Here is a 56,652-nt window from a genome sequence, read left to right on the forward strand (position 1 = left end):
GCTGATCCGGCTGATCCGGCTGATCCGGCTGATCCGGCTGATCCGGCTGATCCGGCTGATCCGGCTGATCCGGCTGATCCGGCTGACCCGGCTGACCCGGCTGACCCGGCGGCTCCGGCGTGTTCGGTGGGTGTGGCGGGGGCTGCGGGCCGGGTGGCCGGGGTGGCGGTGGTGAGGATCTGCACCGCGGGGCGGCGGCCGCCGAGCATGTCGTTGGGGTTGATGGTTGTGCCGGCTTTGAGGAGGTCGATGAAGCCGTCGCAGGTGATCTGGGTGGTGGTGCGGGGGTCGTCGGTGACTCGTTTGGCCCAGGCGGCGCGGTCGGTGTCGACGAAGCGCACACCGCCGCGGCGGGGGCTGGTGAGGCTGTCGAAGGTGGACTTGATGAACTCGCCCTGCTCGGCGGGGAAGAGTCCGTCGACGCGGACCTGGCCGGTGCCCAGGGTCCAGATGCGCAGGTAGCGGTCGTCCCAGGCCTTCTGTTCGCGCACCCGGATGCCGGCCGCGTCGAGGGTGTCGCGGGCCTGCCGGGCCCGTTTGAGTAGCTGGTCCACGTTCATCGACGCGGCATCGGTGAGCAGCTCGGCGAGGGCGTGGGCGAGGACCGGGCCGGTGACGACGGTGTCGACGTCGCCGAGGCCGGTGCGCAGGGCGTGCGCGGCGTCGATGGAGAGGGTGCCGGCGGTCACGGCGTGCGAGATCGGTGCGTGCCAGGGCAGCGGTGCCGGCACGAGCAGCGGAGCGACCGGGTCCGGGGCGTCGGAGGAGTCCGGATCCAGCGCCGGGTTCATCGCCTCGTCGAGCAACCGGCGCGCCGCCTCGGCCTCCGCGGCGGCGGCCTGGGCCTCGGCGTCTTCGGTCTCGGCGAGCATCCGGCCCACACCGACGAGTTTGCGGGACTCGACCTTGCTGGTGCCGGTCAGCTCCTGGATCAGGGCCTCGGGGTTGAGGAAGCCCTGTTGCGCCGCGAGGCCGGCATGGCCCAGCTCCCACCGGGACCGCTGGGCCAGGGTCTTCGCCATCCACGCCTTGCGGGTGTCGAGCTCGCGTTGGGCCCGGGCGAGAGTCTTCTGCCCGGCCAGCACCGCCGCATCCGACAAAGCGTCGTAGTCGGTGCTGCACGAGCCCAACCGGGCCACATCGCCGGCCGCAGCCATCAGCACATCGCCGCGCGAAGCGGCGAACGTGTCTGCGATGGTGGATTGGTTGGTCATGCCACGAATGTAGCCCGATTTCGAAGCTTTGTGTGAGTGAATGTCAACTTGTGGATAACTCTTTCTGCCCACGACAAACGGTCCACATTCGCCACGAGGCACCACACCCAGCAACCCCACCGGGCATGCCGGGGATCACCGCGGCTTGGGGCCGGGCGAGAGCCTAGCCGGGGTAGGGGGCGTTCGGGCGGGCGTAGAAGACCCAGGCCAGCACGGTGCAGAAGACGCAGAACACTGCGCAGCCGATGAAGAAGGCGGTGGGGCTGATCGCGGTGAGCGCGATGCCCACGATGAACGGGCCGAAGGCCGCAATGGCGGAGGTCCAGGCGATGGCCCCGCCGGCCTGGCGCTTGGGGAAGATCATCGGCATCTGCTTGAAGGTGCCACCGTTGGCCAGGCCCGCGAAGAAGAAGATGATCAGCATTCCTGTGAGGAAGCCCCAGAACTCGCCGACACTCGACGGGGTGAGGAAGAACGCTGTGAGCACCGTGCCCACCACCATGCCGGCGCCGCCGACGAATGTGAAGATCGCGCCGCCGAACTTGTCGCAGAACGGGCCGCTCGCGGCGCGCACGGCGGCACCGACCACGGGGCCGATGAACGCGAACGCCAGCGGGTTGGGCGCATCCGGGAAGTCGCCGTAGACATTGAGGATGATCAGGCCCATCTGCGCGGCCAGGCCGCTGTAGGCGCCGAAGCTCATCAGGTAGATCGCCGTCATGATCCAGGTGTGCTTCACCTTGAAGATGTCCACCTGCTGGGCGAAGTTGGCCGTGATCGGTACCCGGCGCAGGTACAAAATCGAGAGCACCATGGCGAGCAGCGCCCAGGGGATGAGCACCAGTCCGCCGTTGTGCAGCCAGACCAGTTCACCGTTGGCACTCGACTGCGGGGTGAGGGCCGCCGTGCCGAGCAGACCGAAGCCGACCACCCAGGGCAGCAGCAGCTGGATCAGACCGATACCGAAGTTACCCAGGCCCGCCTGCAGGCCGAGGGCGGTGCCGGCGAGTCGCTTGGGGAAGAAGTAGCTGGTGGAGGCCATCAGCCCGGAGAACGCGCCGCCGCCGATGCCGGCCGAGAACGACAGGCAGAGCAGCACCCAGAACGGGGTCGACGTGTCGCGCACGGCGAGGGTCCAGCCCAGCATCGGCAGAATCAGCAGCCCCGACGACATGGCCACCAGGTTGCGGGTGCCCATGATCGGCGGGAGGAACATGAAGACCAGGCGCAGGATGCCGGCGGCGAGCCCCGGCAGGGCCACCAGCCAGTACAGCTGGCCCGGTGCCAGCGAGTAGCCGATGTCGTTCAGCCGCGGCGCGATCGCGCTCACCAGGTACCAGGAGGCAAAGGCCAGGGTCAGGCTGAAGGTGGTGATCCAGAGGGTGCGCCAGGCGAGCTTGGAATCCCAGGTCTCTTCGTTCTCCGGATCCCAGTTGGACAGGTCCGGTGCGAGTTTGCTGCTGACGGCGGTGGTAGCGGCGGCTGACATGGGAGCTCCTGGTTTCCGGTCGCGATCGGCAGGCCAGGCCGGCCCGCTTATGGTCAGCCTGACCGTCGGCGCAGATCGCGACAACGCGCGAACACCGTGAAAAATGATTTGCCCACGGTGCCGGCCCCGCGCTCACCGATCGTGAGGCAAACCCGCACCGTTCGGGGTTAGGGTCGGTGTATGTCAGGCGCACCGATCCCCGTGCACTCCGCCGCGCCCCCGGCCGGCGATGTGCCGGTTCAGCCTGCCCCGCCCCTGGCTGCGCCGCTCGTCGACACCCTCAACCGCCCGCTGCATGACCTGCGCCTGTCGGTCACCGACCGGTGCAACTTCCGGTGTGTCTACTGCATGCCCAAGGAGATCTTCGGCAAGGACTTCGCGTTCATGCCCCGCGACGAGATGCTCTCTTTCGAGGAGATGACCCGGCTGGCCCGCATCTCGGTGGCGCACGGCGTGGAGAAGATCCGGCTCACCGGCGGCGAGCCGCTGCTGCGCAAGGGCCTCGAAGAGCTCATCGCTATGCTCGCCGAGCTGCGCACCCCGGCCGGCCGGCCTGTGGACATCGCCCTCACCACCAACGGCTCCGCCCTGGCCGTGAAGGCCCAGGCGCTCAAGGACGCCGGTCTCCAGCGCGTCACGGTGTCGCTGGACTCCCTCGACGACACCACCTTCCGCGCCATGAACGACGTCAACTTCCCGGTCGCCCGCATCCTCGCCGGCCTCGACGCCGCGCACGCCGTTGGCCTCGGCCCGATCAAGATCAACATGGTGGTCAAGCGCGGCCAGAACGACCACGACATCGTCAACATGGCCCGGCATTTCAAGGGCACCCCCTACATCCTGCGTTTCATCGAGTTCATGGACGTAGGCACGAGCAACGGCTGGGACATGGCCGCCGTGCTGCCCTCCAGCGAGGTGCGCGACCGCATCCATGCCGAACTGCCGCTGGAGGAAGTGGCCCCCAACTACACCGGCGAGACCAGCCGTCGCTGGCGTTACGTGGACGGCGAGGGTGAGATCGGCCTGATCTCCAGCGTCACCCAGTCCTTCTGCCACACCTGCTCCCGTGCCCGCGTCTCCACCGACGGCAAGCTGTTCACCTGCCTGTTCGCCAGCGAGGGCCACGACCTGCGCGCGCTGCTGCGCGACGGCAGCACCGACGAGCAGCTCTCCGCCGCGATGGGCTCCATCTGGCGGCAGCGCACCGACCGCGCCTCCCAGCTGCGCAGCGCCCAGACCGGCGCGGTGCGCTCGTCGGGCAAGAAGATCGAGATGTCCTACATCGGCGGATGACCGCCGGCCCGCCTCGGTTTAACCGCACGCTGCTACTCTCAAATCATGACCCAGAGCCCGCAGAGCGACGCGTGGCACGCCGCCCTGGCCAGCGCGCCCAGGCGCCGGGTGCTGGCAGCGCTCACCGCGGCGGCGGGGCCGCTCGACGCGATCGCGATGGCGGATCTTCTGGGGGTGCACGTGACCACCGCCAGGTTCCACCTCGAACAGCTCGAGGCCGGCGGTCTCGTGCAGCGCCAGGTCGCCAAGGCAGGACAGCGAGGCCGCCCGCACATCCTGTTCAGCCCGGTCGACTCGTCGCAGGCAGCAGACCCTCAGCAGCAACTCACCCAGGCTCTCGCGGCGGTGATCGGCGAAGACGACGACAAGGGCCGGGCCCGCTCTGTTCGTGCAGGCGAACGCTGGTCTGCGGAGTACGCCGGCACGCCGGACTCCGGTCCGGCCGCGGCGGGCGACGGCGCCGCAGAAGGGCTCGTTCCGCCGTTGCTGCGTGTGCTCGACGAGATCGGCTTCGAACCCGAGCTGCGCCCTGACGGCACGATCGCCCTGCCGACCTGTCCGTTCCGCCAGGAGGCGCGCCTGAACCCCGACGTGGTCTGCTCCGTACACCTGGGCCTGCTGCGCGGGGTGGCCCGCTCGCACGGATACGACGCAGAGCAGATCACATTGCGCCCGTTCGTGCAGCCGCACCTGTGCCTGGTGCAGCTGCCGTCCCGCGAGCCGTGACGACGGACGCTGCAATCCTTTCGCGTCGGCGTCCGGCGGATGTCACGACACGGTCGATGCCAAGCCCGAGGCAGAGGGCCAGTGCCACCCCGATCATCGCGCCGAGAACTGGCTGGTCGGTGAAGGCGGTGCCGGCCACGATGCCGATGAGTACCGAGTAAACCGACCAGCACGCGCCGGCCAGAACAGCCAGGGGCCAGAAGCGCCGGAACGGCAGGCGCGTCGCGCCGGCCGTCATGTTCACGGCCACTCGGCCGACCGGGATGTAGCGGGCCACGAGGAGCAGGCTGGCGGGGCGACGAGCGAGGCCGCGGCCGGCTCTCTCGATGGCGTCTCCGGCCCGACGCCCGCCCATCCACCTGAATCTCGTCACGCCGATCCGCCGGCCGAGCCCATAGGCGATCGTGTCACCCAGCGTTGCCCCCACCGCTGCGAGGACCAGGATGGCCACCGGGTCGGGCGTGCCCGTGCTCACCCCGAGGGCCGCCGCCACGACAACAATGCTCTCACTCGGAACCGGAGGGAAGAAGCCGTCGATCACCACCACCGCGAAAACGACGAGGTAGACCCAGGGGGAGTTGACGGCAGCGAGCAGGAAGTCGGTGAGCAGGTCCAGCGGGTTCATGGCACGTCGATTCTGGAGTGGGACTGGAGAGCGGAGCGGTTGGGGTCGTGCGGGGCGACGCTCGCGAGAGCTGACGCCGGGCGTCGTCCGAAGCGGTCAGTGCCGCTCAGTGCGAGACCGAGCAGCAGGAGGGAGATCGCGGCGGGCACCGCTGTGAATCCGGCAATCAGTGCCACAGTCACCCCACCGGCCCCGAGGAGGGTGTCGAGCGTGACTCGGCGGGCGCTCACCGGCACCCGGTCGACTCGGCGGCCGCCGGCTTCGAACCGGGCGAACAGGCGAACTACCGCAACCACGGCCGCCGCCACGCAGATCAGCCAGAGCGGCCGGCTCGCCCACCAGGGAGCGCTCAGAGGTGCCGGGAGCAGGCCGCCGTATGCCGCGTCGCCCACAATGAGCAGCGCGGAGAGTCCGATGAGCACCGGCAGGTGCCAGAGGTACACCGTCATGCTGCGCCGGCCCAGCGCGTCAATGAGCACTCCGGTCAGCTGACCGTCGGCCAGGGCCGCGAACCGGGCTCGCAGCAGCGAGAAGGCCATCAGCTGCGCGACGCCCAGCACCACCAGGCACACGGTGGGCGGGTTCAGGTTCACGAACATGTCGGCCGGGTACGGCCCGTTCGTGAGTGCGACCAGGAGCGCGAGCGCCGCGAGGAGGACCCCGGCCCTGGTGCGCCGGCTGAGGGCGTCGACGGATCCGTCGGCCAGCCAGAAGCCCAGCTGTTGCACCAGCAACCAGACGAAGAGCAGGTTGAGGAAGCCGACGGCGGCCACGCCGCTGCCCAGCCGGGCGAGGTCCACCAGGGTCACGGCCGCGAGCAGCACCAGCGGGGTGCGGATGCGCGCAATGTCGTGGGCGCGGCTCAGCATCGGCACCAGTGCACAGCAGAGGATGTAGACGCCGAGGAACCAGAGCGGCTGACCGATCCGGAAGCTCGCCGTGGCCACGATCTCGCCGGGCACCCCGAGCAGGGACATCGTGGCGAGGCTTGCCCCGGTCACGGCGACCAGCGCGATGGCCGGTCGCACGAGCCGCACGATCCGGGATCGAACGTACTGAGCGGGCGACACCCCCGCGGCGCGAAGGGAGCGCCACTGGGTGATGCTCGCGAAACCGCCGACGATGAAGAACAGCGGCATAACCTGCACCAGCCAGCTGACCGGGGCGAACCATGGCTGGTTCTCGAGGGCGTTCGCCATCTCGACGCCGCCGGCGCCGACGCTCACACCCACCATCAGCGAGTGCAACGCAACGACGACCATCAGGAGGGTCGCGCGGACGGCATCAATGCTGCCGTCCCTGACCGCCCGTGTGCCGGTGGGCTCGGCGGGCTGCGTGAAGTGGGGCCGACCGCCGGTCGGTCCCAGTGTCGACGTGCGCAGCCTCGACGCTGCCCGTGGTTCTCTCGTGATGGTCACGTCCCGCTCCCTTTCGAGCGGCACATCCGCTCGAGAGGCAGGTTAGGGAGGCGGTACCGGGAGGAACATCACCCCGTGGAGCCGTTCTGCGCCCCTACCGGGGTAGGGGAACGGGGCAGGTGCGGCTCGGCCGGCCGGAGAATCAGCCGCCGGGCTGTACCAGGGCCACGTCATAGGCGAACACCACGGCCTGCACCCGGTCGCGAAGTCCCAGCTTGCTGAACAGCTTGCTCACGTGCGTCTTCACGGTCTGCTCCGCGATGAAGAGCCCGGCGGCAATCTCCGTGTTGGACCACCCGCGGCCCACCAGCGCCAATACCTCGGTCTCGCGGGCGGTGAGAGAGGCGAGCAGCTCGCTCTCGACCCTCCGCGGCGGTGCCGTGCGGGCGAAGTCCTCGATCAGCCGGCGGGTGACGCTGGGCGCGAGCAGCGCCTCACCGCCGGCGACGATGCGCACCGCCGCGACCAGATCCTCCGGCAGGGCGTCTTTCAGCAGGAAGCCGCTGGCGCCCGCGCGCAGTGCCTCGTAGACGTAGTCGTCAACGTCGAAGGTGGTGAGCACCAGTACCCGGGGAACGTAGTCGCTGCTGCGCGGCGGTGTCTGCAGGGCCCTGGTCGCCTCGAGTCCGTTCATGACGGGCATCCGCACGTCCATCACGACAACGTCGGGGCGCAGCTCGTGAGCCAGCGCCACAGCCTCCTGCCCATTGGCCGCCTGGCCGAGCACGCTGATCCCGGGCTGCGCGTCCAGGACGGCGGCGAACCCGGCGCGCACCATGGCCTGGTCGTCAACGATGAGAACTGTGATCGTCATGACGGGGTCGAATCCTTGCCGGTGCGGGCCGCCGCGGCGGCGGGTGGGGCGGATGCCGGAAGTGGCAGTGTTGCGAGAACGCGGTATCCGCCCTCGGCGGTCGGGCCGGCGTACAGGGAGCCGCCGAAAATCTCACAGCGCTCCCGCATGCCGATCAGCCCGTGCCCGCCCTGGTGGGAGACCGGGGCGGTGGCGGGCGGCTCGTTCTCGATCGCGAGCGCCACCGCGCCGTCGATCAGTTCGCCGCGCACCCGGGTGGAAGCTCCGGGTGCATGACGCACGACATTGCTCAGGGACTCCTGCACGATGCGGTAGGCGGCGAGGCTCAGCAGCCCGCTGGCCGGCAGAGCGGGGGAGAGGTCGACAGCGACGTGCACGCCGGCGCGCGCGAGAGACGGCACCAGGTCGGGGATCTGGCCGATGCCCGGCTGCGGGATGCCGTCGGCGCCGGTGCCCTCGCTGCGCAGCACGCCGAGCAGTTGGCGCATCTCGCGCATGGCCGTGCGAGCGGATGCTGCGATGTCGGCGAACTCCTCTCGAGTCGCCTCGTCGAGATGGGGCAGCCGGTATGGGGCGCTGGCGGCCTGCACCTGGATCACCGACATGCTGTGCGCGACGACGTCGTGCAGTTCTCGGGCGATGCGGTTGCGCTCCTCCACCAGGACCCGGCGTTGATGCTCGCTGGCGAGTTCCCCGCGCATCCGCACCCGTTGGGCGACCAGCACTGCGAGCACCAGAACCGCGGCGGTGATCGCCGTTGTCGTCACCAGATTGGCCACCACGCCGTCGACCGTGGCGACCTGCACGGCACCCGCGCCGACGACGACCAACACTAGGAGCGAGGCGCAAACGCTGAGGGCCCAGGCGGTGACGCCTTCGCGTACGGGGCGCCGCAAGCCCAGCGATGCGAGTAGCGCGCACAGGCTCAACAGCCCACCGACGTCGACCGGCCACGGGGCTCCGGGGACGGGCGTGCTGAAGGCGAAGAAGCCTACAGCCCCGGTGATCCAGCTGGCCGTGGCCCAGCGCGGGGCGACCAACGGCAGCAGGATGCCGCCGCACTGCAGCAACGCGACGGCGAAGGCGGCGAGCACAGGAACCCGATAGACCGTGACGTCCACGGGAACGCTGACGCTGAAGATCACGATCCCCAGTAGGGCGGCCGTGGTCCACCACCAGAAGCTCTGCCGGGCCGACAACGGAACTGCCAGGGACGGGGTCCCCGAGTGTGGCGCCGCGGTGGCCAGGGCCTCTGGTGGTCTCGCTGGTGCGCTCATGGTCCGGCTAGTTTGGCACGGGCATCCGGCGGTTGCGTCACCCTCCGGTAGCGTCAGGGCCCTACCGGCGTATGGGTCGGCTCAGGCCGACGCCTCGTACGCCGACACGTCGACCTGCACGCTGACATCCACGTAGACGTCGCCGTCCACGATGGTGAGCGGGTAGACCGGCACCGGCTCGGAGGCGGGCAGGGTGCGCGCGCGTCCGGTGGACAGCTCGAACCGGCCGCCGTGCGCCCAGCACTCCAGGTCGTCGCCCTCCACGAAGCCGTCCGACAGCGAGATGTCGGCGTGCGAGCACATGTCACCGAGCGCGAAGCAGTTGCCCGCGCTGTCTTTCACCAGGGCAACGGCAACGCCGTCGACCATCATCTTGATCGCTTCACCGAGCTCCAGCTCGGACTCTGCGCACACCCTGGTTGGCACCTGCTCCTCGTTCCTGCCGGTCATATTCCGGCCTGGCGGACGGGACGAACGTCCCGATTAAAAGGATAGGCATCCTCTAAAGTGACGGAACAGGGTCATTCGACCCGGCCAAAGGAGAATTCTTGTGACTGCCGAACCGATCATCCTGACGTCCAGCCGCCCCGGTGCCGCCGACGCCGCTCCGGCCGCCCCCGGCTGCGCCTGCGGCCACGAAGACGCCGACAACATCGTGCTCGACACCCGCACCATTCCGCACGCCATCCGGCACGCCACCATCTTCGGCGCCCTCGGGGTCATCCAGCCCGGCTTCTCCCTCGACCTCGTCGCCTCGCACAACCCGCTGCCGCTGCTCGCGCAGCTCGAGGCCAACCGCCCGGGCGACTTCGCCATCGCCTACCTCGAGAACGGTCCGGAAACCTGGACCATTCGCCTCACCCGCGCCAACTAGCCAGCGCGCCGTAGCCGACCCTCGCCGCCCGATGACCACGCTGAGCCCGATTCGCCGCACCGGCAGCGCCGCGCGTGGCACCGGCGCCGCCGCGCGGCCGAAGGTGACCGGGCGGCTGGCCTTTCTGCTGCTCGGCGGCATCGCCCTGCTCGCCGGCCTCGACGGCGCGCTGCTGCTGCTCGGCCTGGCGGCCCCGGTCGACAGCGCCCGCCTCAGCGCGGTGCACGGCCCGCTGATGGTGTTCGGGTTCGTCGGCACCGTCGTGGTGCTCGAGCGGGCCGTGGCCGTGCGCCGCGGCTGGGCCTACCTCGCGCCCGGCCTGCTCGGCGCCGGCGGCATCGCGCTCATCTCGCCGCTGCCGCTCCTCGCGGGCCAGGCCGCCCTGGTCGCCGGCAGCACCGTGCTGCTGGCCATCTACGCCGAGATCTGGCGAAAGCAGGGCTCGGTCTCCACCGCTGTGCAGGTGCTCGGAGCCCTGAGCGGACTGATGGCCACCATCTTCTGGCTGCGCGGCATCGGCATCCCGCGGCTCGCGCCGCTGCTCATCCTCTACCTGGTGCTCACCATCGCCGGCGAGCGCCTCGAGCTGTCCCGCATCTCGCCCACCGTCAACCGCCGTACCGAAGCATGGATGCTCGGCATCGGCCTGGCCCTCAGCTTCGGCTCGGTCATCGCCCTGGTCTGGCCGATCGCCGGCTACCCCGTGCTCGGCGCCGGGATGCTGGCGCTGGTGGCCTGGCTGTTCCGGCACGACATCGCCACCCGCATGGTGCGCTCCAGTGGGCTGCCTCGCTACATGGCCTGCTGCCTGCTGGCCGGTTACGGCTGGCTCGTCGTGGTGGGCGGCATCTGGCTGCTGCAGGGCCCGGTCTACTCGGGGCCCGCCTACGACGCCATGATGCACGCCGTGTTCCTCGGCTTCGTGATGTCGATGATCATGGCGCACGCGCCCACCATCCTGCCCGCCGTGCTGCGCCGGCCACTGCCGTACCGGCCGATCATGTACCTGCCCGCGGCGCTGCTGCACGTCTCGCTGCTGGCCAGGGTGCTGCTCGGCGACGCCTACGGCTGGCCGGTGCTGGTGCAGTGGGGCGGCGTGTTCAACATCGTGTCGGTGCTCCTGTTCGTGGCCATAGCCGTCGTCTCGGTGCTGCTCGGCACCACAGCGCTGCCCGCGCGCACGGCGCCCCGCACACCACCGGCACCACCTGCACCACCGCTGCGGGGCTCGCTCCTATGAAAGACAAGCTCTGGCACATCGTCTCCGGCAGCCTGGTGCCCGCCTGGCTGGCCGCCGCGGTGGTCTTCACCCTCCTGCACCGGATGGTGCCGTCGTCGGGTTGGCTGCTCGTGCACCTGCTGCTGCTCGGCGCGGTGAGCACAGCCATCCTGATCTGGAGCCAGCACTTCGCCGACACCCTGCTGCGCAGAAAAGCCCTCGGCCACCGCGTCTCGCTCGGGCTGCGGCTGGGCATGCACACCCTCGGCGCCGTGCTGGTGATGACCGGCATGGTCGCCGGCTGGTTCCCGCTCGTGCTGGTCGGCGGCATCCTGGTGGGGCTCAACGCCCTCGCCCACGCCGCCGTGATCGTGGGGCAGACCCGAGGGGCCATGCCGGGCCGGTTCGCCCCGCTCATTCGCTACTACGTCGCCAGTGCAGTGACCCTCGCCGCCGGCGTCACCCTGGGCATCTTGATGGCCAGGCTCGACGGCGGCGGTGAGGAGTACGAACGCCTGTTCATCGGCCACCTCGGCCTCAACCTGCTCGGCTGGGTGGGCCTCACCGTGATCGGCACCATCGCGCTGCTCTGGCCCACGGTGCTGCACACCCGCATCGAGGGCGCCACGGTGGCGGCCGGCCGCACCCTCACCGTGCTGCTCGGCGGCCTCGGCCTGCTCACGCTCGGCTGCCTGGTCGACCTGCGCCTCGTCGTGGCGCTCGGTGTGCTCGTCTACCTGGTGGCCCTGGGCCGGGTGCTCTGGGAGGGCATCGGCCACCTGCGCCGGGCGCCCGCCGTGGCCTTCGCCGGCTGGAGTCTCGGCGCCGCGCAGGTCTGGTTCGCGCTCTGCACCCTCGGGTTCGGCCTGCAGGTGGCCCTCGCCCCCAGCTGGACCGCCGCGGCAGCCGGCGTCGAAACCCTGGTGCCCTACTTCGCGATCGGCTTCGCCGCCCAGATCCTGCTCGGCGCCCTCAGCCACCTCGTGCCCGTGGTGCTGGGCGGCGGTCCGGCCGCCCTCAAGGCCACCGCGGCCGAGCTCGACCGGGGCGGCCTGTTCAGGGTCGTGGTGGTCAACGGCGGCCTCGCTCTGTCACTGCTGCCCGTCTCCAGCACCCTCACCGTGGCGCTGTCCATGCTGATCGTGGCCACCTTGGCCAGCTTCCTGGTGCTGTTCGCCCGGGCCCTCCGCACCAACCGGCGGGTACGCGCCCTGCCTCTCGTGCGCATTGCGCCCGGCGAGCGACCGGCGCCGGGCGAGCGACCGCGCATGACCGGGCGGATGCTCGCGGCCGCGAGCGTGCTGCTGCTCACGGTGACCGTGGGCATCGTGGTCGACCCGGCCTCGGTGGGCCTGTCGACGGTGTCGACCCAGGCCGCCGGCACCTCGGCGTCCGCCGCCGCGACCGGGCACACCACCACGGTGGCCGTCGACATGGTCGAAACCCGCTTCGTGCCCGACCGCATCGAGGTGCCGGTCGGCGACGAACTGGTGATCACGCTCACTAATAGCGATGACATGGTGCACAACCTGGTGCTCGAATCCGGGCTGGTCTCCGGGTCGCTCGAGCCGGGCGCCTCCGAATCGGTGGCAGTGGGCGTGATCGGAGCGAGCGTAGACGGCTGGTGCTCCATCGCCGGACACCGGCTGCTGGGCATGGAGCTCAGCATCGTCGCGGTGGGCGCCGAGTCGGTGGGCGCCGCCTCCGCCGGCAGCGGCGACACGTCGATGGACGGCATGGCGGGCATGGCCGCAAACGGCTCGCACACCGGCCACGGCACGGCCGCCACCGGCGCCTCAGCCGCCGACGACCTCGACCCGATGGCCGAACCCGACGCCGATTTCGCCGCCCGCGACGCCACCCTGCCGCCCGCCACCGCTGCCACCGTGCACCGGCGCACCCTGATCGTGCGCAATGTGGAGGCGGAGGTGGCGCCGGGGGTGACCCAGATGCTGTGGACCTTCAACGGTGCCGCGCCCGGTCCCACCCTGCGCGGCACGGTGGGCGACGTGTTCGAGATCACCCTGGTGAACAAGGGCACGGTCGGGCATTCCATCGACTTCCATGCCGGCGCCGTCGCCCCCGACGACGTGATGCGCACCATCCAGCCCGGTGAGAGCCTGGTCTACACGTTCACCGCCACCCGGTCGGGCATCTGGCTCTATCACTGCAGCACGATGCCCATGTCGGTGCACATCGCCAACGGCATGTTCGGCGCCGTCATCATCGACCCGCCCGGCCTGGCCGCCGTGGACCGTGAATACCTCGTCGTGCAGTCCGAGCTCTACCTCGGCGCGCAGGGCGGCGAGGTCGACGCGGTCAAGGTGGCCGCGCAGACCCCCGACCTCATGGTCTTCAACGGCTACGCCAACCAGTACGCCGCCAGGCCGCTGCAGGCCAGGGTCGGCGAGACCGTGCGGGTCTGGGTGCTGGATGCCGGCCCCAACGTGGGCAGCGCCTTCCACGTCGTCGGCGGCCAGTTCCACACCGTCTACAAGGAGGGCGACTACACGCTCAAAGACGGCGGCAGCACCGGCACCGGCGGCGCCCAGGTGCTCGACCTCGCCGCCGCGCAGGGTGGCTTCGTGGAACTCAGCTTCACCGAGGCGGGCCACTACCCCTTCGTGAGCCACATCATGTCGGATGCCGAGAAGGGCGCCCGCGGCATCCTCGAGGTGCTGCCGTGAGCGAGCCCCGGCGCACAGTGCCGCTACGCAGCACCTGCGGCCGCCCGCACGCGTGCCCACCCGCCATGCAACTGCGCATCCTCGAGCAGATCGCCCTGTTCAGTGGCCTGTCCGGCGATGAGTTGGCATCCATCCGCTCGCGGATGGAGTCGCTGGCCTGGTCTGCCGGCGACGCCCTGTTCAGCGCCGGCGAGCCCGCCGAGCACGTCTACCTGCTCGCGGCCGGCCAGGCGAAGGCCTTCCGCACCACCGCCACGGGTCAGCGCACCAGCCTCGACTTCTTCGGCCCTGGCGACGTGCTCGGCGGCCTCACCTGGGCCGGCCGGAGCGGCTACACCGAGACGGCGGTCGCCCTGGTCACCACCTGCGCCCTGCGGATCGATGCCGGCGCCTTCCGCGAGGTGATGCTCGCGCATCCGTCCGTGGCGCTCGGCGTGCTCGATGTCGTCTCCGACCGCCTCGCCCTGGCCCGCTCCGCGGAGCAGGAACAGGCCTCCGCCACGGTTACCGAACGGGTGGCCGGCGGCCTGCTCCGCCTCGCCCACACCTTCGGCGTGCCGGGCGACGTGCCCGGTGCCACGCTCATCCAGCTGCCGCTCACCCGGGCCGACCTGGCCGCCATGGCGGGCACCAGCGCCGAGTCGGTCTCCCGCGTGATGAGCCGGCTCCGCCGCGACGGACTCATCGATTCGGGGCGCCGCTGGACCGCCGTCCTCGACCCGGCCGGCCTGCTTGCGGCAAAGTGACGGCCGTCATGGTCACCGACCGCCAGGCTCCGTAACGTCGTGAATGCCCCGGTCAGCCCGGGGAACGTCACGAAAGGACACCTCATGACCACGCTCACCGCCACCCACACAATCCTGCGCGCCGACGGCTTCTCCTGCCCCTCCTGCGTGGCCAAGATCGAGAAGCTGATCGGTCGGCTGCACGGCGTCACCGGAGTGCAGGTGTTCTTCGCGTCCGCCCGCATCGAGATCGACCACGACCCGGCCGTCGTGAGCACGGATGCCCTCATCACCGCCGTCGGCAAGGCCGGCTACACCGCCCGCCTGGCCGCGTTCTGACCAGCCAGGTCGGGGGAGTGACATGCCCATCGTGGCCGGCGCCGTCCGCCGCCTGAACACTCGCTGGACGATTCCGGCCGCGGCCGGCACGCTGATCGCCGCGGCCTGGCTGGCCAGCCTCGCGCCGTCGATGAGCCTGGTCTCCGACGCGGCCATGGTGGCGGCCGCGGTCGTCGCCGGTGCCCCGATCGCCGGGGCCGCCGTGCGCGCCCTGGCGTCCAGGGTGGTCGGCATCGACCTGTTGGTCACCGTCGCCACCGTCGGCGCGATCGTGCTCGGTGAGTATTGGGAGGCCGCAGCGGTGACCTTCCTGTTCGCCATCGGGCACGCCCTCGAAACGGCCACCCTGAACCGCACCCGGGCCGCGCTCAGCGCCCTCGTGGCGCTGGCCCCCGACGTGGCCCTGGTGCTGCGCGGCGGCGTGCAGACCGAAGTGCCCGCCGCCACGGTGCGGACGGGTGAGACCGTGCTGGTGAAATCCGGTGCGCGGGTGCCCGTGGACGGCACCGTGCGGCAGGGCACCGGCACCCTCGACGAAGCCTCGATCACCGGTGAATCCCTCCCGGTGGCCAAGGCGGCGGGCGACAGGGTCTTCGCCGGCACCATGAGCACGGGCGGGCTGCTGCGCGTGGAGGCCACCGAGGTCGGCGCGGCCACCACACTGGCCCGCATCGTGCACAGGGTCGAAGAAGCCCAGGATGCCACCGCGCCGACCCAGGTCTTCATGGACCGGTTCTCCCGCTGGTACACCCCCGGCATCCTCGCGCTTGCCGTGGTCGTCGGCCTGCTCACCGGCGACCTGTTCCTCGCGCTGACGCTCCTGGTGATCGGCTGCCCAGGCGCCCTGGTCATCTCGATCCCCGTCGCGATCGTCGCCGGCATCGGCCGCGCCGCCCGCGTCGGCATCCTGATCAAGGGCGGCGAGTTCCTCGAGACCACCGCCACAATCACCGTCGTCGCCCTCGACAAGACCGGAACCCTCACCACCGGCCGCCCGCGGCTGACCGACGTCGTGGTGCTGAACCCCGAGCTCACCCCCGCCGACGTGCTCGACTGGGCCGCCAGGGCCGAGGCCGGCTCCGAACATCCGCTGGCCGGCGCAATCGTGCGCGCCGCCGCGGAGCGCGGCGGGGTCGAACACGACGGCGCGTTGCCAGAGATGATCGAGTCGGTGCCCGGGCAGGGCATCGTCGCCACCGTGGCCGGCCGCAGCCTGCTGATCGGCAACCCGGCCCTGCTCGCCGCACATGCGATCCCGGGCACGGATGTTGCTGCCGGCGTGGCCGCCGGGCTTGCCGCTCGCGGGCGCACCCCTCTGATCCTCGTGATCGACGGCACGGTCGCCGGGGTGCTCGCGGTCGCCGACGAGGTGCGTCCAGACGCTGCCGACATGGTGGCGGGGCTCCGCGCCGTCGGCGTGCACAGGGTCATCATGCTCACCGGCGACAGCCCACTCGTGGCAGCGGCCGTCGGCGCCGCTGTCGGCATCGACGACATCCGGGCGCAGCTGATGCCCGAAGACAAGCTCGACGCGGTGACCAGGCTGCAGCAGAACGGTCACGTCGTGGCGATGGTGGGCGACGGCGTCAACGATGCCCCGGCCCTGGCCACCGCGGACATCGGCATCGCGATGGGCGCGGCCGGCTCTGCAGTGGCGATCGAGACCGCCGACATCGCCCTGATGGGCGACAACCTGCTCATGCTCCCCGCGGCCATCGACCTGGCCAGGCGCACGGTGCGCACCATGCACCAGAACGTGGCTATCGCCCTCGCCACCGTTCTTCTGTTGCTGGCCGGCGTGCTGTTCGGCGGGGTGACCATGGCCGTGGGGATGCTCGTGCACGAGGCATCCGTTCTCATAGTGATCGTCAACGCTATGCGGCTGCTGCGCCACACCTCATCCGAGCGACGACGCCACCAAGGCCGGAGCCACCCGAGCCCGCTCGTGCCGCAGCAACCCCCACACGATGAGCGTCTGGGCCGCGATGTAGGTGACCATGATCAGCACGTCAGCCTGGGGGATGCCCGCATCGGGCAGGAATTTGTTGATGGCCAGGATCGAGTCCGAGGCCACGAAGAGCGCCCCACCCCACGCGACCGCGCGGTTGCACCGTGAGGCGAACGCGGCCATCGAGCACAGCACGATGCCGTAGGCGATGACCGGAATGAGGAGCGCCCCGGTGCTGGTGCCCAGAATCGTGAGTAGCGCGACCAGCCAGACCGCGTAGGCGATGGCCCACCACTGCACCCGGCGCTCGGCGAGCCGGGTGACGAAGAGCACGAGGTAGACGATGTGCGCCAGCAGAAAGAAGACCAGCCCCACGACGAACCACCGGAGCGTGACATCGCCCACCCAGGAGAAGAGAAGCGCGATCAGCCCGAGCACGACTGCAGGCGAGCGGCGCTGGGGCGCGCCCCAGATCAGCCCGATCGCCAGGGCCGGCATGAGCAGCGGTTTGGTCCATTCCACGATCCCGGGCAGCGCCAGCAGGATGGCGCCCACGTGGATCACGCCGACCACGATTATCGGCAGAACCGGAACGACGGTTGATGCCGGCTCAACCGCACTGCGGGATTCGTGCACTTCGCTCACCTCGATGTGGGACGGATGTCTCACTCACTGTACTGAGTAGTGGCAGCCGCACGGCTGTTTCCGGCCCGGGCTCGCCGGTCAGCGCGTGACGTCATCACGGCCGGCGCCCGGCTCGGCCCGCCCGGCCGGCGAGCCGGTGTCGTCGGGTGGGTCGAGGAACGAGAGCACATCGGGCAGGAACCGCGGGTCCATGGTGGTGGACAGGTGCCCCCTGCCCTCGTACAGGGCGAGGCGGCCGCGGGGGATACCCTCCGCCGTCTGCCGGAACAGCTCGGCCGAGTAGAACGCATCCCGCTCCCCGCCGATCACCAACGTGGGCGCGACGATGTCGGCCAGCCTGGTGCGCAGGTCGAAGGCATCCTCGGCCCGGATGGTGGTGATCAGGTCGGAGGTGGCGCGGCCGAAGTAGGACGTGCCGACCAGCCAGCCGAGCCCCGCCAGCATTCGCCTTGACCCGGCGCCGGAGCCCGTCATCCGCATCAGCTCAGCCCCGGCGGCGCGGGGGCGGCCGTCCAGCACGTCGTCGGCGACGCGTAGCATGGTGTCGCGGCCGTCCTCACTGAGTTTGTAGGCCGCCGAAACGATCACCAGCCGCTTCACCACGGCCGGATGGTCGGCGGCGAGCTGGAGCGCCACGCTGCCCCCGGTGGACTCGCCGATCACGTCGACGGGCTCGTCCAGGCGCCGGAGCATCGCCTGGGCGTAGTCGCTGGCGATATCGGCCATGGTGGCGTCCGGGTCGAGCCCCGGTCGGCGGTTCACCCACCACACCCGGCGCGACGCGGTGTAGGCCTGGAATTGCCGGGCCTGGAAGCGGCGGTCGCTGCCCGTTGGCGGCGCATGGTGGGGGGTGGTGCCGGGCAGAAAGACCAGCGGCGGGCCGGAGCCGACGGAAAGGAACGGCATCCCGCCCGGCCAGGTTCCATAGACGCGGGGCGGCGGGGAAATGGGAGACATCGTGCTGGCCCTTCGCTCGGGGGCGGTCTGCGCGTGGCGCTTCGACGTAGCCGAGAGTAGCGCGGCAGAGGGGCGCAGGGGAGGGTGCCGGTGCCGGTGCCGGTGTCGGCGGGGTCAGCTGCGGTCGTCGGTTGCGCGCCGGGTGGGGTCGTCGGCGTCGCGCGGGTCGGTGCCGCCTGTCACGCCTGTCACGCCTGTCACGCCCGGCCCGGACGTGCTCTGGCCGGATGTGTTCTGGCCGGATGTGCCCTGGCCGGATGTGCCCGGCCGGCTGTTCGCGTCACTGCCGTTTCCGCCGTGCCGGCCACCGCGCCGGGTCTCTACGGTGGGGTCGAGTTCATCCGCCCGGCGGCTCTGCTCGGCGGAGTTGGCGCGCAGACCCTGGGCTTCGGCCTGGCGTTGGTCGGCTTCCTGTCGGAGCCGGTCGGCGTCGACCTGCGCCTGTTGCGCATCCGCCTGAGCCCGGGTGGCCTTCGCCTCGTTCTCTCTGGCGTCGATCGCGCGCGCCTCAGCATCGCGCCGAATCGCTTCGGCCTTCTGCTGGTCCTCACGACGCTTTCTCTCCCGCTGTTCCCGGCCGCGCCGCGAGGCGAAGTAGACCACCACAGCAATGATGGCGAGCACGACGACGATGCCGACGACGATCCAAATCACAGTCGCGGTGTCCATGGCAATTCCACCTTCCGCAATCGAGTTGACGGTGCGCTTACCGGCGATAGTAGGCCGCCGCGTGCACTTTCGCGCGGTGCTGTCCTGGCCGGTCTGTTCCGCTCACGGCCGATCCGCTCGGGGCGGATCCGCTCGGCGGCCCACCACTATTCGCCGTGCGCTCAGCGGCCGTGTGCTCGGCGGCCATCCGCGGGGCGAGCCACGTCAAAGCCCACCGGTCTCAGGAGGCGGGCAGCCTCATCACCACTCGCAGCCTTTCGAGCACCACCACTGTGTCGTCGGTCGCGGTGAAGCCGGGATCGCCCAGCTGGGCCCGGCTGCGTGCGCTGTGCCACATCTCCTCGTGAGCGGCCCGCCAGGCCGCAACGGATTCGAACCCCTCACCCTCGTCGCGGGCGTGCTCGAGATCCACGTCGCCCACGCGCGCCAGGCAAAAACCTGTGGTCTCGACGATCGCCACCGGCTGCCCGGCCGAATCGATCATGACCTGTCGACCGCCCACGACGGGCATCGGCTCATTCTCGACCTCGTAGGCCGCGAGCGTCGCAGTGGTGGAGGTCTTCGTGCCGTTGAGGACCGCGGCGACGAGCTGGTCGCGCAACGGTCCGGGAAAGGCGAACTCGATGACCGGCAGGCCGTCGATGGACCCGGCGGCGGCGGGCGTCGTGCCTGTGCCGGTGGGGGTGGTCGTGGCAGTGCCTGTGCCGGCGGTGTTTGCGGGGGCCAGGGCGGGTATCGATTCGGCGATCCGCAGGGCTTCGGCGGCGATCCGGGCGGTTGCCGCCACATCTGTCATCCAGAGCGGCACGGCGGCGGCGCGGATGCCGGCGGCTTCCAGTGCGGGCACGGCCGCGGCATCCGTCTCGTCGACGAGCCAGGCATCGAGCACCCCATCGGCCGCACGGGAGCCGTAGTGCAGGCCAACCGCCAGCGCGCTCGTCTCGACGCCGATGGTGGTCAGGCAGGCGTCGGCCATGCCGCGCACCGCGGCGCCGGCGATGATCGGCGCGATGCCGACCACCCGGGCCGTGGTGGTGCGCAGGGCCTCGCGGATGCCGGGGATCGCAAGGATGGTGCCGACCGACACCACGGGGTTCGACGGGGGCAGGATCACCAGGTCGGCGGTGCGGATGGCCTCGATCACGCCGGGCGCGGCCACGGCATCGGCCAGGCCCACCTGCACGAACTCGGTGACCGGTTTGCCGGCGCGGTAGCGCACCCACCACTCCTCGAAGTGGATGAGGTCGCCGGCGCGGTGCTCGTCGGCATCCGTCGCCAGCCGCACGTGGGTCTCCACGAACTGGTCGCTCATCGGCAACAGCCGGGCGCCGGGCTGCCAGCGCCGGCAGAGGAACTCGGTGGCGGCGCTGAGGGTGGCGCCGTTTCGGAGCAGGTCGGTGCGCACGATGTGGGTGGCCAGGTCGAGGTCGCCGAGGGTGAACCACGACCAGCCCCGACCGTAGGCTGCGATCTCGGCCGAGGTGCGGCGGGACTCCTCCGCCCGGCCCCAGCCCTGCTCCTCGCTGATGCCGCCGCCGAGGGTGTACATCACGGTGTCGAGGTCGGGGCAGATGCGCAGCCCGTCCAGCCACATGTCGTCGCCGGTATTCACGATCACGGTGACGTCGCTGGCGGTGCCGGTCCCGGTGGCGGTGCTGGTGTCGCTGGTGTGCTCGGACCCCTGCGCCGAATTGCCGGAGAATTCCCCTTCGAGCGCGCTGATGGGAGCATTCGCCGCGACTCGCGCATCCTCGGCGGCCAACTGCTGCAACAACCCGCGGGTGAAGCGGGCGCCGCCGACGCCGCCGGCCAGAACGGTGACTCGGGTCATGGGGTTCCTTCTCTAGTTCCGGCAGGTCGCGAGATGCCAGTTGAGGCCACTTGGCCGGTGCTGAGGGGGCCGAAAGTGTCATCTCGCGAAGCGGGCGGGGCGGATGCGGGTTGCACGCGCGGCCCTGGTGCCTCGTCCGGTCCGGAGAACACGATCACCGGGCGCCCGGTGCGGGGGTGCGGCACGATGTCGCAGTCGACGCCGTAGACATCCTGGATGATCTCGGGCCGCAGCACCTCGGCTGGCGTGCCGAATGCCGCCAGCCGGCCGCCCTGCAGCAGCAGGATGCGGTCGCAGTAGGCGGCCGCGAGGTTGAGGTCGTGCAGGGCGAGCACCGAGGTGAGACCGAGCCCGCGCACCTGGTGCAGCAGCGACAGCTGCGCGCTCACGTCGAGGTGGTTGGTGGGTTCGTCGAGCAGCAACAGGCTGGGACGCTGAGCGAGCGCCCTGGCGATCTGCACCCGCTGCTGCTGCCCACCGCTGAGGGTGTGCCAGCGTCGCTCGATGAGCTCGTCGGCGCCCACCATGGTCAGCGCCTCGGTCGCCACGGCGAGATCGTCGTCACCGCCGAAGCTGCCCAGCAGTCGGCTGCGGTGCGGGATGCGGCCGAGCAGCACGACCTCGCGCACCGAGAGGTCCACGCTGGGTGCCACGTTCTGTTCCAGCAGGGCGATCCGCCGGGCGGCCTCGCGCCGGCGCAGCTGCCCCACGACCGCGCCGTCCAGGGCGACGGTGCCGGCATCCGCCCGGTCGATGCCCGCGATGATGCGCAGCAGCGTCGACTTGCCCGCGCCATTGGGGCCGAGCAACCCGGTGACGGTGCCGGGCGGCAGCTCAGCCGAAACATCCTGCAGGATGCGGGTGCCCTCGATGCTGAGCGACACCCCCTCGAGCACCACCCCCGCAGACGATGCCGCCGAGAGGGCAGTTGAGGCCAGTGGCTCGCCGCCGGACTGGCCAAAAGTGTCCTCTCGCGGGAGGGGTTTCGCCGAGAGGGCAGTTGGGGTGCCTGGCGTGCTCGTGGACTGCCCGGAAGTGTCCTCTCGCGCGCGGGAATCTCGCGAGTTGCTGGTCAGTTCCGCTTCAGGGCCACTCAAGGGGGCACGTGCGGCGAGTCGTGACGTGTCGGATGCGCTCATGCCCAGGCCGCGCTTCGCTTGCGCTTGATCAGCAGGATGAACACGGGCACCCCGATGAACGCCGTGATGATGCCCACCGGCAACTCCCGCGGGTCGAAGACCGTGCGGGCGAGGGTGTCGGCCAGCACCAGGAACAGCGCCCCCACCACGGCGACGAGCGGCAGCAGCCGCCGATGGCCGGGGCCGCTGAGCCCGCGCACCAGGTGCGGCAGAATCAACCCCACGAAGCCGATCGCCCCGCTCACCGCCACCATCGCGCCGGTGAGCAGCGCCACCGCCACGAGAAAGCCCCAGCGGGTGGCGTTCACGTTGATGCCCAGCGACGCGGCGTTGGTGTCACCGAAGGTGAACGCATCCAGCCGGCTCGCGGCCAGCAGGATGCCGGTGCCCACCACGACCAGCGCCACGCTGGAGATCAGCACGCTGCTCCACGAACTGCCCGCCAGCGAGCCGAGCAGCCAGTTCAGGATCTCCCGGTAGGAGTCGCCCTTGGCGGCCCAGAAGATGATGAACGAGGTGCCGGCCGAGCCCAGCTGGGCGATCGCGAGGCCCGCGAGCACGGCCCTGCCCGGCGTGATGCTGCCGCCGACCCTGGCGATGTTGAGGGTGGCGAACAGGGCGATCAGCGCGCCGGCGAACGCGGCGACCGGCAGTGCGAACCCCACGCCGAGAATGACCACGCAGACCGCGCCGAGCGACGCACCCGACGACAGCCCGAGCAGGTACGGGTCGGCCAGCGGGTTGCGGGTGACGCTCTGCATCACCGCGCCGCTGAGCGCGAGGCCCGCGCCCACCATAGCCGCGGTGAGCACCCGCGGCATCCGCAGTTGCCACACGATCGCATCGGTCAGCGGCGGCACCGGGGTGTCGCCGGCCAGCCCGGGCAGCCCGAGGTGGGTCACCACGCTGGCCCAGACCTGGGCCAGACTCACGTCGGCCGGACCGATCGTCACGGCTACGGCACTGCCGAGAATCAGGGCCACCGCAGCGGTGACCAGCCAGAACAGGTACCGGCCCGGCCCGGTGCGACGGGCCGCAGCGGATGCCTGTGCCGGGCCGGTCGACCGGCCCGGCCGGGTGCGCCGCCGGTCGGTGCCGGGGCGAGGCGCTGTTGCGGCGGTGGTGCGGGGCGTGCTCGATGCGCTGCCCGAGGTCGTGCCGGGGCCCGCCGAGGCGTCAGGCGTCGGGGCTTCTGGCGACGGGGCGGTGGCTCCGTTCGATGCGGGAGCGGGGGCGGGAGCGGGGGCGGGCGCGCGCGACCCGGTGTTGCGCGTGTGCGTTGTGCCGGTCATCCCTCTCCCTCATTCAGTGTGGCCGCCGTGGCTGATGCGCTGGTCCTACTGTGCCTCGAGCGCCGCGAGCTGGTCGATGATCGACCCGGCGGCCTCCACGTTGCGGATTCCGGCCTCGCCGGCGGCGAACGGAACCACCAGGTAGCGCTTGTTGACGACGGCGTCGAGCCCGGCGGTGGCCGGGTTGCCCTCGAGCAGGGCGATCTTCGAGTCGGCGGTGTTCCAGGTGGCGTCGACGAGCACGATCACGCTCGGATTCGCCGCCACCACGGACTCCCAGCCGGCCGAGGTCCAGGTGTCCTGCAGGTCGGCGAAGATATTGGTCAGGCCGGCGGCGTCCATGATCATCTGCGGTGCGCCGATGCCGGCACCCACATACGGGGTGTCGGTGCCGCTGGAGTACCAGAGCGCTGTGGTGTCGCCGGTGGGAGGCGTCAATGCGGCCAGTTCGGCCTCCTGTTCGGCGACGAGCTCGGCGGCGGCATCCGGCACACCGAACAGCGCGCCGGCCTCGTCGATCTCGGCGAACACCGTGTCGAAGGTGAGTGGGTCGGGCATGGCGTCGCCCTTGCACGCCGCCGGCGAGACGTAGCTGCCGATGCCCAGATCGGCCAGGGCCGCTCGCTCGCCCACACCCTCGGCCGAGAAGTTCGACTCCCAGCCGCCGTAGACGAAGTCGGGGGTGAGCGCCAGCACGGCCTCCTGGCCGGGCACGAAGTCGCTGATCACGTTGAGGTCTGCGCCGTCTTCTGCGAGGGATGCCGGCAGCGGGCCGTCCAGGAACGCCGAGCCCACGATGCGCTCGCCGAGCCCCAGCGCGAGAAGCAGCTCGGTGGTGGTCGACTTGATCGTGACGATCCGCTCGGGGGCGGACTCGACGGTCACGGTGGTGTCGCAGTTCTGCACGGTGACCGGGTACTCGCCGGCGCCGGCCGACGCGGTGCCTGAGGGCGCGGCGGCGGGTGAGCCGCTCGCGCAACCGGTGAGCAGCAGGGCGGCCGTTGCGGCGGTCATGATGGCGGGGTAGCGAGTCTTCATGGGGCCAATCTGAGGCGGGGAGCCGCGCATCCGCCGGGCGGGAGTGAGGTCACCGCGAGGACACGGTCGGCACTCTCCCTGGCCGGGCGGCAACCGCGGCGCCGGGGCGCCGGCAGCTGTGCGGGCTCAAACGAGGTGGGGAAGAAACGAAGGCAAAGCCCCGACCTGCCGCCCAAATCCGGGCCAGCGCAACCGGTCAGATCGAACCGGGGGTCGTATCCAGCCTAAACCCAACGTGTGCGGGGCGGATGCCCGCGCCCCGCTCGCCGCTCTGCGGGCAAGGCGCCGCGGAGGCGCCACGGCCGCGCACCGGCGCTGGCCCCGCAGAGCTCGCCGCTCCGAAGGTGTGCGGGCAACGCGCCGCTCTGCGGGCAAGGCGCCCCGGAGGCGCCACGGCCGCGCACCGGCGCTGGCCCCGCAGAGCTCCCCGCTCCGAAGGTGTGCGGGCAACGCGCCGCTATGCGGGTGGCGTGCCGTACGCATACCGGCGCCTGCCCCGCGCACCTCGCCTGCCTACCTGCCCCGCCCGCACGCGTGACGGCCCCCACCCCGCGCTCGCCACCAACTTCGCGCTCCCTACGGCGGACCAGGCGCACCGTGATGTGCGCACTCCGGGCCCAATCGACAGTGGATGCGCGGCCCGACTACACCAGCCGGCGCCGGATGCGCTCTGGAATCATGGTGACCCGGCTGGGCAGGTCGACGCCGGGGTAGCTGTCATCGATGCACGCCCGCCAGTACTCGAGGTGCTTGAGGTCGATCCAGTGCTCGGACTCGGGTCACGGCGCTGCCGCCGCGAACCCTACTCGGGCGTCGCCCCCTCATTCGCCCCCCAACTGTTGCCCGTGCGGACATTTGCACCCGGTGCGCCGGCACCAATTGTCCGCTTCGGCACCAGTTGCACCCCGAGAGCACCCGACCCGGCGGACGACCCCGGCCCCAGCGGACGACTCCGAACCCGGCCGCCAGCCAGACGGCCCCGCCAGCCAGACGCCCCCGCCCGCCAAACGCCCCCACCCGCTACGGCACGATGTTGTGGTTGTACGCGAGCACGTTCTCGGGGTCGTAGCGCCGTTTGGCCGCCCGCAGCCGCTCCACCGTGGCCGGCGGGTAGATCCGCTCGAGCGTCGTCGCATCCGGGTGCATGCTGAAGTTGCCGTACTCCCCGGTCACGTCGCCGGCCAGGGCGGCCCAGCCGTCGTGGATGCTGCGCTCGGCCTCGGCGGGGGCATCCGGCGGCAGCAGGGCCGCCGACACGACGAAGACTTCGGCGTCCCGGTAGGCCAGGGCCGTCGCATCCGCCGGCACCCGGTTGAACGCCCCGCGCAGGTAACGCACCATGAGCACGGCCGCTCCGAAGGTGGCGTGCGCGGTGGTGAGCCGGGTGATCAGACCGTCGTCCGCGTTGCGGGCAAAGCCGTTGTGGTCGATCAGCTTCACCTCCGCGGGAGGCGGCGCGGGCTCCTCGAGCACATCCACATAGGCCTTGGGCGCCACATCGTTTCCGGTCACGCCGGGCAGGGCCAGCAACGGCTGGATGGCCCTCATCGCCTCGTCGACGTCGTTGCCGCCGAAGCAGACCAAGACCTGGGTTGCGGCCGGCATCTCGGGCCCGAATGCGGGCATCGCGATCACCGTGGAGTTGAGTTCCTCCGGCGACTGGCGCATCACGTCGCGCCACCCGCGCAGGGTGTCGGCCAGCCGGGCCGGGTCCACGTCGATGGCGCCGGCGACCACCCCGGGCAGCGGATGCGCCTGGAACGTGAACCTGGTCACCACACCGAAGTTGCCGCCGCCGCCGCGCAGCGCCCAGAACAGTTCCGGCTCACGGGTGTTGCTGGCCGTCACGACGGCGCCGCTGGGCAGCACCACCTCGGCCTCGCGCAGGCTGTCCAGGGCGAGGCCCTGCTGCCGAACCATCCAGCCGATGCCGCCGCCGAGGGTGAGGCCGCCCACACCCACCGAGTAGGTGTCGCCGCTGGAGATGGCCAGTCCGTGCGGCTGCAGCGCCCGGGCCACGTCGCCCCAGACGGCGCCGCCGCCCACCCGCACCAGTCCGTCGCCCAGCACCTCCACGTCGCTGATGCGGGCCAGATCCAGCACCATCCCACCGTCGTTGGTGCTGAACAGGGTGTGCCCGCCGCTCCGCACCGACAGCGGCAGACCCTGCGCCCTGGCGTAGCCGATCGCCGCCGCGACATCCGCCGCCGACGACGGCCTGGCAACGAGCGCCGGGCTGCCGAGCACGCCGTAGGCGGTGGCTGCCGCGGGGTATTCCTCTGCGCCGGGCACCAGGATGGTGCCCGCGAATCCGTCGATCATCGTTCCTCCCACGCGTATCGCGTGCGGCGCCGATCACCCCGAGTCGCATCCACCGGCCCGCACTGACTGAGTAGCCAGCATGCCCCTCGGGAACCCGGCCCGCGACCCCCGCCATCCGTGCTCAGGGCACGATGTTGAGGTTGTGCGCGAGCACGTTCTCGGGGTCGTAGCGCCGCTTCGCCGCCCGCAGCCGCTCCATGGTCGCCGGAGGGTACATCAGGTCGAGCACGTCGGGATAGGCGCGCAGATTGAAGCTGCCGTAGGTGCCGGTCAGCCGCTCGGCCACGACCGACCAATCGTCCAGGATGCGCCGCTCGGCCTCGTCGGGCGCATCAGGCGGCAGGAACGCCGCCGACATCACCAGGGCCTCCACATCCCGGTGGGGGAATGCCGTGGCGTCGACGGGCACCCGGTTCAACGCCCCCCGCACGTAACGCACCATCAGCACCGCCGAGCTGAGCGCGGCGGTGGCGGTGCTGAGCCGCTCGATGAGCACGTCGTCGAGATCCCGGGCGAAGCCGTTGCGGTCCACGATCCGGATCGAACCGGGCGCGGCGGATGGTTCGTCGAAGACCTCCACGAAGAGCTTGAGTTCCACGTCGTTGCCGGTCACCCCCGGCAGGGCGAGCAGGGGCCCGATGGCCGACCCGGCCTCGTCCTGATCGGCACCGCCGTAACAGACCAGAATCTTGGTCTCCGCCGGCATCTCCGCACCGAACTCCGGCGTCGCGTACACGGTCGAGTTGAGCTTCTCCGGCGAGGCGCGCATCACGTCCCGCCAGCCGCGCAGGGTCTCGGCCAGGCGACCCGGCTGCACGTCGATGGTGCCGGCAACGACACCGCGCAGCGGATGCGCCTGGAAGGTGAACCTGGTCACCACGCCGAAGTTGCCGCCGCCGCCGCGGAGCGCCCAGAACAGCTCAGGCTCACTGCTCTCGCTGGCCGTCACGATGGCGCCGCTGGGCAGCACCACCTCGGCCTCGAGCAGGCTGTCGAGCGCCAGGCCGTGTTGGCGCACCAGCCAGCCGATGCCGCCGCCCAGGGTGAGGCCGCCCACGCCCACCGTGTAGGTGTCGCCGCTGGAGACCGCCAGATCGTGCTCGATCAGCTCCTGGGCCACGCTGCCCCAGGTGGCGCCGCTGCCCAGCCGAACCCGGTTGTCGTCGAGCAGCTCGACGGCACGGATGCGCGAGAGGTCGAGCACCATGCCGCCGTCGTTGGTGTTCAGCGGGCTGTGCCCGCCGCTCCGCACAGACAGCACGAGCCCGTGCGCTCTGGCGTAGGCGATCGCCGCCGCGACATCCGCCGCGTCGGTCGGCCGTGCCGCCAGCAGGGGCTTGCCGACCTTGCCGTAGGCGGTGGCCGCCATCAGATACTCGTCCGAACCGGGCAGCAGGATGGTGCCCGCGAAGCCGTCGATCATCATTCCTCCCACACCGTGGCATAGTCCGAAACCCCTGAGAAGGAGGTGTGGGCCCGCACTGGTGAGTCACCCTTCTACGCCCAGCATGCCCCTCGGCCCTGCCGCCCGCGACCCCGCAGCCCGCAACCGGATATCAGGAAAAAGTGACTGTGCAAGGACTGGATTGCACAGGACGTCCTCTTTTGCGACCGATGTCCCCTTAAGCCGCCGTCAGAAACCCCCGTCAGACCCCAGCCGCCGCCGCGATCGCGCGGGCAACCGCCTCCACGTCGTCCGTCAGCGCCCCGGCGGTCACGCGGATGAACGCCTCCGGCCGCTCCGATGCGAGAAACGGGCTGCCACCGGCCACGCGGATGCCCGACGCCGCGAGCCGCACGATGGCGTCGCGTTCGTCGGCCACCGGCACCCACGCGTTGATGCCGTCGGCGCGGGCGAGGGGCAGACCGAACCCGGTGAGGGCATCCGCCCTCGTTCACCTGCGCCATGCTCGCCCCGTCGGTGAGCAGCTCGTGCAGGATGGTCTGCAGCATCCGGCTGGTCCACCCGGGGCCGAGCATCCGCCGGGCCACGATGCGGTCCACCAGCGCCGCGGGCCCGCCGAGCGCGGCGATGCGCAGGTCGGGCCCGTGTGACTTGGAGTAGCTGCGCACGTGCAGCACCCGCTCCGGCAGCCACTTCCCGAGCGACACGTCGGGGGAGGTGCTGATGGCCCCGGAGTGGTCGTCCTCGATCACCACGGTCTGCCCGGCACGGGGGCTGGCGGCCAGCAGGCGCGCCAGCTCGGCGGCACGGTCGGCGGTCATCGACGCCCCGGTGGGGTTGTGTGCGCGCGGCTGCAGGATGACCGCGGCCGGCGACAAAGACAACGCGGCCTGGAACGCGGCGGGCACGATGCCCTCCGCATCCACCGCCACGGGCAGCCGCTCGATGCCCATCTGGTCGAGCAGGTCGAAGAACGGCGGAAAGCCGGGGTCCTCGACGATGACCCTGTCGCCGAACCTGGCCACCTGCTCGAGGCTGCGGGAGACGGCATCCAGGGCTCCGTCGACCACGGTGATCGACTCGCACCGGTACGGCCAGGAGCCGGCGAGCACCGTGAGCAGCTCGGGAATCACCGGCAGCGCCTGGTAGCTCGGGGTCATCGCCCGTTGCGAGACCCTGGACAGCGCCGGTCCGAGCGCCGGCAACAGCAGCGGGTCAGGGGTGCCGCGGGACAGATCGATGCGGGCGTCGCTCACGTGTCCGGCCAGCGACTGGGTGCGGGCGGGCAACCACCGGGTGGCCTGCTCCCGCACGAAGGTGCCGCTGCGTCCTCGCGAGACGATCAGCCCGGCCGAGGAGAGCGCCTGCCAGGCGTGACTGACCGTGGCCGGGCTCACGCCGAGCAGGCCGGCGAGGTCACGCACCGTGGGCAGGCGCTCGCCGGGGGCGAGCCGGCCGGAGCTGATCAGGCGGCCGAGCGCCGCCGCGATTCCCGCCGGGGTGGCCTGTTCGATCTCGTCGAGAAACAGTCGCACGTGGCCCTTCCGATGCAGATGCTTGCTAAATCGCCCGATCCAAGGACAGGATGATTTACGCGTGCGTCATGTGAAGAAACAGAACAGAAATGTTTACGTCGAATAATAACAAAACCGGACACCGAAATGTGGCTCGATCTCGACAGGCTCTCCAACGTTTGGCTCGCAGGAATCTTGCGCTGTCGCCGATTGCCGCTGACGAGGTCACCCCAGTGTGAGACCCAGCGGAGGCAAACAGAATGAGCGTTGACCTAACGAACACCGGCACATCCACCATCGTGCGAGCGGCGATCACCCAGACCACCTGGACGGGCGACATCGAATCGATGATCGCCAAGCACGAGCAGTTCGCGCGCGACGCGGCTGCCGACGGCGCCCAGGTGATCTGTTTTCAGGAGCTCTTCTACGGCCCGTACTTCGGCATCACCGAAGACGCCAAGTACTACGACTACGCCGAGCCCGCCGACGGCCCCATCGTGCAGCGCTTCGCCAAGCTGGCCAAGGAACTGAACCTGGTCATGGTGCTCCCCATCTACGAGGAGGAGCAGCCCGGCGTCTACTACAACACCGCGGTCGTGGTGGATGCCGATGGCACGATCCTCGGCAAGTATCGCAAGCACCACATCCCCCACCTCGACAAGTTCTGGGAGAAGTTCTACTTCCGCCCGGGCAACCTCGGCTACCCCGTCTTCAACACCGCGGTCGGCCCCATCGGTGTCTACATCTGCTACGACCGGCACTTCCCCGAGGGCTGGCGCGAGCTGGGCCTGAACGGCGCGCAGATCGTCTTCAACCCCAACGCCACCAAGCCGGGGCTGTCGAACCGGCTCTGGGAGATCGAGCAGCCGGCCGCCGCCGCCGCGAACGGCTACTTCGTGGCCGCGCCCAACCGGGTGGGCAGGGAGGACAACGAGTACGGCGAGGACGCCGTGACGTTCTACGGCACCAGCCAGTTCGTCGATCCGCAGGGCAACTATGTGGGGGAGCTCGGCAGCGCCGACCACGAGGAGGTCGTGATCCGCGACCTCGACCTCGGCATGATCCGCCAGGTGCGCAACAACTGGCAGTTCTACCGGGACCGCCGCCCCGAGTCCTACACCTCGATTCCCAAGCCGTAGCCGGTCTCGACGCTCGACCAGCGATACCCAACGAACAGGAGAACTGAGATGAAGACCCTGATCAAAAACGGCACCGTGGTCAATTCCACGGGCACGGCCACAGCGGATGTGCTGATCGACGGCGACACCATCGCCGCGGTGCTCGCCCCCGGTTCCACCCTGCTCGGCTTCGACATCGAGCGGAACGTCGACACCGTGATCGACGCCGCCGGCAAGTACGTCATCCCCGGCGGCATCGACGCGCACACCCACATGCAGATGCCGTTCGGTGGCACCGAGGCCAGCGACACCTTCGAGACCGGCACCCGCGCCGCGGCCTGGGGTGGTACCACGAGCATCGTCGACTTCGTGGTGCAGTACGCCGGCGAGAATGTGCTCGACCAGTACGCCGCCTGGCAGGAGAAGGCCCGCGGCGAGTGCGCCATCGACTACGGCTTCCACCAGATCCTCTCCGACGTGCAGGACTCCTCCCTCGTGGCGATGGACGAGCTGGTCAACGAGGGCGTCTCCAGCTTCAAGCTGTTCATGGCCTACAAGGGTGTGTTCCTCTCCGACGACGGCCAGATCGTCAAGGCCATGCAGAAGGCAGCCAGCAACGGCAGCATGATCATGATGCACGCCGAGAACGGCAGCGTCATCGACCTGCTCGTGCAGCAGGCCATCGCCGCCGGCAACACCACCCCGTACAACCACGGCCTCACCCGGCCGTGGCAGGCCGAGGAGGAGGCCACCCACCGGGCCATCATGCTCGCGAACCTCACCGGGGCCCCGCTCTACGTGGTGCACGTCTCTGCCAAGCAGGCGGTGGAGCAGATCGCCATCGCCCGCGACCGCGGCCAGAACGTCTTCGGCGAGACCTGCCCGCAGTACCTCTACCTCTCCCTCGAAGACCAGCTCGGCGCCCAGAGCGAGGAGTGGGGCGACTTCGAGGGCGCCAAGTGGGTGTGCTCCACTCCCTTGCGCTCCAAGGCCGATGGACACCAGCACCACATGTGGCAGAGCCTGCGCACGAACGACATCCAGATGGTCTCCACCGATCACTGCCCGTTCTGCATGAAGGGCCAGAAAGATATGGGCCTCACCGACTTCTCCAAGATCCCCAACGGCATCGGCTCGGTCGAACACCGCATGGACCTCTTGTATCAGGGCGTGGTCGACAAGCAGATCTCCCTGGAGCGCTGGGTGGAGGTCACCTCCACCACCCCGGCGCGAATGTTCGGCATGTACGGCACCAAGGGCGTCATCCAGCCCGGCGCCGACGGCGACGTGGTGATCTACGACCCGAACGGGCATACCTCCATCGGCATGCCGGAAACGGGGAGGGTGAAGACCCACCACATGAACATGGACTACTCGGCCTACGAGGGCTTCGAGATCGACGGCCACGTCGACACCGTGCTCTCCCGCGGCAAGGTCGTCATCGACGACAACCAGTACCTCGGCGCCAAAGGTGATGGCAAGTACATCAAACGCGGCCTCAGCCAGTACCTGATCTAGGCGGGAATCCCATGGACTTCGGTGCAGTACTCCAGACCAATCCGCCGTCGGCGCGAACCGTGCAGCTGGCCGTGTTGGCCGAGAACCACGGCTTCAGCCACGTGTGGACCTTCGACTCGCACCTGCTCTGGCAGGAACCCTATGTGATCTACAGCAAGATCCTGGCCGAGACCCGCAAGGTGATCGTGGGCCCCATGGTCACCAACCCGGCCACCAGGGACTGGACGGTCACGGCCTCCACCTACGCCACCCTCAACGAGATGTATGGCAACCGCACCATCTGCGGCATCGGCCGCGGCGACTCCGCGGTGCGGGTCACCAACGGCCGGCCCAGCACGTTGAAGACCCTGCGGGAGTCGATCCACGTCATCCGGGAGCTCGCCAACTCCCGGCCGGTGGAGTACAACGGCGCCACCCTGCAGTTCCCCTGGAGCCAGGGCTCCACCCTCGACGTCTGGGTGGCCGCCTACGGCCCGCTCGCGCTCAAGCTCGCCGGTGAGGTGGGCGACGGCTTCATTCTGCAGATGGCCGACCTCGACGTGGCCGAGTGGATGATCAAGACCGTGCGCACCGCCGCCAAGAACGCGGGCCGCGACCCCGCCGCGGTCAAGTTCTGCGTCGCCGCCCCGATGCACATCGGCGACGACATCCAGCACCTGCGCGACCAGAACCGGTGGTTCGGCGGCATGGTGGGCAACCACGTGGCCGACATCGTCGCCAAGTACGGTGAAGGCTCCGCTGTGCCCAAGGCCCTCACCGACTACATCAAGGGCCGCGAGGGCTACGACTACAACGAGCACGGCCGCGCCGGCAACACCCACGCCGACTTCGTGCCAGACGAGATCGTCGACAGGTTCTGCCTGCTCGGCCCCGCCGAGGCGCACATCGAGAAGCTCACCGCGCTCAAGGAACTCGGCGTCGACCAGTTCGCCGGCTACCTGCAGCACGACAACAAAGAGGAGACCCTGCGGGTCTACGGCGAGACCGTGATCCCCGCCCTCGCCAACCACATCACGGCCAAGGCATGACCCAGACCGGCTCCGTGCGCACCGGACCCGCGCGGTCCGGCACCGCGGCGCGCGGCCGGTCCTGGCTCGGCCAGGGGATGCCGCGGCGCATCCTGGTGGGCACGCTCGGCGTTCTCATCCTGGCGCTGCTCTGGGAGCTCTACATATTCTTCGGCCCCACCGACGGCGTGGTCGTCGGCGGGCTCACAGTGCTGCCGCGGGCCAGCGAGATGGCCATGCCGCACCTCTGGGTGATGCTCGAACGTATTCTGGAGCCGGTCACGGGCAGCGCCAGCGCCGTGCCGATGTGGCAGGCCGTGCTCGAGGCCTCGCTGTTCACCCTCGGCATCTCCGCGGTCGGCTGGATCGTGGGCGTCACCGTGGGGCTGGCCCTGGCGCTGCTCATGCAGCGGTTCACGCTGGCCGAGTCGGCCATCCTGCCCTGGATCATCCTCAGCCAGACGGTGCCGCTGATCGCCCTCGCCCCATTGGTGCGGCGCTGGGGGGCGCAGATCGAATTCGGCGCGTTCACCTGGGAGAACTGGATGTCGGTGGCGCTGATCGCTTCCTACCTCGCGTTCTTCCCGGTCTCCATCGGCGCCCTCAAGGGCCTCGGCTCGCCCGACGCCAACCACGTGGACCTCATGCGCTGCTACGCCGTGGGTTGGTGGAAGACGCTCTGGCGGCTGCGGCTGCCGGCCAGCGTGGGCTACCTGCTGCCGGCCCTGCGCCTCGCCGCGGCCAGCGCCGTGATCGGCAGCGTCGTCGCCGAGGTGTCCATCGGCTTGCGCGGCGGCATCGGTCGGTTGATCGTGGAGTACGCCGGCGCCGCCGGCAGCGACCCGGGCAAACCCTGGGCCCCCATCTTCGGCTCGATCCTGGTTGGCCTCGTGGCCGCCGGCTTCGTCGGACTGATCTCACTGTTCCTACGTCGATTCCGCAGGGGAGAGGTGGCCGCATGACCACGGCAACACAACCGGTAGAGCACGCCGTGCAGGTGAACGCGGTCAGCCGCGTCTTCGCCGGCCGCAAGGGCGCATCCGTCACGGCCCTGGATGCGGTGAGCCTCACCGTGGCCCCCGGCGAATTCGTCTCGCTGATCGGGCCCTCCGGCTGCGGCAAGAGCACGCTGCTGCGCCTGATCGCCGACCTCGACACCCCCACCACGGGCTCGATCGAGGTGTTCGGCAAGAGCGCCAGGCAGGCGCGCATCGACCAGGACTACGGCATCGCCTTCCAGCAGGCCGGCCTGCTGCCCTGGCGCACGGTGGCCGGCAACATCGAGCTGCCCCTGGAGCTGCACGGCGCCGGCAAGATTGCCCGCCGCGAGCGGGCCGCGGAGCTGATCGAACTCGTGGGCCTGACCGACTTCGCGAATCACTACCCCGACCAGCTCTCCGGCGGCATGCAGCAGCGGGTGGCCATCGCCCGGTCGCTGGCGGAAAGCCCCAGCCTGCTGCTGATGGACGAACCGTTCGGCGCCCTGGACGAGATGACCCGGGAGCGCATGCAGAATGAGCTTGTGCGCATCTGCGCCGAGACCAGCGCCGCCGTGGTCTTCGTCACCCACTCCATCCCCGAGGCCGTGTTCCTCTCCAACCGGGTGGTGGTGATGTCGCCGCGGCCGGGCCGCATCCGTGATGTGCTCGGCGTCAACCTCGGCCGCATGAGCGACCGCGGTGAGAACCTGCGCGAAGACGAGGAGTTCTTCCACTCGGTCAGCCGGGTGCGGGAGCTCCTGCACGGCAGCGCCTCCACCGGGCCGCGCGGAGTCGAGACGCGATGAGTGCCGGCGCAAGCACGAGTGTGGCGACCCCGGCGGGCCCGGCCCGCCAAGGCGCAGCCGGCGCCGGCCTGGCCCGCACCGTGCTGCCGCCGGTGCTGCTGGGCATCATCGCGATCCTGCTCTGGCAGGGCTTCGTCACCGTGCTGGCGATCAAGCCGTTCATCCTGCCCGGCCCGTTCGCTATCGGCGAGCAGTTCTCCGGCAACCTGCACAACGTGATCAATGGCATGGTCGTCACCGGCCGCAACGCCCTGATCGGTCTGGTGCTCGGCGCGATCGTGGGCGTGCTGCTGGCCGTTCTCTCGGCGCTGGTGCGGATCTTCGACGAGATGGCGGCGCCCGTCGTGGCCGCGGTGGCCGTGGTGCCGATCGTGGCACTGGCGCCGGTGCTCTACACGATGTTCGGCGCCAACGCCGAGACCGCGAGGCAGCTCGTGGCCGCGCTGGCCGTGTTCGTGCCGGTCTACTTCAACACCCTCAAGGGCCTGCGCATGGTGCGCCCGGTGCACCGCGACCTGATGCGCTCCTACGCCGCGTCGAGCTGGCAGGCCACGAAGACCGTGACCCTGCCCACCGCGGTGCCGTTCGTCTTCACGGGCCTTCGCATAGCGTCGTCGCTCGCCGTGATCTCCGCCCTGATCGCCGAGTACTTCGGCGGCCCTGTCGGCGGGCTCGGCAAGTCGATCACCTCGGCCGCGTCGAGCAGCAACTACGGCCTGGCCTGGGCCTATGTGCTCGGCTCCATCATTCTCGGTCTGCTCTTCTACTGCGCAGCGCTCGGCCTCGAAAAACTGGTCGGCCGCCGCGCTCCCACCGTCTGAACGTCCCGCTCGACAGCTCCCGCAGCACCCCGCAGCAGTACCTAAAGGAGGAACTCATGAAACACAGCACTCGATGGCTGACGACGGCTGGCGCCGTTGTCGCGGCCAGCGCACTCGTCCTCACCGGATGCACCGCCTCCGGCGATACCGAACCGTCCGATGACTCCTCCGGCGGCGACCTCACTCCCGTCACCCTGCAGCTGCAGTGGGTGGCGCAGGCCCAGTTCGCCGGCTACTACGCGGCCGTCGAGCAGGGCTACTACGAAGAGGAAGGCCTCGATGTGACCATCGAGGAGGGCGGTGCCGACATCGTGCCGCAGGATGTGCTCGCCTCCGGCGATGTGGACTACGCCATCTCCTGGGTGCCCAAGGTGCTCGGCTCCATCGAGCAGGGTGCCAACATCACCAATGTGGCCCAGATCTTCGAGCGCAGCGCCACCACCCAGATCTCGTTCACAGACAAGAACATCACCAGCCCGGCCGACCTGGCCGGCAAGAACGTGGGCAGCTGGGGCTACGGCAACGAGTGGGAGCTCTTCGCCGGCATGCAGAAGGCCGGTGTGGAGGTGGGCGACATCAACCTCGTGCAGCAGGCCTTCGACATGAACGCGTTCCTGGCCGGCGACATCGACGCTGCCCAGGCCATGACCTACAACGAGTACGCGCAGGTGCTGGAGACCATCAACCCCGACACCGGTGAGCTCTACCAGCCCGAGGACCTCAACGTCATCGACTGGAACGACGAGGGCACCGCGATGCTCCAGGACGCCATCTGGGCCAATGCCGACAAGCTCGCCGACGACGAGGACTACGCCGACCAGACCGTGAAGTTCATCAAGGCCTCCATCAAAGGCTGGATCTACTCCGCAGGCAACCCCGACGAGGCCGCGGCCATTGTGGCCGACGCCGGTTCCGCCCTGCCCGCCGGCCACCAGCTGTGGATGACCAACGAGGTCAGCAAGCTGATCTTCCCGTCCACGAACGGCGTGGGCCTGATCGACGAGGCCGCCTGGGCCAACACCGTCGACATCGCCATGAACACGAAGAACGAAACCGGTGGCACCATCATCACCACGGAGCCGCCCGAAACCGCATACTCCAACGAGTACGTGCAGCAGGCCCTGGATGAGCTCACCGCCGACGGCGTCGACGTGATGGGCGCCGACTGGGGTCCGATCCAGGTCACCCTGAAGGAGGGCGGCGAGTAGTAGCAATCCCGCACCGGGCGGGCGCCCGCCGCGGCCGCCCGGTGCACCACCGCCCCACCAGCTGGGACAAAGAAGAGAAGGAACAAGCATCGTGACCGACATCGATACCGGCACCGGCACATCCACCGCCACCGAACCCGGGCTGAACGAACGCACCGCCCAGCTCGACAAGGCGCACGTCTTCCACTCCTGGTCGGCCCAGGGGGCCCTCAAGCCCCTCGTCATCGCCGGCGGCCTCGGCTGCCGGGTCTGGGACCACGACGGCCGCACCTACCTCGACTTCTCCAGCCAGCTGGTCAACGTCAACATCGGCCACCAGCATCCGGCGGTGATCAAGGGCATCATCGACCAGGCCCAGCTGCTCACCACCATCGCCCCGTCCACCGCCAACCTCACCCGCGGCGAAGCGGCCAAACGCATCGTCGACCGGGCGCCCGACGGCTTCAACAAGGTCTTCTTCACCAACGGCGGTGCGGATGCCAACGAGAACGCCATCCGCATGGCCCGCCTGCACACCGGGCGCGACACCGTGCTCTCCACCTACCGGTCGTACCACGGCAACACCGGCGCGGCCATCGTCGCCACCGGCGACTGGCGGCGCATCCCCAACGAGTTCGCCCGCGGACACGTGCACTTCTTCGGGCCGTACCTCTACCGCAGCGAGTTCTGGGCCCGCACCCCGGAGCGCGAGTGCGAGCGGGCGCTGCAGCACCTGGAACGGGTCATCCAGAGCGAGGGCGCCAGCTCGATCGCAGCAGTGCTGCTCGAGTCGATCCCCGGCACCGCTGGAGTGCTGATGCCACCGCCCGGCTACCTCGCCGGAGTGCGGGCGCTGTGCGACAAATACGGCATCCTGCTCATCCTCGACGAGGTCATGGTCGGCTTCGGCCGCACCGGGCGCTGGTTCGCCTTCGAGGGCTCGGGCGTGGTGCCCGACCTGATCACCTTCGCCAAGGGAGTGAACTCGGGCTACATCCCCGTCGGCGGCGTCATCATCTCGGATGCCATCGCCGCCGACTTCGACACGACGGTGTTCCCCGGCGGTCTCACCTACAGCGGGCATCCGCTGGCGATGGCCTCGATCGTGGCGGCGCTGGACGCCATGGAGGCCGAGGGCATCGTGCAGAACGCGGCCCGCGTCGGCGCCGAGGCCATCGGCCCGGGGCTCGAAGCGCTCAAGGCCAAGCACCCGATCGTCGGGGAGGTGCGCGGCGAGGGCGTCTTCTGGGCGATCGAGCTCGTGGCCGACCGGGAGACCAGGGAGCCCGTGGCTGCCGCCGTGATGGCCCGGATCAAATCCGAGCTGCTGGCCCGCAACCTGGTGCCCTTCGTGCAGGACAACCGCATCCACGTGGTGCCGCCCTGCGTGGTCACCGACTCCGAGGTGGCCGAGGCCCTGGCCATCTACGACGAGGTTCTCTCCCTCGATCTCCTCTCCTAGCTCTCACCCCCAACAGAATCGACTGACATGACCGACCTTCCCGTCCTCACCCACTGGATCGACGGCGCCCAGGGCGCCGGAACCTCGACCCGCACCGCACCCGTCTACAACCCGGCCACCGGCGCAGTGCAGCGCCTGGTGTCCCTGGCCTCCGCCGCCGATGTCGACACCGTCGTCGCGTCGGCTCAGGCCGCCTACCCCGCCTGGCGCGACGCTTCCATCGCCAAACGCCAGGGCGTCATGTTCACCTTCCGCGAGCTGCTCAATGCCCGCAAGGGTGAGCTGGCCGACATCCTCACCAACGAGCACGGCAAGGTCACCTCCGATGCCCTCGGCGAGATCGCCCGCGGGCTCGAGGTGGTCGAGTTCGCGCTCGGCCTGCCGCACCTGGCCAAGGGCGAGTTCTCCGAGAACGTCTCCACCGGCGTCGACGTCTACACCCTGCGCCAGCCGCTCGGCGTGGTCGGCATCATCAGCCCGTTCAACTTCCCGGCCATGGTGCCGCTCTGGTTCTTCCCGATCGCCATCGCCGCCGGCAACACCGTGGTGCTGAAGCCCAGCGAGAAGGACCCGTCCGCCGCCAACTGGCTGGCCGCCCTGTTCACCGAGGCCGGGCTGCCGAACGGCGTGCTCAACGTGGTGCACGGCGACAAGGAGGCCGTGGACGCGCTCCTGGTCAACCCCGACGTGCAGGCCATCTCCTTCGTCGGCTCCACCCCGATCGCCAAGTACATCTACGAGACCGCAGCGCAGCACGGCAAGCGGGTGCAGGCCCTCGGCGGCGCTAAGAACCACATGCTGGTGCTGCCGGATGCCGACCTCGACCTGGCCGCGGATGCCGCGGTGAACGCCGGCTTCGGTTCGGCGGGGGAGCGCTGCATGGCCATCAGCGTGATCGTGGCCGTCGAACCCGTCGCCGACGAGCTCATCGCCAAGATCGCCGAGCGCGTCAAGGGCCTCACCGTGGGCGACGGCATGCGCGGCTGCGACATGGGCCCGCTGATCACCGAGGCACACCGCGACAAGGTCGCCGGCTACATCGATATCGCCCTGGCCGACGGCGCGGAGGTCGTGGTCGACGGGCGTGGGATCGAGGTCGACGGCGAGGCATCCGGCTTCTGGCTCGGCCCCACTCTGTTCGACAAGGTCAGCCTGGACTCGGCCGTCTACACAGACGAGATCTTCGGCCCGGTGCTCAGCGTCTTGCGGGTGGCCAGCTACACCGACGGCGTGGCCGTCATCAACGCCAGCCGCTACGGCAACGGCACCGCGATCTTCACCAACGACGGCGGTGCCGCCCGGCGCTTCCAGCACGAGGTGCAGGTGGGCATGGTCGGCATCAACGTGCCGATCCCGGTGCCGGTGGCCTACCACTCGTTCGGCGGCTGGAAGGACTCCCTCTTCGGCGACGCCAAGGCCTACGGCCCCGCCGGCATCAACTTCTACACCCGCGAGAAGGCCGTCACCGCCCGCTGGCTCGACCCCAGCCACGGCGGCATCAACCTGGGCTTCCCCCAGAACACCTAGCCCGGTACGTAAAGGCGGCCTTCCGCCTTTACGTACCGGCGTCACCCAGGCACCATGGGCGCATGAAGCAGTCGGATGTGGCGTGGCGAGGGCAGGACGACCCTGACCGCATCGATCGGGCGTTGATCGAGATCGGGCAGAGCGGCCTGAAGGCCGAGGGAACCTCGGTCACGGCCGGCTATGCCACCGCCTGGGCGTTGGACGCCACCGATTCCTGGTGCACCCTTACAGTCGATATCAGTGCGCACGGCGCCGGGTGGATGCGTTCACTCGCGCTCACCCGGGATCAGAACAACCACTGGGCAGCCCTGACCCAGATGCAGGGTGATGCCGGCCTTCCGCCCGCCGGCCTTGCCGAACCAGGCAGCATCGACGGTGCGCTCGACTGCGACATCGGCCTGTGCCCTGTGACGAACACCATGCCGATCCGGCGCCTGCGGCTGCTGACTGGGACCGTGCCGGAGACCCCGCTGGTGATGGCCTGGATCGAGATACCGTCCCTGCGGGTGATTCGGAGCGACCAGGTGTATGCCTCGTTGACGCCCGGCCTGGTCCGGTACCGCGGCGCCGGTGGCGACGATCAGGTCGAGTTGACCGTCGACTCCGACGGCATTGTGATCGGTTACCCGGGCTTGGCGACCCGGCTCGCCACGCGCTGAGCCACGAGCCTCCGCCGGGCCTGTCAGGGTTGCGCTCCCTGCCTGCGGTCCCGGTGGCCGGCCAGGTGGCGACCACCGGGAGACCGGCTAGTGCTGAACGCTGCGACGGCTGCTGACGCGGATGTAGATCAGGAGCACGATGATCGCGCCGATGATGGATCCGATGACGCCGGCCGGCTGGAAGAAGCCGTCCATCGGGTCGTGCTGGAAGATCAGGAAGCCGAGGAATCCGCCGACGAAGGACCCGACGATGCCGAGCACGATGGTCATCGGGATACTGATGTTCTGCCGGCCGGGCACGACGAGGCGAGCGATGGCGCCGGCGATGATGCCGACGACGATGAGGCTGATGATGAGACCAAGCATTGTGGTCTCCTTCCTGTTGGGTGGGGCTGAGCGTTCGTTGTGACCAGCGGTTGCTGGGCGATGACCAGCCAAACACCCTCACGGAGGCCGCGGTACACCCCTAGGGGTGTAACTCATCCACGGCAACGGGCTGTAACGTCCTACTATGTCTTCGTCCCAGCCTGTGACTGTCGCCCTGGTCGATGACTATGACATTGTGCTCAAGGGCCTGGCGCACATGTTCGATCACTATCGGGATCGGGTGCTTGTCGCGGAGATCGATGCGAACGCGGGTCTCTCCGATCGCACCGACATCGTGCTGTACGACTCCTTCGCCCAGCCCGAATCCGATCTGTCGGAGCTCTCGGCTCTCGTTCGGAACCCACGGGCCGGTCGCGTCGTTATGTACACCTGGAACTTCCAGCCTGCGCTCATCAGCGATGCGCTGGAGCGGGGCGTCAGCGGCTACCTCTCGAAAACCTTGCCGGCCCGGGACCTCGTCGCGGCCCTGGAAGCAGTCCATGCCGGCGAGATCGTCGTGAGTGACCCTCCGCAGCGGTCGGGCAGCGCACCGGGCCTCGACTGGCCGGGGCGCCGCGAGGGGATCACGGACCGCGAGTCCGAGATCCTGGCGCTCATCACCCAGGGTAAGAGCAACGCCGAAGTGGCGGCGCTCACCTATCTCAGTCCCAACACCGTGAAGTCGTACATCCGCAGCGTCTACGGCAAGATCGGTGTCGCCAGTCGAACCCAGGCGGTTCTCTGGGGTGTCGGCCACGGCTTCACGCCCGACCACCATCGGATCGAAAGCTGGCTCGGCGGCCCCTGAACCTCGAGGTAGACGCCGCGACGGGCGTGGGCGGTACTCGTCCTCACCCGGACCGGGTGATAGCGGAGAGGTGCAATCACAGGCAACGTTCAGTACGCGAGTACCGAAGTCACCTGGGAGGCACGATGTCATCACCTGCGGGGGTACGAAGCGGCACCACCACGTTGTGGTCGTTGCTGCCGTTGGCCCTCGCGCAGTTCATCTGTTCCTTCGCCGGCTCGAACATGAACGTCATGCTCAACGATATGAGCGAGGACCTCGACACTTCGGTCCAGGGCATCCAGCTGTCGATCACCCTGTTCCTGCTCGTGATGGCGGCCCTGATGATCCCGTTCGGCAAACTGACGGATCAGCTGGGGCGGAAGACCTGTTTGGTGCTCGGCCTGGCCGTCTACGGGGTGGGGGCCGTCATCAGTGCGATGTCGCCCGGCCTGGGCGTGCTCATCCTGGGCAACTCGATCCTGGAGGGCGCCGGTACCGCCCTGCTCATCCCCCCGGTCTACATCCTGGTCACCATGTACTGGACCGGCGTCGCCGAGCGGGCGCGCGCCTTCGGCCTCGTCAGCGCGGCCGGCGGCGTCGGTGCGGCCACGGGGCCCCTGATCGGCGGATGGATCGCCTCGACCATCAGCTGGCGGGCGGCATTCATCTTCCAGGCGCTTGTCATCGTGGTCATCCTGATCCTCGCCGTGCGGCTCAAGGATCCGCGCGCCAGTGAACCCGACAAGCCTTTCGACGTCATCGGGGCCGTGCTGTCGGCACTGGGGCTGATCGTCTTCGTGATGGGCATCCTCGCCACCGACAGCAACCTGCTCGCAGCGCTCGTGCTGATGGCGGCGGGGATCGGTGTGATCGCGCTGTTCTTCTGGTGGGTGCGGCGGCTGGAGCGGAAGGGGCGTGAGCCGCTGCTTTCGACCGCGCTGTTCCGGAACCGGGTCTCCAACCTGGGGCTGGTCACCCAGAATTTCCAGTGGCTGCTGTTGATGGGTATTTCGATGCTCGTGGCGAGCTATCTCCAGTTCGTCCGCAACTACGATTCGATCGAGACCGGGGTCATTTTCAGCGCCGCCACGGTCGGTATCCTGGTGTCCTCTCTCGCCGCCGGCTCGCTGGTGCGGCGGTTCGCGCAGCGATCGCTGATCCTGGTCGGCTTCGTGGTCACGGGCATCGGCTTGCTCCTCCTGCTTGTCGTGGCGACGGTGCCAGGTGCCTGGGCGTTCGCGCCCGGGTTGCTGGTGCTCGGCCTCGGGATCGGGTTGATGCTCACGCCGAGCGTCAACATAGTTCAGTCGGCCTTCCCCGAAGAGCAGCAGGGGGAGATCAGCGGGCTCTCCCGCAGCGTCTCGAATCTCGGGTCGAGCTTCGGCACCGCCATCGTGAGCACCCTCCTCGTGTTGAACGCGGATGCAAATGCGGGCGGGTATCTGGCGGCGATGGTGCCTCTGTTGGCCATCGCAGCCGTCGGAATTGTCATCTCGGTCTTTTTGCCTGGGCGCACGAAGCTATCCGCCCCGCCGGCCGGTGCCGTGACCAAGCCATGATCACCACACAACGAAGGACCACCCCTCGATCGCCGACCCAGATGGGGGTGCTCGGCCACGCCTCGATGCGGTGTCGTGGCCGCTAGGCTCTGGCCATGCTCCGCATCCGCAAGAAGCGTTGGAAGATCGCCTACATCGTCATCATCGGTGTGGGCTTACTGGCCTTTCTCAATGGTGCGGTCGTTCCGCGGCTATTCTCGGATCCGCTCAGCTCGGTGATGGCCAACGTGTTCGTTGTCCTCGTCGTTTTCGGCGGGGTGCGCTCATTCCGTGGATCAGACGAACCGATCGAGCCGCCCCGCGCCTGGTGGCGCATGACCTCTCGGCCGCGAGCCGGGTTCGTCCTGGGCGCGCTCCTGATTCTCAACCTGGCCAACTCCGTGTTCGGGGTTGTCTCGGGATCAACGGACCCACAACTCACCGGCGTACTCAGCGCGGTCGTGGATGCGCTGCTGGCGTTCTTGTACATCAGCTCGTCCATCCGGCTTGTACGCGATCCTCCGCAGATCGAGCGTCAGCACATCGTGCACGACCTGCCACGATGGGCCCCGCTCAAGCGCTAGCCGACCTATCCGGCCCACACTCGGACTCGCGATCCGTGTTTCAGCGCCGACCGCGCGGGTGGCGCCTGCTGTACCGGCCCGGGCGACGAGCTCGTTGTGGTGCGTCTGCGCTCGCAGCGTGAGGTGGAGCGCTGGCTGGGCGGCGCTCTTGCCGACGCCATGCGCTAACCCGCTCGCGGTCTCACGAGCCGTTCCGCGGCATCCACGGTGGCGAGTTGTATCGTGAGTGGCGTGAGCAGCCGCCGCAATCCCGGGTCGCAGTCGTCCCTGCGTGAAGCCAACCGCGCCCGCATCCTCGACGCGATCACCCACTACGGCGCCCTCACCCAGGTGGAACTCGCCGGGGTCACGGGACTCTCGCCGGCGACGGTGTCCAACATCGTCAAGGAGCAGGCCGCGACCGGCGTGCTGCAGACCACTCCCACCTCGCGCAGCGGCCGCCGGGCGGTGCGGGTCACGCTCGCCCGCGAACTGGGCCTCGTGGTGGGGCTGCACGTGTCCAATCGGCAGCTGCGGCTGGCGCTGGCCGACGCGGGTCACCAGGTGCTGGCCGAGCGGATGCTGCCGCTCGCCCGCGACCACCGAGCCGACAGTGAACTCGACAGGGTGATGCTGCTCATCCAGGACATGACCGATTCGGTCGGCGCCGGACTCGACGAGGTGCTCGCGGTGGGGGTGGGCCTGGCCGCGCCGGTCGACCCGCGCACCGGCATCATCGCCACGGCCGGCCTGCTGCGCGGCTGGGACGGCGTGCCCGTCGCCGAGGAACTCGAGGCCCGGCTGCACCGGCCGGTGTTCGTCGACAACGAGGCCAACCTCGGCGCGCTCGGCGAGCACAGGCTGGGTGCCGCGATGGGCATCGGGCAGGCTGCCTACCTGCGGGTGTCGCACGGTGTGGGCGCCGGCCTGATCGTGGACGGCCGGGTCTACCGCGGCGGCAACGGCAAGGCCGGCGAGATCGGCCACCTCACCCTCGACGAACAGGGGCTGGTCTGCCGGTGCGGCAACCGGGGCTGCCTGGAGACCCTGGTGGGAGCGTCCGCCCTGGCCGCGAAGTTCCCCGGCAGCCATGGCGATGTGAAGCTGCGCGACATCCTGTTGCGCGCCGAAGCCGGAGACGCCAGGGCCTTGCGGGTGATCGCCGACGCCGGGCGGCACCTCGGCATCGCGCTCGCCGGCCTGAGCAACCTGCTCGACCCGCACCGCATCGTCGTGGGCGGTGAGCTGGCCGAGGCCGGCGAGCTCCTGCTCAGCCCGTTGCGGCATGCCCTCGAGCGATCCACTCTCGCCACGGCATCCGGGGTGCCCGACGTGGTCAAGGGGGAGTTGGGTGAGCGCGCCGAGGTGCTCGGTGCCGTGCTCTTCGCCATCGATCGGGCCCAGATCACGGCCGGCCGGCCGGAGGATGCGGTGCGCACCGTGGCCGGTGGCCCGGTGCCCGACATCCTGCCCGGAATCGGTGGGATCCTGCCCCTCGCGGCCCCCGAAAAAACGCCCGAAAGGGGCGGTTTGGCCTCTTGAGTTCAAGCCTTGACGGCATTTGGCACCGGGGCCATGCTCGTTACACCGCCAACGAGGGTGGTCACAGTAGGAGGCACATCATGAGAAAACCCAGGAAAAGGCTCGCGCTCCTGGCGATCGCTCTGATCGCTACCGCAGGAACCCTGACCGCGTGCACATCGAACGGTTCCGACTCCGACAGCACCGATGGCGGCGGCTCCGGCGATGCCATCAAGATCGGCCTGCTCCTCCCCGAATCCCAGACCGCCCGGTACGAAGAATTCGACCGCCCGCTCTTTGAAGCCCACCTCGCCACGCTCGGCGATTACGAGGTCGTTTACGCCAACGCCGACCAGGATGCCTCGAAGCAGCAGCAGCAGGCTGAGTCGGCCCTCACCGAGGGCATCGAGGTCATGGTCCTCGACCCGGTCGACGGTGCGGCGGCAGCCAGCATCGTCGCGAACGCCACCGCGCAGGATGTGCCCGTGATCGCCTACGACAGGTTCATCGAGGGTGGCCAGGTGGCCTACTACATCTCCTTCGACAACGAACAGGTCGGAGTCCTCCAGGGCGAAGCCCTGGTGGAGCGGCTGCAGGCCGACGGCACGACCACGGGAATCATCATGATCAACGGGTCGCCCACCGACGGCAACGCCACCCTGTTCAAGAAGGGCGCCCACTCGGTCATCGACGAGAGCGGCATCCCGGTCCTGGCCGAGTTCGACACACCAGACTGGCTCGCCGAGGAAGCCCAGAACTTCGCGGCCGGCCAGATCGGACAGTTCGGTGACCAGATCTCGGGTGTCTACGCGGCCAACGACGGCACGGCGGGCGGCGCCATCGCGGCGCTGCGGGCCGCTGGAGTCGAACCGATCCCGCCGGTCACCGGTCAGGATGCCGAGCTCACCGGTATCCAGCGCATCGTTGCCGGCGACCAGTACATGACGGTCTACAAGGCGATCAAGCTGGAAGCGGAGTTGGCCGCCGAGGTGGCCGACCAGCTCGCTCGCGGCGAGACGCCGGAGGCAGACACCGAGGTGGACGGCATCCCCGCGACCCTGCTCACCCCGGTCGTCGTCACCGTCGACAACATTCAGGACACCGTGATCGCCGACGATTTCTACACCGTCGACGAGATCTGCACAGCTGAATACGCGGACGCCTGCGCGGCCGCCGGCCTGCAGTAACGCGGCGGCCACAGACGCCGGCCGGGGATCTTACCCACGATTCGATCCCCGGCCGGCCCCACCGGCTCCTCCAGCCGGACTCCGGCAGTTGCAAACAGAGGACTCATAATGACCGTGCTTTCCCCCGAACCCGTGCACGGCGCACCCACCGGCGAACTCGTGCTCTCCATGCGTGGGATCGACAAGAACTTCGGCGCCGTGCAGGCCCTCACCGCCATCGACCTCGACATCTACTCCGGTGAGGTCGTCGCGCTGGTCGGCGACAACGGTGCCGGTAAGTCCACCCTGATCAAGATCCTCGCCGGTGTGCACCCCAAGGACGGCGGCACCATCACCGACGGCGACAGGTCGGTCTCGATCAACAACCCGGCCGAATCCGGCGCGTTGGGCATCGCCACCGTCTACCAGGACCTCGCGTTGTGCGACAACCTCGACGTGGTCGCCAACCTGTTCCTCGGCCACGAACTCGGCCGGGGCACCATCAATGAGGTCGAGATGGAGAAACGCTCCTGGGAGCTGCTGCGGCAGCTGTCGGCGCGGATCCCGTCGGTGCGTATTCCGGTGGCGTCGCTGTCCGGCGGCCAGCGCCAGACCGTGGCCATCGCCAGGTCGCTGATCGGCGAGCCGCGCATCGTGATCCTCGACGAGCCCACCGCTGCCCTGGGCGTGGCCCAGACCGCCGAGGTGCTCAACCTCATCGAGCGACTGCGTGAACGTGGGCTCGCCGTGGTGCTGATCAGTCACAACATGGCGGATGTGCAGGCCGTCGCCGACCGCATCGTGGTCTTGCGCCTGGGCCGCAACAACGGCGAGTTCAAGGTGGCCGACGTCAGTTACGAGGAGATCATCGCGGCCATCACCGGTGCCAGCGACAACGCCGTGACCCGGCGTGCCCAGGCACGGGTGGACTCCGCGGACGCCGAGACCGGCGTTCCGGCGGGCGCAGCCACCGACAGCGCACTCCCAGAGGAGGAACGGCCATGACGACCCCGACTTCGACCCCGCCGCCGGCAGGCCCGGAGGGCACCGCCCCGCCCACCGAAACGGTTCGGTTGTCGGCCGTGGCGGCCGACCTGCAAGACGAACGCCTCATTCAGCAGCACGGCATCGGCGGCGCGGTGCGCGCCTTCGGCAGACGGGTGCGCTCGGGCGACATCGGCTCGCTGCCCGTCGTCATCGGCCTGATCGTCATCTGGGTGGCGTTCTCGCTGCTCAACCCCAACTTCCTCTCCAGCACCAACCTCGTCAACCTCACCCTGCAGTGCGCGGCCGTCGGCACGATCTCGGTCGGCATCGTGCTCGTGCTGCTGCTGGGCGAGATCGACCTGTCGGTCGGGTCGGTGAGCGGCCTGTCGGCAGCCATCCTGGCGGTCAGTTTTGTCAACCTGGGCTGGCCCCTGCCGGTGGCCCTGCTGGCCTCATTGCTGGCCGGACTGGTCATCGGGCTGCTCTACGGCTTCCTCTACACCCGGTTCGGCGTGCCGAGCTTCGTGATCACCCTGGCCGGGCTGCTCGGCTTCCTCGGCCTGCAACTGTGGGTGCTCGGCTCCACAGGGTCGATCAACCTCCCGTTCGACTCCTGGATCGTGCAGTTCGCCCAGCAGTGGTTCCTGCCCGACTGGCTCTCCTACGTGCTGGTGGTGCTGACGGCGCTCGCCTACGCGGCCCAGCTCTTCGTCACCGCGAACCGTCGGGCCGCGGCAGGGCTTTCGGCCGTGCCGGCCGGGTCGATCGCGGTGCGAAGCGTCTTCCTGCTCCTGGTGCTCGCCGTGCCGACCTGGTACCTCAACCAGACCCGCGGCGTGGGCGCTTCGTTCGTGCTCTTCCTCGCGCTCGTCGTGTTGATGAACTTCTTCCTCACCCGCACCCGCTGGGGCCGGTCGGTCTACGCCGTCGGCGGCAACGTGGAGGCCGCCCGCCGGTCGGGCATCAACGTCACCCGGGTGTACGTGTCGGTGTTCGTGCTCACCTCCACCTTCGCGGCTCTGGGCGGCATCCTCGCCGCCGGCCGGCTGGCCGCGGCCAACCAGGGTTCGGGTGGCGGTGACACCAACCTGAACGCCATCGCAGCGGCGGTGATCGGCGGCGCCAGCCTCTTCGGCGGCCGCGGCAGCGCGTTCTCCGCTCTGCTGGGCATCCTGGTCATCCAGTCGATCTCCAGCGGCCTCACCCTGCTCAACCTGGACTCGTCGATCCGCTACATGATCACCGGCGCGGTGCTGCTGCTGGCGGTCATCGTCGACTCCCTGTCGAGGCGCACCCGGGTATCGCACGGTAGAGCCTGACCGCCTCCAGCCCGGGGCCGGGCGGAGGCGGCAGAGAAGGCGGTGGTTCGCGCTCACCTCGGCGGCGCAGTCGAATGGCGGCAGAATCACCGTCTTTGCTGTGCGCTCCCCGCCGACTTGCCGCTAAGTGCCCCTTCGAGCGCGGGAAGGGTGCACTTTGCGGCAAGTGACCGTGTTCTCACTCGCCGACTTGCCCCTATGTCCCCATTCAGCGCCCGGGAAGGGGCATTTTGTGGCAAGTCGGCGCCCTCTACGCCCGGCGGGAACGAGCCTAAGTCGCCAGTTCCGCGGCCTCGCGCAGCAGCTGGGCGGCGTCGTCGTCGCCGTGCGCGGCCAGGGCCACCACCTCGCCGATGACCACCACGGCCGGGGAGCGCACCCCGGCGTGGGTCGCGAGCGCGCCGATGGTGTCCAGTCGGCCGAGGGTGGTGCGTTGGTCGTGGGCGAAACCCCGCTCCACGATGGCGACGGGCATGTCGGTGCGCATCCCCAGCCGGGCGAGACCGGCGACCATCTGCTGCAGGGTGCCGATGCCCATCAGCACCACGATGGTGCCGCCCAGGCCGATGAGGTGGGTCAGTTCGGTGTCGCTGATCGGGGCATGCCCGGAGACCACCGTGAACAGGTGACTGACCTCGCGGTGGGTGACCGGGATGCCCGCAGCCGCGGGCACGGCGATCGCGCTTGTCACGCCCGAGATCACGGTGACCGGCACACCGGCGGCGCGGCAGGCGAGCACCTCTTCACCGCCGCGGCCGAACACGAACGGGTCGCCGCCCTTGAGCCGCACGACGGTGAGGCCGCCCAGGGCCGACGTCACCATCATCCGCTCGGCATCACGCTGCGGGATCGCGTGGTGCCCGGGAGCCTTGCCCACATCGACGTGCTCGGCGCCCGGCGCCCAGTCGTCCAGCCGGTCGGTCGGTCCCAGCCGGTCGTAGTAGACGATGTCGGCGGCGTTCAGGGCCGCCATCGCACCCACCGTGAGCAGTTTTTCGAGCCCGGGTCCGCCGCCGACGAGGGTGACCGATCCGACGGGGGATGTCGATGCCGCAGTTTCCCGGCTCAGCCAGGTGCGGTGCCTGGCGCAGGCCGCGGCGATGACGGCGTCGGTGTGCGGGCTGGTCTCCACGACGGCGACCAGGTCGACCGCGGCGATGAGCGCATCCCAGGCGCCGATCGAGCGGGGAAAGGCCGGGGTGAGCACCCCGGGCACCGCTGGTGCGACCGGCGCGGCCGTGCCGGTGGTACCGATGGCGCCAGCAGTGGTGCCGGCTTCGGCCAGCTGGTACACGGTCGCGCCGGCGGCCAGGTAGCGCGCCAGAACGCGGCGCGCCGTCCGGGCACTGCCCACCACGAGAACCCGCTTCCCCGTGTAGTCGAGACCGAGGGCCATGAGCTACTCCGCGCCGGTGGCCGCGGAGACCGGAACGTCGACGCCGTCCCGGCGCACCGGGATGGTGAGGCCGGCCAGGTGCACCGGGCCGGCGGCGCTGGAGCCGTCGCGTTCTTCGGGGCGGGCCGGTCGGGGCTGACCGCGGTCGATCACCTGGAGGAGTGACGGGTCGGGGGTGTCCGCGTTCACGAACGGCCGGAACCGGCGCAGGCGCTCGGGGTCGGCCAGGGTGGCCGCCCACTCGTCTTCGAAGACGTCGATGTGCCCGGCCATGGCGGCCTCGAGGTCGGCGGCGATGCCGAGGGAGTCGTTCACGACCACGTCGTACACGTGGTCGATGCCGCCCTCGAGGTCTTCCTGCCACCTGGCGGTGCGCTGCACGCGGTCGGCGGTGCGGATGTAGTACATCAGGTACCGGTCGATGTACTTCACCAGGGTGTCCTCGTCCAGGTCCTTGGCCAGCAGCACGGCGTGCACAGGCTGGAAGCCGCCGTTGCCGCCGACGTAGAGGTTCCAGCCGAGCTCGGTCGCGATGACGCCGATGTCCTTGGCTCGTGCCTCTGCGCACTCGCGGGCGCAGCCGGAGACCCCGAACTTGAACTTGTGCGGCGCGCGCAGTCCGCGATACCGGTTCTCCAGCATGATCGCCAGCGCCACCGAATCCTGCACCCCGAAGCGGCACCAGGCCGACCCGACACACGACTTCGCCGTGCGCAGGCTCTTGCCGTAGGCCTGACCGGATTCGAACCCGGCATCCACCAGGGTGCGCCAGATGTCCGGCAGCTGGTCGAGCCGGGCGCCGAACAGGGCGATCCGCTGGCCGCCGGTGATCTTGGTGTACAGGTTGAATTCCGCGGCGACCTGGCCGATCACGATGAGCTTCTCCGGGGTGATCTCACCGCCGGGGATGCGCGGGACCACCGAGTAGCTGCCGTCCTTCTGCATGTTCGCGAGGGCCCGGTCGTTGGTGTCCTGCAGCCCGCCGCGGCCGGCATCCAGAATGTACGCCGAGGACTGCGACGCGAGGATCGACGCGATGGTGGGCTTGCAGACGTCGCAGCCGAGGCCGGTGCCGAAGCGTTCCATGATCTGGTCGAACGAGCTCAGCTGTAGCACCCGCACCGACTCGAAGAGTTCGCTGCGGCTGATCGAGATGTGCTCGCAGAGCGCCTTCGAGACCTCGAGGCCGGCGTTGGTCAGCTCGGTTTCGAGCACCTTCTTGAGCAGTGGCACGCAGGAGCCGCACTGGGTGCCGGCCCGGGTGCAGGCCTTGAGGGCGCCGAGCTCGGTGACCGGGTCGCCGTGGTCGCCGCGGATGGCTGCGCGCACGGTGCCGAAGGAGACGTCGTTGCACGAGCACAGCTGGGCGTCGTCGGGCATGTCCGAGCTGGAGGGCAGCTCGGCGCCGGAGGCGGACAGGTAGGCGCCGGGTTCGGCGGGCAGCTCGCGGCCGAGCAGCGGGCGCAGCGACAGGTACGGTGACGCGTCGCCGACGAAGATGCCGCCGAGCAGGGTTTTCGCGTCGCTGGAGACGACGACCTTTTGGTAGAGGCCGCGGGCGGGGTCGGCGTAGACGACCTCGAGGGCCCGGTCGCCGGTGCCGAAGGCGTCGCCGAAGCTGGCCACCTCCACGCCGGAGAGCTTGAGCTTGGTGGCGTCGTCGATGCCGGGGAACACGGCCTCGCCGCCGTTGATGCGGTCGGCCACGACCTCGGCCATCGCGTTCGCGGGGGCGACGAGTCCGATGCAGCGGCCGTCGACGCTGGCGACCTCGCCGATCGCCCAGATGCCGGGCACCGACGTGGCGCAGTCGTCGCCGATCACGATGCCGCCGCGCGGGCCGATCTCCAGGCCTGCCGCGCGGGCCAGTTCGTCGCGGGCACGGATGCCGATGGACCAGACGATCAGGTCGGCGTTGATCTGCCGGTCGTCGTCGAGGGTGAGGCCGAGCACCTGCCCGGTCTCGGCGACGAGGATCTCGGTGGGCCGGTGGCCCAGCTCGAGAGCGATGCCCTGCGCGTCGATCAGGCGGCCGAGCGCCATGCCGGCGCCCTGGTCCAGCTGGGTGGGCATCAGCCAGGTGGCGCCATCCACGATGGTGGTGTTCGCGCCCAGGCGCTGCACACCGCCGGCGGCCTCGAGCCCGAGCAGCCCACCGCCGATCACGGTGACGTTCGCCGGCCGGCCGAACTTGGCCTTCAGGCGGGCGGTCTCGCTCACCAGGAAGTCCACGTCTTCGATGGTGCGGTAGACCACGCCGCTGTCGGCGCCGGGCACCGGCGGCACGAAGGCGCTCGAACCGGTGGCGAAGACCAGGTCGTCGTAGGCGAGCACGTCACCGGCGTCGAGGGTCACGGTCTGCGCCGCGGCGTCCACGGCGGTGACGCGGCTGCCACCGCGGTAGTGCACGTACTCGGACTGCCAGAACGCCGGGTCGCCCAGGGTGAGGTCTTCGGGTCCGCCCAGACGGTGCGAGAGCGACACCCGGTCGTAGGGGAGGTGCGTTTCTTCGCCGATGACGGTGACGTCGATCGGGCGGGCATCGTCGCCGGCAGCGCGGCCGCGGGCATCCATCGCCTCGGCGAACCGGTGCGCGGCCGGGCCGCCACCGATCACGAGCACACGGCGGGGTTGCTGGGGGGTGTTCAGTGTCATCGCGGCACCTCTCGGGATTAGTCCGGCCGCGTGTTCCGACGCCGCGGGCGGCATCGCGCCGACCTGTGTAGCGTCTGTCTATTCAGCCAGTTCCAGGCGGCAGATAAGAGAGTCCTTGGTCCCATGGAAACCTCGGGCTGCCTGGGTAGCCTTGGATGGCGCCGCCCTGCAGGCTTGGCGCCGAGAACTCGAGGGGCATCATGCTGAACACTGAAGGCACCACGGCCACGCGCCGGGTCGACGCCGCCACCGGCTGGGCGAGCGTCTGCGAGATCAGCCAGCTCGAGCCGCTCTGGGCCGAGGCCGCTCTCGTCGACGGCGAGCAGCTCGCCCTGGTGGTGATGCCCAGCGGCACCGTCTACGCCGTCTCCAACCAGGACCCCGCCACCGGGTCGTTCGTGATGTGCCGCGGAATCGTCGGCTCGCACGGAGACAGCGACACCCTGACGTCACCGCTGCACAAGCAGGTCTACGACCTGGGCACCGGCGAGTGCTTCAGCAACCCCGACCTCACCCTGGCCACGTTCCCCGTGCGGGTGGAGGCCGGTGTCGTGCAGGTGCGACTCACCGCCGACCGGGCCGCCGCGACCGCCGCAGCGTGATGGGCGCCGGTCCGGCACCGGATGCCGCACCGCTCCTGCTGGCCGCCTCGCACGGTTCCCGCAGCATCGCCGCCCAGCACGCCGTGCTCGCTCTCGTCGACGCGGTGACCCGCCGGCTGGCCAGCACCGACCCGGCCGCCCGTGTGGTGGGTGGCTTCGTCGATGTGCAGCAACCCGATGTTCCGCACTGCCTGGCCACCGCAGAACCCGGCCGGGCTGCCGTCATCGTGCCGCTGCTGATCTCCGCCGGGTACCACGTGCGATTCGACCTCGCCAATGCGGTGGCCGGCGCGCAGCCGCGACCGGTCGTCGTCACCGACGCCCTCGGCCCCGACGAGCGCCTGGCCCGTCTTCTCGCCGACCGTCTCACCGAGTGTGGACTGGCCGCGGACGACCGAGTCGTTCTCGCCGCGGCTGGCTCGAGCGACGCGAACGCCGTCGCCGACTGCCACACCGCCGGCCGGCAGCTGGCCGCGCTGATCGGCAGGCCGGTGACCGTGGCGTTCATCGCCGCCGCCGAGCCGCGTCTGGCGGATGCCGTGGCCGCCGTGCGCCTGCAAGCGCCGGACGCCCGGGTGGTCGTGGCGAGCTACCTCCTCGCGCCGGGAACCTTCGCTGCGCTCGCCCGGGGGGCCGGCGCCGACGTCGTGAGCGCCCCGCTGCTGGTGGAGGGTGAGGAGCCGCCCGCCGCGCTCGTCGACATCGTGCTCGACCGCTACCGGTCGGCCGTCTCTGCGTTGCCGGGCGCCGCCCGCTAGAGCTCCTGAAGTGACTTGCCGGTTGCCCCTCTCCGGGGTGTGCTCGGGGCCGCAACTGGCCTGTCGCGGGCCTGCCGCCTGGGGAAGACGTTCCGCGAGTTGTCGCACAGTTCCCCATGCGGCGCTCTGAAGGGGCACTTCGGCGCAAGTGACGGTGTTGCCCCTGTGTCGACTTGCCGCACAGTCCCCCTTGCGGTGCTCCGAAGGGGAACTTCGGTTCAAGTCGGCGCAGAGGCCGTCGCCAGCGCTAGCGCCGCCGCTAGACCTCGAGGCCGTCGCGGATGATCGTCTGGCCCGCCGGCCAGTCGCTGAAGGGGGCGAGCACCGGCAGCACCATCGCCGGGCCGGTGAAGGTCTCCGGGCGCAGCGCGGTGTCGATCATGCGGGTCACCTGCCCGGGGGACTGCCGCCAGCCGCCGCCGGTGTAATAGGCCACGAGTTCGGGCGCGCAGGTGAGGTACCCGAACGGCAGATTCTGGCCGGTCAGGGCCGCGGCGGCCTCGGCGAGCAGCCGGCGGCCGAGCCCGGTGCCCTGATAGTCGGGATCGACGCCGACCAGGCCCACGTCGCCGACCAGCTGCGAGGCGCCGGACTCCAGGCGCAGCATCCGTCGCACAAAGCCGAGGTGGGCGACCGGACGGCCGGCGTCATAGCCGATCACCCTTGCTTCCGGGCGGGCGCCCATCCAGCTGCGCGCGCCCACGAAGACGGACTGTTGCTCCGGGTAGTACCGGCCGAACAGCCTCGCCAGGGCGGTGTGGTCGTCGGCCGACAGGTCGGCTTCCCAACGGAGGGTCCACTCGATGTCAGCCATGCGGCCAGCCTAACCGGCGGCCCGGCGGGTGGACCTGGCGAGTCCGGCGACCAGGAACACCATCAGAGCGATGAACACCCAGCTGGCGATCACGGCCCGTGGTTCCCCGGTCAGGGTGATGAGTTCCCAGAAGTCGTGGACCATTCTGCTGATTCGGCTGTCGCCCTCGTCGGAGACGTTGGGCATCGACAGACCGAACCCCACAGTGCTGACCGGGATCGCAGCGGTCCAGCGCTGTTCACCGGGCGACAGCCGGCCGAACACGCTTCTTCCGGGCGCGCGGTGCGGCAGCAATGACGCCGCGAGGAGCCCGAGCGGCGCGATCAGGAGCATCCAGACCAGTACGGAGGTCAACCCGGCGATGGTGAAGAACATCAGGTGAGTGGCGAGCACACCCGCCAGGGGCCCACCAGGCACGAACCCGTCGGTGCGAAGGCTCCATGGGGTGATCACGGCCAGCACGAGAAGCGGCACCGTCGCCGGCAGCACCCACAGGGTCCAGGAGTGCCTGGGGGGAGTGTGGCCGGTGATGGTCAATCGCGTATAGAGCGGCGCCACTGGGAGTACGTAGACCACCCAGGTGATCTGGAACAGGTATCCGGCGAGCAGGACCATCACGGCGACGGCCGTGAAAAGGTCGTGGTTCGGTGTCTCCGGCCGCAGGACGAGCAGCACCCAGGCGGCGATCACCGCGAGGGTGGAGGCGCTCGCGACGATGATCGGAGCGGGTCGAAGGGCAATCACGCGGGAACCGTTCCGGTGACCGCGGCGTAGTGTCCTCAGCTCGGCGGGGGAGAGTGCCCGGCGGACGGTCTTAGACCGCGCGGCGACGGTGGCCCTGTCGGATTGGCGTGATCGTCGCGTCATCCTCCACACCCTATCGGGCGGTGATCCGGGCTCTTGCGCCGTTGTGCGGCGGCCCACCTGCCGTCGGGCCAGCTCGTCAGATCAGGGCATCCAGTGCGGCACGCAGGCAGCCCTCCGCCGCGGCGCGGTGCCCGGCGACCCAGTCGCCGCTGTAGCCGCGCGGCCTGATCTCCACCACCATAACGAGGGCGACGTACAGCCTGTAGAGCAGCAGCCTGACGTCGCCGGTCGGGGTACCGAGAGGCAGGGCCCCGCCCGCGGATGCGTAGCCGGCCAGCAGCGCCGCCGGCGCCGGGCCGCGACCGAACGGGTCGGCGCCCACCAGCTCGAACAACGGGTCGCCCCAGATGGCCCGCTCCGTGTCGATCACCCCGGTGAGCCGGCCGGTGCCGGCGTGCACGAAGAGGTTGCCCGCCCACAGGTCGGTGTGCACGAGCACCGGAACGCTCACCTCCGCCAGCGCGGCACGGTGCCGGGACAGGGCCGCCCGAATCTCTGCGGTGGGCACGGCGGTGCCCCAGCGGTCGGCATCCGCGAGCAGCGCGCCCACCATGAGCCCGAACGCCTCCGGCCAGGTAGATGCGCTCAGCCCCGCGGCGCGGTTGGGGTAGCCGAAGTCGGCACCGCTGATGGTGTGCAGACGGGCCATGAACACGCCGAGGTCATGCTGCAGCCCGGGCTGGTCGGCGGCAGGCTCGCCGGTCGGGGTGCTGCGGCCGAGCAGGGGCACCCCATCGAGGTGGCTGGCCACCAACACGTCGCTGG

Annotated in this window: 49 protein-coding genes and 2 pseudogenes (1 of these 51 only partly in view); 27 read left to right on the forward strand and 24 right to left on the reverse strand. The window is 69.9% G+C overall.

Annotated features, from left to right (window positions below; all coding sequences use genetic code 11):
- Both ACEN2M_RS14255 and ACEN2M_RS14260 read right to left on the reverse strand, forming a co-directional pair.
- Positions 1 to 1,214, reverse strand: a 1,214-nt coding sequence (locus ACEN2M_RS14255) for a DUF222 domain-containing protein (RefSeq protein WP_441648802.1), incomplete at its 3' end; no start/stop codon positions are given.
- A 163-nt stretch (positions 1,215 to 1,377) separates the two neighbouring features.
- Complete coding sequence (locus ACEN2M_RS14260) at positions 1,378 to 2,703, reverse strand: MFS transporter (protein ID WP_441648803.1); 1,326 nt, start codon at positions 2,701 to 2,703, stop codon at positions 1,378 to 1,380.
- Between the two features lie 180 nt (positions 2,704 to 2,883).
- Between ACEN2M_RS14260 and moaA the strand changes: the two genes are divergently transcribed.
- Together moaA and ACEN2M_RS14270 are read left to right on the forward strand one after the other, a co-directional pair.
- On the forward strand, positions 2,884 to 3,996 hold the full coding sequence (moaA, locus tag ACEN2M_RS14265; protein ID WP_441648804.1) for a GTP 3',8-cyclase MoaA: 1,113 nt from the start codon (positions 2,884 to 2,886) through the stop codon (positions 3,994 to 3,996).
- Positions 3,997 to 4,041: 45 nt separating this feature from the next.
- Positions 4,042 to 4,722, forward strand: coding sequence for a helix-turn-helix transcriptional regulator (locus ACEN2M_RS14270; protein WP_441648805.1), 681 nt, complete (start codon positions 4,042 to 4,044; stop codon positions 4,720 to 4,722).
- On the opposite strand, the gene ACEN2M_RS14275 is transcribed toward ACEN2M_RS14270, so the two are convergent.
- The 5 genes from ACEN2M_RS14275 to ACEN2M_RS14295 form a co-directional block, all read right to left on the reverse strand.
- Positions 4,658 to 5,347: a DedA family protein gene (locus ACEN2M_RS14275; RefSeq protein WP_441648806.1), complete on the reverse strand. Its 690-nt coding sequence runs from the start codon at positions 5,345 to 5,347 to the stop codon at positions 4,658 to 4,660. The genes ACEN2M_RS14270 and ACEN2M_RS14275 overlap by 65 nt on opposite strands.
- Positions 5,344 to 6,765: an acyltransferase family protein gene (locus ACEN2M_RS14280; RefSeq protein WP_441648807.1), complete on the reverse strand. Its 1,422-nt coding sequence runs from the start codon at positions 6,763 to 6,765 to the stop codon at positions 5,344 to 5,346. Before ACEN2M_RS14280 ends, ACEN2M_RS14275 begins: the two co-directional genes overlap by 4 nt.
- A gap of 142 nt (positions 6,766 to 6,907) precedes the next feature.
- Positions 6,908 to 7,579: a response regulator gene (locus ACEN2M_RS14285; RefSeq protein ID WP_441648808.1), complete on the reverse strand. Its 672-nt coding sequence runs from the start codon at positions 7,577 to 7,579 to the stop codon at positions 6,908 to 6,910.
- Positions 7,576 to 8,856, reverse strand: a complete 1,281-nt coding sequence (locus ACEN2M_RS14290) for a sensor histidine kinase (RefSeq protein ID WP_441648809.1) — start codon at positions 8,854 to 8,856, stop codon at positions 7,576 to 7,578. The genes ACEN2M_RS14285 and ACEN2M_RS14290 overlap by 4 nt, the downstream gene beginning before the upstream one ends.
- An 81-nt stretch (positions 8,857 to 8,937) precedes the next feature.
- Complete coding sequence (locus tag ACEN2M_RS14295) at positions 8,938 to 9,306, reverse strand: non-heme iron oxygenase ferredoxin subunit (protein WP_441648810.1); 369 nt, start codon at positions 9,304 to 9,306, stop codon at positions 8,938 to 8,940.
- Between the two features lie 100 nt (positions 9,307 to 9,406).
- Between ACEN2M_RS14295 and ACEN2M_RS14300 the strand changes: the two genes are divergently transcribed.
- The 6 genes from ACEN2M_RS14300 (at position 9,407) to ACEN2M_RS14325 (ending at position 16,816) form a co-directional block, all read left to right on the forward strand.
- Positions 9,407 to 9,730 (forward strand): DUF2249 domain-containing protein, encoded by a 324-nt coding sequence (locus tag ACEN2M_RS14300; RefSeq protein ID WP_441648811.1) that lies wholly within the window; start codon positions 9,407 to 9,409, stop codon positions 9,728 to 9,730.
- A gap of 31 nt (positions 9,731 to 9,761) precedes the next feature.
- Positions 9,762 to 10,970 carry a hypothetical protein gene (locus ACEN2M_RS14305; protein WP_441648812.1) on the forward strand — a complete coding sequence of 403 codons (1,209 nt, stop codon included), beginning with the start codon at positions 9,762 to 9,764 and terminating at the stop codon, positions 10,968 to 10,970.
- Positions 10,967 to 13,636, forward strand: a complete 2,670-nt coding sequence (locus ACEN2M_RS14310) for a multicopper oxidase domain-containing protein (protein ID WP_441648813.1) — start codon at positions 10,967 to 10,969, stop codon at positions 13,634 to 13,636. The genes ACEN2M_RS14305 and ACEN2M_RS14310 overlap by 4 nt, the downstream gene beginning before the upstream one ends.
- A complete protein-coding gene (locus ACEN2M_RS14315; protein ID WP_441648814.1) occupies positions 13,633 to 14,382 on the forward strand; it encodes a Crp/Fnr family transcriptional regulator in 750 nt (249 codons plus the stop codon). Before ACEN2M_RS14310 ends, ACEN2M_RS14315 begins: the two co-directional genes overlap by 4 nt.
- An 84-nt stretch (positions 14,383 to 14,466) precedes the next feature.
- Positions 14,467 to 14,700, forward strand: coding sequence for a heavy-metal-associated domain-containing protein (locus tag ACEN2M_RS14320; RefSeq protein ID WP_441648815.1), 234 nt, complete (start codon positions 14,467 to 14,469; stop codon positions 14,698 to 14,700).
- 22 nt (positions 14,701 to 14,722) lie between these two features.
- On the forward strand, positions 14,723 to 16,816 hold the full coding sequence (locus ACEN2M_RS14325) for a heavy metal translocating P-type ATPase (protein WP_441648816.1): 2,094 nt from the start codon (positions 14,723 to 14,725) through the stop codon (positions 16,814 to 16,816).
- On the opposite strand, the pseudogene ACEN2M_RS14330 reads toward ACEN2M_RS14325, so the two are convergent.
- From ACEN2M_RS14330 to ACEN2M_RS14380, 11 genes and pseudogenes are all read right to left on the reverse strand, one after another.
- A pseudogene (locus ACEN2M_RS14330) lies at positions 16,715 to 17,146 on the reverse strand (lysoplasmalogenase family protein); the annotation flags it as partial. The gene ACEN2M_RS14325 and the pseudogene ACEN2M_RS14330 sit on opposite strands and share 102 nt — an antisense overlap.
- A gap of 225 nt (positions 17,147 to 17,371) precedes the next feature.
- Complete coding sequence (locus ACEN2M_RS14335) at positions 17,372 to 18,250, reverse strand: alpha/beta fold hydrolase (RefSeq protein ID WP_441648817.1); 879 nt, start codon at positions 18,248 to 18,250, stop codon at positions 17,372 to 17,374.
- Positions 18,251 to 18,364: 114 nt separating this feature from the next.
- Positions 18,365 to 18,919 carry a hypothetical protein gene (locus ACEN2M_RS14340; RefSeq protein ID WP_441648818.1) on the reverse strand — a complete coding sequence of 185 codons (555 nt, stop codon included), beginning with the start codon at positions 18,917 to 18,919 and terminating at the stop codon, positions 18,365 to 18,367.
- Between the two features lie 220 nt (positions 18,920 to 19,139).
- Positions 19,140 to 20,750 carry a 2-phospho-L-lactate transferase gene (gene cofD / locus ACEN2M_RS14345; protein WP_441648819.1) on the reverse strand — a complete coding sequence of 537 codons (1,611 nt, stop codon included), beginning with the start codon at positions 20,748 to 20,750 and terminating at the stop codon, positions 19,140 to 19,142.
- Positions 20,747 to 21,649, reverse strand: coding sequence for an ABC transporter ATP-binding protein (locus ACEN2M_RS14350; RefSeq protein WP_441648820.1), 903 nt, complete (start codon positions 21,647 to 21,649; stop codon positions 20,747 to 20,749). The genes cofD and ACEN2M_RS14350 overlap by 4 nt, the downstream gene beginning before the upstream one ends.
- A gap of 236 nt (positions 21,650 to 21,885) precedes the next feature.
- Positions 21,886 to 23,181 carry a putative F420-0 ABC transporter permease subunit gene (locus ACEN2M_RS14355; RefSeq protein WP_441648821.1) on the reverse strand — a complete coding sequence of 432 codons (1,296 nt, stop codon included), beginning with the start codon at positions 23,179 to 23,181 and terminating at the stop codon, positions 21,886 to 21,888.
- A gap of 45 nt (positions 23,182 to 23,226) precedes the next feature.
- A complete protein-coding gene (locus ACEN2M_RS14360) occupies positions 23,227 to 24,219 on the reverse strand; it encodes a putative F420-0 ABC transporter substrate-binding protein (RefSeq protein WP_441648822.1) in 993 nt (330 codons plus the stop codon).
- Positions 24,220 to 24,863: 644 nt separating this feature from the next.
- Positions 24,864 to 24,983, reverse strand: a pseudogene (locus tag ACEN2M_RS14365) (DUF6176 family protein); the annotation flags it as partial.
- A 256-nt stretch (positions 24,984 to 25,239) separates the two neighbouring features.
- Positions 25,240 to 26,541: an FAD-binding oxidoreductase gene (locus tag ACEN2M_RS14370; protein WP_441648823.1), complete on the reverse strand. Its 1,302-nt coding sequence runs from the start codon at positions 26,539 to 26,541 to the stop codon at positions 25,240 to 25,242.
- A 121-nt stretch (positions 26,542 to 26,662) separates the two neighbouring features.
- Complete coding sequence (locus ACEN2M_RS14375; RefSeq protein WP_441648824.1) at positions 26,663 to 27,967, reverse strand: FAD-binding oxidoreductase; 1,305 nt, start codon at positions 27,965 to 27,967, stop codon at positions 26,663 to 26,665.
- A 71-nt stretch (positions 27,968 to 28,038) separates the two neighbouring features.
- On the reverse strand, positions 28,039 to 29,481 hold the full coding sequence (locus ACEN2M_RS14380; protein ID WP_441648825.1) for an aminotransferase class I/II-fold pyridoxal phosphate-dependent enzyme: 1,443 nt from the start codon (positions 29,479 to 29,481) through the stop codon (positions 28,039 to 28,041).
- Between the two features lie 239 nt (positions 29,482 to 29,720).
- On the opposite strand from ACEN2M_RS14380, the gene ACEN2M_RS14385 reads away from it, so the two are divergent.
- The 10 genes from ACEN2M_RS14385 to ACEN2M_RS14430 all read left to right on the forward strand — a co-directional run bounded on the left by ACEN2M_RS14385 (position 29,721) and on the right by ACEN2M_RS14430 (position 40,545).
- Complete coding sequence (locus ACEN2M_RS14385) at positions 29,721 to 30,599, forward strand: nitrilase-related carbon-nitrogen hydrolase (RefSeq protein WP_441648826.1); 879 nt, start codon at positions 29,721 to 29,723, stop codon at positions 30,597 to 30,599.
- A gap of 48 nt (positions 30,600 to 30,647) precedes the next feature.
- A complete protein-coding gene (gene hydA, locus ACEN2M_RS14390; protein WP_441648827.1) occupies positions 30,648 to 32,096 on the forward strand; it encodes a dihydropyrimidinase in 1,449 nt (482 codons plus the stop codon).
- An 11-nt stretch (positions 32,097 to 32,107) separates the two neighbouring features.
- Positions 32,108 to 33,124, forward strand: coding sequence for a TIGR03842 family LLM class F420-dependent oxidoreductase (locus tag ACEN2M_RS14395; protein WP_441648828.1), 1,017 nt, complete (start codon positions 32,108 to 32,110; stop codon positions 33,122 to 33,124).
- Positions 33,121 to 34,065 (forward strand): ABC transporter permease, encoded by a 945-nt coding sequence (locus tag ACEN2M_RS14400; RefSeq protein ID WP_441648829.1) that lies wholly within the window; start codon positions 33,121 to 33,123, stop codon positions 34,063 to 34,065. The genes ACEN2M_RS14395 and ACEN2M_RS14400 overlap by 4 nt, the downstream gene beginning before the upstream one ends.
- Positions 34,062 to 34,889 (forward strand): ABC transporter ATP-binding protein, encoded by an 828-nt coding sequence (locus ACEN2M_RS14405; RefSeq protein WP_441648830.1) that lies wholly within the window; start codon positions 34,062 to 34,064, stop codon positions 34,887 to 34,889. Before ACEN2M_RS14400 ends, ACEN2M_RS14405 begins: the two co-directional genes overlap by 4 nt.
- Complete coding sequence (locus ACEN2M_RS14410; protein WP_441648831.1) at positions 34,886 to 35,710, forward strand: ABC transporter permease; 825 nt, start codon at positions 34,886 to 34,888, stop codon at positions 35,708 to 35,710. Before ACEN2M_RS14405 ends, ACEN2M_RS14410 begins: the two co-directional genes overlap by 4 nt.
- A gap of 56 nt (positions 35,711 to 35,766) precedes the next feature.
- Positions 35,767 to 36,918 (forward strand): ABC transporter substrate-binding protein, encoded by a 1,152-nt coding sequence (locus tag ACEN2M_RS14415; protein WP_441648832.1) that lies wholly within the window; start codon positions 35,767 to 35,769, stop codon positions 36,916 to 36,918.
- Between the two features lie 100 nt (positions 36,919 to 37,018).
- Positions 37,019 to 38,359 (forward strand): aspartate aminotransferase family protein, encoded by a 1,341-nt coding sequence (locus ACEN2M_RS14420; RefSeq protein ID WP_441648870.1) that lies wholly within the window; start codon positions 37,019 to 37,021, stop codon positions 38,357 to 38,359.
- Positions 38,360 to 38,386: 27 nt separating this feature from the next.
- Positions 38,387 to 39,886, forward strand: coding sequence for a CoA-acylating methylmalonate-semialdehyde dehydrogenase (locus ACEN2M_RS14425; RefSeq protein WP_441648833.1), 1,500 nt, complete (start codon positions 38,387 to 38,389; stop codon positions 39,884 to 39,886).
- Between the two features lie 62 nt (positions 39,887 to 39,948).
- Positions 39,949 to 40,545, forward strand: a complete 597-nt coding sequence (locus ACEN2M_RS14430) for a putative glycolipid-binding domain-containing protein (protein WP_441648834.1) — start codon at positions 39,949 to 39,951, stop codon at positions 40,543 to 40,545.
- Between the two features lie 87 nt (positions 40,546 to 40,632).
- Here the strand turns inward: ACEN2M_RS14430 and ACEN2M_RS14435 are convergent, their stop codons facing one another.
- Positions 40,633 to 40,911 (reverse strand): GlsB/YeaQ/YmgE family stress response membrane protein, encoded by a 279-nt coding sequence (locus ACEN2M_RS14435; protein WP_441648835.1) that lies wholly within the window; start codon positions 40,909 to 40,911, stop codon positions 40,633 to 40,635.
- A 145-nt stretch (positions 40,912 to 41,056) separates the two neighbouring features.
- Between ACEN2M_RS14435 and ACEN2M_RS14440 the strand changes: the two genes are divergently transcribed.
- The 7 genes from ACEN2M_RS14440 (at position 41,057) to ACEN2M_RS14470 (ending at position 48,795) form a co-directional block, all read left to right on the forward strand.
- The gene (locus ACEN2M_RS14440; protein WP_441648836.1) at positions 41,057 to 41,719 is read left to right on the forward strand and encodes a LuxR C-terminal-related transcriptional regulator; all 663 of its coding nucleotides are present in this window, start codon (positions 41,057 to 41,059) and stop codon (positions 41,717 to 41,719) included.
- 125 nt (positions 41,720 to 41,844) lie between these two features.
- Positions 41,845 to 43,260, forward strand: coding sequence for an MFS transporter (locus tag ACEN2M_RS14445; protein WP_441648837.1), 1,416 nt, complete (start codon positions 41,845 to 41,847; stop codon positions 43,258 to 43,260).
- A 95-nt stretch (positions 43,261 to 43,355) separates the two neighbouring features.
- A complete protein-coding gene (locus tag ACEN2M_RS14450; RefSeq protein WP_441648838.1) occupies positions 43,356 to 43,823 on the forward strand; it encodes a hypothetical protein in 468 nt (155 codons plus the stop codon).
- Between the two features lie 231 nt (positions 43,824 to 44,054).
- Positions 44,055 to 45,344 (forward strand): ROK family transcriptional regulator, encoded by a 1,290-nt coding sequence (locus ACEN2M_RS14455; protein WP_441648839.1) that lies wholly within the window; start codon positions 44,055 to 44,057, stop codon positions 45,342 to 45,344.
- A gap of 80 nt (positions 45,345 to 45,424) precedes the next feature.
- Positions 45,425 to 46,510, forward strand: coding sequence for a sugar ABC transporter substrate-binding protein (locus ACEN2M_RS14460; RefSeq protein ID WP_441648840.1), 1,086 nt, complete (start codon positions 45,425 to 45,427; stop codon positions 46,508 to 46,510).
- A 108-nt stretch (positions 46,511 to 46,618) separates the two neighbouring features.
- A complete protein-coding gene (locus tag ACEN2M_RS14465; RefSeq protein WP_441648841.1) occupies positions 46,619 to 47,494 on the forward strand; it encodes an ATP-binding cassette domain-containing protein in 876 nt (291 codons plus the stop codon).
- Positions 47,491 to 48,795: a sugar ABC transporter permease gene (locus ACEN2M_RS14470; protein ID WP_441648842.1), complete on the forward strand. Its 1,305-nt coding sequence runs from the start codon at positions 47,491 to 47,493 to the stop codon at positions 48,793 to 48,795. Before ACEN2M_RS14465 ends, ACEN2M_RS14470 begins: the two co-directional genes overlap by 4 nt.
- 271 nt (positions 48,796 to 49,066) lie before the next feature.
- On the opposite strand, the gene cobA is transcribed toward ACEN2M_RS14470, so the two are convergent.
- Positions 49,067 to 50,191, reverse strand: a complete 1,125-nt coding sequence (gene cobA / locus ACEN2M_RS14475; RefSeq protein ID WP_441648843.1) for a uroporphyrinogen-III C-methyltransferase — start codon at positions 50,189 to 50,191, stop codon at positions 49,067 to 49,069.
- A gap of 3 nt (positions 50,192 to 50,194) precedes the next feature.
- Entirely contained in the window at positions 50,195 to 52,846 is a 2,652-nt protein-coding gene (gene nirB / locus ACEN2M_RS14480) for a nitrite reductase large subunit NirB (protein ID WP_441648844.1), read from the reverse strand.
- A gap of 200 nt (positions 52,847 to 53,046) precedes the next feature.
- Between nirB and nirD the strand changes: the two genes are divergently transcribed.
- Complete coding sequence (gene nirD / locus ACEN2M_RS14485) at positions 53,047 to 53,448, forward strand: nitrite reductase small subunit NirD (RefSeq protein WP_441648845.1); 402 nt, start codon at positions 53,047 to 53,049, stop codon at positions 53,446 to 53,448.
- Positions 53,448 to 54,206 carry a sirohydrochlorin chelatase gene (locus ACEN2M_RS14490; protein ID WP_441648871.1) on the forward strand — a complete coding sequence of 253 codons (759 nt, stop codon included), beginning with the start codon at positions 53,448 to 53,450 and terminating at the stop codon, positions 54,204 to 54,206. The genes nirD and ACEN2M_RS14490 overlap by 1 nt, the downstream gene beginning before the upstream one ends.
- A 259-nt stretch (positions 54,207 to 54,465) precedes the next feature.
- Here the strand turns inward: ACEN2M_RS14490 and ACEN2M_RS14495 are convergent, their stop codons facing one another.
- The 3 genes from ACEN2M_RS14495 to ACEN2M_RS14505 all read right to left on the reverse strand — a co-directional run.
- Complete coding sequence (locus tag ACEN2M_RS14495) at positions 54,466 to 55,020, reverse strand: GNAT family N-acetyltransferase (protein WP_441648846.1); 555 nt, start codon at positions 55,018 to 55,020, stop codon at positions 54,466 to 54,468.
- A gap of 9 nt (positions 55,021 to 55,029) precedes the next feature.
- Positions 55,030 to 55,764 (reverse strand): hypothetical protein, encoded by a 735-nt coding sequence (locus tag ACEN2M_RS14500; protein WP_441648847.1) that lies wholly within the window; start codon positions 55,762 to 55,764, stop codon positions 55,030 to 55,032.
- Positions 55,765 to 55,963: 199 nt separating this feature from the next.
- Positions 55,964 to 56,652 carry the 3' portion of a phosphotransferase family protein gene (locus tag ACEN2M_RS14505; protein WP_441648848.1) on the reverse strand. It continues 313 nt past the right edge of the window, so only the last 689 of its 1,002 coding nucleotides appear in the window; the start codon falls outside the window, past its right edge; it ends in the stop codon at positions 55,964 to 55,966.

This window comes from Cryobacterium sp. W22_MBD10_FK3 (assembly GCF_052113745.1).
GTDB lineage: Bacteria > Actinomycetota > Actinomycetes > Actinomycetales > Microbacteriaceae > Cryobacterium.

What these genes read in the sequence shown, in the direction of transcription:
- ACEN2M_RS14435 (WP_441648835.1), bottom strand. Translation starts at nt 40,911, where the DNA reads ATGCTTGGTCTCATCATCAGCCTCATCGTCGTCGGCATCATCGCCGGC.
- ACEN2M_RS14260 (WP_441648803.1), bottom strand. Translation starts at nt 2,703, where the DNA reads ATGTCAGCCGCCGCTACCACCGCCGTCAGCAGCAAACTCGCACCGGAC.
- ACEN2M_RS14310 (WP_441648813.1), top strand. Translation starts at nt 10,967, where the DNA reads ATGAAAGACAAGCTCTGGCACATCGTCTCCGGCAGCCTGGTGCCCGCC.
- ACEN2M_RS14370 (WP_441648823.1), bottom strand. Translation starts at nt 26,541, where the DNA reads ATGATCGACGGATTCGCGGGCACCATCCTGGTGCCCGGCGCAGAGGAA.
- nirB (WP_441648844.1), bottom strand. Translation starts at nt 52,846, where the DNA reads ATGACACTGAACACCCCCCAGCAACCCCGCCGTGTGCTCGTGATCGGT.
- ACEN2M_RS14335 (WP_441648817.1), bottom strand. Translation starts at nt 18,250, where the DNA reads ATGTCTCCCATTTCCCCGCCGCCCCGCGTCTATGGAACCTGGCCGGGC.
- ACEN2M_RS14425 (WP_441648833.1), top strand. Translation starts at nt 38,387, where the DNA reads ATGACCGACCTTCCCGTCCTCACCCACTGGATCGACGGCGCCCAGGGC.
- ACEN2M_RS14285 (WP_441648808.1), bottom strand. Translation starts at nt 7,579, where the DNA reads ATGACGATCACAGTTCTCATCGTTGACGACCAGGCCATGGTGCGCGCC.
- ACEN2M_RS14465 (WP_441648841.1), top strand. Translation starts at nt 46,619, where the DNA reads ATGACCGTGCTTTCCCCCGAACCCGTGCACGGCGCACCCACCGGCGAA.
- ACEN2M_RS14305 (WP_441648812.1), top strand. Translation starts at nt 9,762, where the DNA reads ATGACCACGCTGAGCCCGATTCGCCGCACCGGCAGCGCCGCGCGTGGC.
- ACEN2M_RS14340 (WP_441648818.1), bottom strand. Translation starts at nt 18,919, where the DNA reads ATGGACACCGCGACTGTGATTTGGATCGTCGTCGGCATCGTCGTCGTG.
- ACEN2M_RS14405 (WP_441648830.1), top strand. Translation starts at nt 34,062, where the DNA reads ATGACCACGGCAACACAACCGGTAGAGCACGCCGTGCAGGTGAACGCG.
- ACEN2M_RS14385 (WP_441648826.1), top strand. Translation starts at nt 29,721, where the DNA reads ATGAGCGTTGACCTAACGAACACCGGCACATCCACCATCGTGCGAGCG.
- ACEN2M_RS14400 (WP_441648829.1), top strand. Translation starts at nt 33,121, where the DNA reads ATGACCCAGACCGGCTCCGTGCGCACCGGACCCGCGCGGTCCGGCACC.
- ACEN2M_RS14375 (WP_441648824.1), bottom strand. Translation starts at nt 27,967, where the DNA reads ATGATGATCGACGGCTTCGCGGGCACCATCCTGCTGCCCGGTTCGGAC.
- ACEN2M_RS14395 (WP_441648828.1), top strand. Translation starts at nt 32,108, where the DNA reads ATGGACTTCGGTGCAGTACTCCAGACCAATCCGCCGTCGGCGCGAACC.
- hydA (WP_441648827.1), top strand. Translation starts at nt 30,648, where the DNA reads ATGAAGACCCTGATCAAAAACGGCACCGTGGTCAATTCCACGGGCACG.
- ACEN2M_RS14290 (WP_441648809.1), bottom strand. Translation starts at nt 8,856, where the DNA reads ATGAGCGCACCAGCGAGACCACCAGAGGCCCTGGCCACCGCGGCGCCA.
- moaA (WP_441648804.1), top strand. Translation starts at nt 2,884, where the DNA reads ATGTCAGGCGCACCGATCCCCGTGCACTCCGCCGCGCCCCCGGCCGGC.
- cofD (WP_441648819.1), bottom strand. Translation starts at nt 20,750, where the DNA reads ATGACCCGAGTCACCGTTCTGGCCGGCGGCGTCGGCGGCGCCCGCTTC.
- ACEN2M_RS14460 (WP_441648840.1), top strand. Translation starts at nt 45,425, where the DNA reads ATGAGAAAACCCAGGAAAAGGCTCGCGCTCCTGGCGATCGCTCTGATC.
- ACEN2M_RS14410 (WP_441648831.1), top strand. Translation starts at nt 34,886, where the DNA reads ATGAGTGCCGGCGCAAGCACGAGTGTGGCGACCCCGGCGGGCCCGGCC.
- ACEN2M_RS14440 (WP_441648836.1), top strand. Translation starts at nt 41,057, where the DNA reads ATGTCTTCGTCCCAGCCTGTGACTGTCGCCCTGGTCGATGACTATGAC.
- ACEN2M_RS14490 (WP_441648871.1), top strand. Translation starts at nt 53,448, where the DNA reads ATGGGCGCCGGTCCGGCACCGGATGCCGCACCGCTCCTGCTGGCCGCC.
- ACEN2M_RS14295 (WP_441648810.1), bottom strand. Translation starts at nt 9,306, where the DNA reads ATGACCGGCAGGAACGAGGAGCAGGTGCCAACCAGGGTGTGCGCAGAG.
- nirD (WP_441648845.1), top strand. Translation starts at nt 53,047, where the DNA reads ATGCTGAACACTGAAGGCACCACGGCCACGCGCCGGGTCGACGCCGCC.
- cobA (WP_441648843.1), bottom strand. Translation starts at nt 50,191, where the DNA reads ATGGCCCTCGGTCTCGACTACACGGGGAAGCGGGTTCTCGTGGTGGGC.
- ACEN2M_RS14275 (WP_441648806.1), bottom strand. Translation starts at nt 5,347, where the DNA reads ATGAACCCGCTGGACCTGCTCACCGACTTCCTGCTCGCTGCCGTCAAC.
- ACEN2M_RS14495 (WP_441648846.1), bottom strand. Translation starts at nt 55,020, where the DNA reads ATGGCTGACATCGAGTGGACCCTCCGTTGGGAAGCCGACCTGTCGGCC.
- ACEN2M_RS14450 (WP_441648838.1), top strand. Translation starts at nt 43,356, where the DNA reads ATGCTCCGCATCCGCAAGAAGCGTTGGAAGATCGCCTACATCGTCATC.
- ACEN2M_RS14270 (WP_441648805.1), top strand. Translation starts at nt 4,042, where the DNA reads ATGACCCAGAGCCCGCAGAGCGACGCGTGGCACGCCGCCCTGGCCAGC.
- ACEN2M_RS14470 (WP_441648842.1), top strand. Translation starts at nt 47,491, where the DNA reads ATGACGACCCCGACTTCGACCCCGCCGCCGGCAGGCCCGGAGGGCACC.
- ACEN2M_RS14320 (WP_441648815.1), top strand. Translation starts at nt 14,467, where the DNA reads ATGACCACGCTCACCGCCACCCACACAATCCTGCGCGCCGACGGCTTC.
- ACEN2M_RS14325 (WP_441648816.1), top strand. Translation starts at nt 14,723, where the DNA reads ATGCCCATCGTGGCCGGCGCCGTCCGCCGCCTGAACACTCGCTGGACG.
- ACEN2M_RS14355 (WP_441648821.1), bottom strand. Translation starts at nt 23,181, where the DNA reads ATGACCGGCACAACGCACACGCGCAACACCGGGTCGCGCGCGCCCGCC.
- ACEN2M_RS14430 (WP_441648834.1), top strand. Translation starts at nt 39,949, where the DNA reads ATGAAGCAGTCGGATGTGGCGTGGCGAGGGCAGGACGACCCTGACCGC.
- ACEN2M_RS14415 (WP_441648832.1), top strand. Translation starts at nt 35,767, where the DNA reads ATGAAACACAGCACTCGATGGCTGACGACGGCTGGCGCCGTTGTCGCG.
- ACEN2M_RS14360 (WP_441648822.1), bottom strand. Translation starts at nt 24,219, where the DNA reads ATGAAGACTCGCTACCCCGCCATCATGACCGCCGCAACGGCCGCCCTG.
- ACEN2M_RS14445 (WP_441648837.1), top strand. Translation starts at nt 41,845, where the DNA reads ATGTCATCACCTGCGGGGGTACGAAGCGGCACCACCACGTTGTGGTCG.